This window comes from Streptomyces sp. NPDC045998, from assembly GCF_056430285.1.
This window is the reverse complement of sequence record NZ_JBWKLJ010000004.1, coordinates 439911-497267: the sequence shown is the minus strand read 5'-3', so window position 1 is coordinate 497267 and position 57357 is coordinate 439911. Positions and strand designations below refer to the sequence as shown.

Sequence of the window (57357 nt, the reverse complement as noted above, 5' to 3'; positions counted from 1 at the left end):
CCAGCAGAACCCGCCCGGCGCCGCACCTGGCGACCGGTCCGGGTGCTCACCGCCGGCGTCTTCGCGCTCGCCGGCCTGATCTTCGTGACGAGCTTCAACACCGCCAAGGGCACCAACATCCGCGAGGACGCCTCGCTGCTCAAACTCTCCGACCTGATCAGCGAGCGCAGCCGGAAGAACGCCGAGCTCGACGAGTCCACCGCGGTGGTACGCGGCGAGGTCGACGCCCTGGCCCGCCGCGACGACGGCTCCACCAAGGCGGAGGACGAGAAGCTCGGCGCCCTGGAGAAGACCGCGGGCACGACGCCCGTCGCCGGCCGCGGTCTGACCGTCACCCTCAACGACGCCCCGCCCGACGCCCAGGCCGCCCCCGGCTACCCGGAGCCGCAGGCCAACGACCTGGTGATCCACCAGCAGGACCTCCAGGCGGTCGTCAACGCCCTGTGGAAGGGCGGGGCCCAGGGCATCCGCGTCATGGACCAGCGGCTGATCTCCACCAGCGCGGTCCGCTGCGTCGGCAACACCCTCATCCTCCAGGGCCGCGTCTACTCCCCGCCCTACAAGATCACGGCAGTGGGTGACACCGGGAAGCTCCAGCGCGCGCTGGAGGGCTCCACGGCCGTCCAGAACTACCTGCTGTACGTGAAGGCGTACGGACTCGGCTGGAAGGTCGACGAGCACGACGCGGTGACGCTGCCCGGCTACTCGGGCCCCGTGGACCTGCACTACGCCAAGCCGACTTCCTAGCGACACGATCCGGGAGCCGGGCGGCCGGCTGTGGACAGCTGACCCATCGGGCGGTCCGGACCCGTACTCTGGTGCGGTATCGAAGGGCATTCGAGGAAGGACCAGCAGACGTCATGTACGGCTGGATCTGGCGGCATCTGCCGGGCAACGCCTGGGTGCGGGCGGTCATTTCGCTCGTCCTGATCCTGGCGGTGGTCTACGTGCTCTTCCAGTACGTGTTCCCCTGGGCGGAGCCTCTGCTTCCGTTCAACGATGTGACGGTGGACGGACAGTGAGCGCGCGCATCCTCGTCGTCGACAACTACGACAGCTTCGTCTTCAACCTGGTCCAGTACCTGTACCAGCTGGGCGCCGAGTGCGAGGTCCGGCGCAACGACCAGGTCGAGCTGAGCCACGCCCAGGACGGCTTCGACGGCGTCCTGCTCTCGCCGGGCCCCGGTACGCCCGAGGAGGCCGGGGTCTGCGTCGACATGGTCCGGCACTGCGCTGGCACCGGTGTCCCCGTCTTCGGCGTCTGCCTCGGCATGCAGTCGATGGCCGTGGCGTACGGCGGCGTCGTCGACCGCGCCCCCGAGCTGCTGCACGGCAAGACCTCGCTCGTCACGCACGAGGGGCGCGGCGTCTTCGCCGGGCTGCCGTCGCCCTTCACCGCGACCCGGTACCACTCGCTGGCCGCGGAGCCGGGCGACCTGCCCGACGAGCTGGAGGTCACGGCCTGGACGGAGGACGGCATCATCATGGGGCTGCGCCACCGTGACTTCGCGGTGGAGGGCGTCCAGTTCCACCCGGAGTCGGTGCTCACGGAGCACGGGCACCTGATGCTCGCCAACTGGCTGGAGCAGTGCGGCGACACCGGCGCGGTCGGCCGGTCGGCAGGGCTCGCGCCGGTGGTGGGCAAGGCCGTCGCGTGACCCCCGTGCGCCCGGAGCACGAGCACGGTTCGCCGTGGTTCCGGGCCGCGAACCTCCCGGCGGAACCAGATCCTCCGCTTGCGGCGCCGACGTACGAGACGTCGACGTACGAGACGCCTCTGTACGACCCGGCTCCGTACGAGGCGCCCGAAGCACCCGAGGCGCCGGACCCCGAGACGATGGCCCTCCGCACGGAGGACACCCGCCGCGCCGCGCCCACGTCCACGCCAGCGCCTACGCCCGACGGCCCCGCTACCGGCGGCCGCGCCGAGCGCCGCAAGGCCGCCAAGGGGCGTGGCCGCCGCCGCGCCGGCAAGCACGCCCCCGCGCCGGCCGCACCGTCCCCGGCCGGCCCCGACCGGCCGCTGACGCGCGTCGAGGCCCGGCGCGCCGCCCGCGCCCGCAAGGACAGCGTCGGCGTGGTCGCGAGCCGCGTGCTGGGCGAGCTCTTCATCACCTTCGGCGTCGTGATGCTCCTCTTCGTCACGTACCAGCTGTGGTGGACCAACATCCGCGCCGGCCTGCAGGCCGACGAGGCGAAGAAGGGCATCGAGGAGGCCTGGGCGGAGGGGCGCAAGCCCGGCGCGTTCGAGCCCGGCCAGGGCTTCGCGATCATGTACATCCCGAAGCTCGACGTCGTCGTGCCGATCGCCGAGGGCATCGACAAGGAGAAGGTCCTCGACCGCGGCATGGTCGGCCACTACGCCGAGGGCGCCCTGAAGACCGCCATGCCCTCCGACAAGCAGGGCAACTTCGCGGTCGCGGGGCACCGCAACACCCACGGCGAACCGTTCCGCTACATCAACCGCCTCCAGCCGGGCGACCCCATCGTCGTCGAGACGCAGGACGCGTTCTACACGTACGAGATGACGAGCATCCTGCCGCAGACGCCGCCCTCGAACATCTCGGTGATCCAGCCCGTCCCGGAGGGCTCCGGCTTCAAGGGCCCCGGCCGCTACCTCACGCTCACCACCTGCACCCCCGAGTTCACCAGTACGTACCGCCTGATCGTGTGGGGCAAGATGGTCGAGGAACGCCCACGCAGCAAGGGGAAACCGGATGCGCTCGTAGGCTGACGACCGACTTCCAGACTTTTCGACGGGACAGATGCAGTGGCACGTGCGCGCGGCCGGATCGCCGGCTTCATCAGTGTCTTCGGTGAACTGCTGATCACCGCGGGCCTGGTGATGGGCCTCTTCGTCGTCTACTCACTGTGGTGGACGAACGTGCTCGCCGACCGCGAGGCGGACAAGCAGGGCGAGGACGTACGCCACGCCTGGGTGTCGGCCGGCCCCGGCGCGCTCGACACCAAGGGCGGCATCGGCTTCCTCCACGTACCGGCGATGAAGAACGGCGAGGTGCTGGTCAAGAAGGGCACCGACCCCGACACCCTCAACCACGGCGTCGCCGGCTACTACACCGACCCCATCGCCTCCGCGCTGCCCTCCGACAAGCAGGGCAACTTCACCCTCGCCGCGCACCGCGACGGCCACGGGGCGAAGTTCCACAACATCCACAAGCTGAAGCACGGCGACGCGATCGTCTTCGAGACGAAGGACCTCTGGTACGTCTACAAGGTCTACAAGACCCTCCCGGAGACGTCGAAGTTCAACGTCCGCGTCTTGGACCCGGTCCCGAAGGAGTCGGGCAAGACGAAGCCGGGCCGCTACATCACCCTGACGACCTGCACGCCGGTCTACACCTCGGACTACCGCTACATCGTCTGGGGCGAGCTGGAGCGCACGGAGAAGGTCGACGCGAAGCGCACGCCGCCGGCCGAGCTGCGCTAACGGCACCCGCACGGCCCCGCGCGTACGACAGAGCCCCGGCACCCCCTCAGTGAGGGTGCCGGGGCTCCGTCGTGGAACGGTCGCGGCGGTCAGTCCTTGGGCAGGACGGCGCCGGAGGGGCCGCCGAAGAAGCCGCCGTCGCCTTCGTCGCCGTTGTTGCCGTTGCCGTTGCCGCCCACGGTCTTCACGTTGACCGGCTGGTTCGGCTGGGCGGGGGTGCCCGGCTGCGGGTCCTGGGCGATCACGAAGGCGGTGTCGTCCTTCGGGCCGTCGACGTTGCCGAGCTGGAGCCCCGCCTGCTGGAGCGCCTGCTTGGCCTGGCCGAGCTGCTGCCCGACCATCTGCGGCACCTGGGCCTGCTGCTGCGGGCCCTTGGAGACCTTCAGGGTGATGTCGCTGCCCTTGGCGGCCTTGCTGTTGCCGGCCGGGTTCTGCTCCAGGACGGTGCCCGCGGGCTGGTCGGAGTCGACGTCCTCCCGCTTGACCTTGAACTCCAGCGTCTCCAGCTGGCTCTTCGCGGCGTCGAACTGCTGGCCGGTGACCGGGGGCACGTTCACCTGGGCCTGCTTGGAGACCGTGAGGGTGATCGTGGCGCCCTTCTCCTGCTGGGTGCCGCCGTCCGGGCTCTGCCGGATGACCTCGCCCGGCTGCTGCTCGGACTCCTCGTATTTCACGTCGACCTCGAAGCCCTTGTCCCGGAGTGCCTGCCGCGCGCTCTCCTCGGACTTCTCCGTGACGTCCGGCACCTCGATCTTCGGGGCGCCCTCCGAGAGCCAGACCTGGATGGTCTCGCCCTCCTTCATCTCCGCGCCCGGGGCGGCCGCGGGGGCCTGCCGGCAGATGCTGTCCTTGGGCTGGTCGCAGCGCTCGGTGCCGGCCTGGGACACCTTGACGCTCACGTTGTCCGCCTGCTTCTGCGCCTTCGGCAGCGTCTGACCGACGAGGTTCGGCACCGGGATCTGGCCGGCGCCGCCCTCCTTGCTGTCGAAGACGGCGCGGCCGATCAGGATCGCTCCGACCAGCACCAGGATGCCCGCCAGGGCCAGCAGGACGGTCGAGGTGCTCGACTTCCGCTGGCGGCGGCGGTCCGGGCGGTCGTCGTAGCCGTAGCCGCCGTCGTCCGGGTTGACGGGCGGCAGCATCGACGTCTGCCCGGCCGGGTCGGCCTGGCGGAGCGCCGTCGTCGGCTGCTCGTCGGGGGCGTACCCGCCGTAGCCGACGGTGCCCATGGCGGCGGTCGCGGCGACCGGCTGGCCGTCGAGGCACGCCTCGATGTCGGCGCGCATCTCGTCGGCCGACTGGTAGCGGTAGTCCGGGTCCTTGACCAGCGCCTTCAGGACGATGGCGTCCATCTCGGGCGTGATCTCGGGGTCGAAGTTGCTCGGCGGCTGCGGCTCCTCGCGCACGTGCTGGTACGCCACCGCGACCGGCGAGTCGCCGACGAAGGGCGGGCGCACGGTCAGCAGCTCGTACAGCAGGCAGCCGGTGGAGTACAGGTCGGAGCGGGCGTCGACCTGCTCGCCCTTGGCCTGCTCCGGGGAGAGGTACTGGGCGGTGCCGATCACGGCGGCCGTCTGCGTCATGGTCATACCGGCGTCGCCCATGGCACGGGCGATGCCGAAGTCCATGACCTTGACCTGGCCGGTGCGGGTCAGCATGACGTTGGCCGGCTTGATGTCGCGGTGGACGATGCCGGCGCGGTGCGAGTACTCCAGGGCCTGGAGGATGCCGACCGTCATCTCCAGCGTGCGCTCGGGCAGCAGCTTCCGCCCGGAGTGCAGCAGCTCACGCAGGGTGGAGCCGTCGACGTACTCCATCACGATGTACGGGATGGAGATGTTGTCGACGTAGTCCTCGCCGGTGTCGTAGACCGCGACGATCGCCGGGTGGTTGAGCGAGGCGGCCGACTGGGCCTCACGGCGGAACCGGGCCTGGAAGGACGGGTCACGGGCGAGGTCGGCCCGCAGCGTCTTCACGGCGACGGTGCGACCGAGCCGGGTGTCGTGGGCGAGGTAGACCTCCGCCATGCCACCGCGGCCGAGCACCGAGCCCAGCTCGTACCGGCCGCCGAGGCGACGCGGCTCTTCCATAACTGTTCCAGCCCTCTCCGTCAGTCCCGACCGCACCCCTCTGTGTGGTCCGGCGGTGTGCTGTCCGCGCATACGCTACCGGCCACGGCGAGCCGAGCGGACCGCGACCGCCAGCTGATACGCGACCGGTACACAGCCACAGCCGTCACTTCCTGCTGTCCAGAACCGCCTTCATCACATCGCGGGCGATGGGTCCGGCCAGGCCGCCACCGCTGATGTCGTCGCGGGTCGCGTCGGAGTCTTCGACGATAACCGCTACGGCGACCGGAGAGCCGCTGTCGGTCTTCGCGTATGAGATGAACCACGCGTAGGGGCGGGCCTTGTTCTTCTCGCCGTGCTGGGCGGTACCCGTCTTGCCACCGACCGTGACGCCCTCGATGGCCGCCTTGCCGCCGGTGCCGTTCTTGACGGTGTTCTCCATCATCTGCTGGACCAGCTGCGCGGTCTTCGCCGACATGGGCCGGCTCATCTCCTCGGGCTCCGTCGTCTCCAGGACGTCGAGGTCGGGGCCGGTGACGCGGTCGACCATGTACGGCTTCATCAGCTTGCCGTCGTTGGCGATGGCCGCGGTGACCATGGCCATCTGGAGGGGGGTGGCCGCGGTGTTGAACTGGCCGATGGAGGAGAGCGCGTTGCCCGGGCGGTCCATCTGCGTGTCGTAGACCGACTTGGCGGCGCGGACGGGGGTGTCGATCTCCCCGTTGTTGAAGCCGAACTTCTCCGCCATCTTCACCATCTCGTCACGCCCGACCTCGTCACCGAGCTTGGCGAAGACCGAGTTGCAGGAGACCTCCATGGCCCGGTTGAGGGTGGCGTTCTCGCACCCCTGGGCGTGGTTCTTCATCGGCGTGGTGGTGTGCGGGAGGATGTACGGCTCCGGCGTGTCCGTCGGCGCGTTGATGTCCGTGACCTTGCCGGTCTCCAGGGCCGCCGCGGCGGTCAGCACCTTGAAGGTGGAGCCGGGCGGGTAGACCTCGCGCAGCGCGCGGTTCAGCTTCGGCTTGTCCTTGTCCTTCTCCAGCGCGACCCACGCCTGCTCGTCCTTCGCGCTGTAGCCGGCGAAGGTGGACGGGTCGTACGACGGGGTCGAGGCGAGCGCCAGGATCTTGCCGGTGGACGGCTCGATGGCGGCGACGGCGCCCTTCTTCTTGCCGAGGCCCTCGAAGGCGGCCTTCTGTGCGGCGCCGTTGAGGGTGGTGATCACGTCACCGCCCTGCTTCTTGTCGCCCGTGAACATCGACATGGTGCGGTCGAAGAAGAGCCGGTCGTCGTTGCCGGTGAGGATGCCGTCCTCGAGCTTCTCGATCTGGTTGGCGTCGTACGCCTGCGACGCGTAGCCGGTGACCGGCGCCCACATGGGGCCGTCGATGTAGGTGCGCTTGAACTTGTAGAAGGGGTCCTTCGAGTCGATGGAGCCGGTGATCGGCTTGCCGTCGACGATGATGTTGCCGCGCGGGTTGGCGTACCGCTCGATGATGACCCGCTTGTTGCTCGCGTGCGTGGAGAGCTCGCCCGCCCGGACGTACTGGATCCAGTTGTCCCGGATGAGCAGGGCGAGCATCAGCAGGCCGCAGAAGATCGCGATATGGCGCAGGGGCTTGTTCACGGTCGGACCACCTGGGTCATCTCGGCGTCGGGGGACGGGGCGGGGGCCGGCGCGGGACGGCGCGCGGTGTCGCTGATCCGCAGCAGGATGGCGATCAGGGCCCAGTTCGCGATCACGGACGAGCCGCCGTACGCGAGGAACGGCATGGTCATACCGGTCAGCGGGACGAGGCCCATGACGCCGCCGGCGACCACGAAGACCTGGAGGGCGAAGGCGCCGGACAGGCCGGTCGCCAGCAGCTTGCCGAACGGGTCGCGGGCCGCGAGCGCGGTGCGGATGCCCCGCTCCACGATCAGCGCGTACATCAGCAGGAACGCCATGACGCCCGCGAGGCCGAGCTCCTCGCCGACGGTGGCGAAGATGAAGTCGGAGTTGGCGGCGAAGCCGACGAGGTCGGAGTTGCCCTGGCCGAGGCCCGCGCCGAGGGTGCCGCCGGAGCCGAAGGACATCAGCACCTGCGTCATCTGGTCGCAGGCCATGGCCATGTTGGTGCCCTCGGGCGCCGTCTTCAGGCACTCGAAGGGGTCGAGCCAGGCGGCGACACGCGACTTGACGTGGGTGGCGGTCGAGCCGACGACGACCGCGCCGCCGACGGCCATCAGCAGACCCATGATGATCCAGCTGGTCCGCTCGGTCGCCACGTACAGCATGATCACGAACATGCCGAAGAACAGCAGCGACGTACCGAGGTCGTTCTCGAAGACCAGGATGAGCAGGCTGACGGCCCAGATGGTGAGGATCGGGCCCAGGTCGCGGCCGCGCGGCAGGTACAGCCCCATAAAGCGGCGGCTGGCCAGCGCGAGCGCGTCACGCTTCACCATCAGGTAGCCGGAGAAGAAGACCGCGATCACGATCTTCGCGAACTCACCGGGCTGGATGGAGAACGGACCCACCTTGATCCAGATCTTGGCGCCGAAGACGTCGGTGCCGAGACCCGGGACGAGCGGCAGCAGCAGCAGGACGATCGCCGCCACCATGGAGATGTACGTGTAGCGCTGCAGGACGCGGTGGTCCTTGAGGAGCATCAGCACCAGCAGGAACAGCGCGACGCCGATCGCCGAGTACATCAGCTGCTTGGGGGCGTCCGGGCTGTAACTGCCGAACTGCCGCATCGACTTGGCGATCACCCGCGGCGACTGGTCCAGCCGCCAGATCAGCACCAGGCCCAGGCCGTTGAGCAGCGTGGCCAGCGGCAGCAGGATCGGGTCGGAGTACTTCGCGAACTTCCGCACCAGCAGGTGCGCGACACCCGCGAGCAGCGCCAGCCCGACGCCGTACCCGAGCATGCCCGCCGGGACCTTGCCGTCCAGGGCCAGGCCGACGTTGAGGTACGCGAACACCGGGATCGCGACGGCGAAGCCGAGCAGCGCCAGTTCGGTGTTGCGGCGGCTCGGCAGGTCGATCGCGCCGATGGTGGTCGTGTTGGTGACAACGCTCATGGTGGTGAAAGGCCCCCCTACGGGTCCTTACTGCTTGCCGCAGTTCGAGGCCAGCTTCTGCTCCTCCTCCGAGAGGCTGGGGCCCGGGGAAGGAGTGGCAGTGGCTGCGGTGGGCTTGGTGGTGGTGGGGACGCCGGTCGTGCCGCCGGCCTGGCCCTCACCGGGCGGTGCGGCGTTCGCGCGGTCCGCCGCCTCCCGGCGCTGCTCCTGCTTCTTGCAGGCGGAGGCCTGGACGGCCAGCTCGTCGATCTTCGCCTGCGCCTTGGCGCGGCTGCCGCCGATGATGGTGTCCTCGACCGTCTTGCGCGCGTAGTCGGGGAGGTACTTGAGTTCGATCTCGGGGTGGTCCTTCTCGACCTCCGAGAGCGAGACCCCGGCCAGGTCCTGGCTGATGCCGCGGTAGAGCGCGACATGGCCGTCGTTGGCGCCGACGTAGTACTGCGTCTGCGTCCAGCGGTAGCCGCCGTACAGCCCGCCGCCGACCACGGCCAGCGCGAGCACGATGTAGAAGGAGCGCTTCAGCCAGACGCGGTTCTTGCGGGGCTTGGTGAAGTCGTCGTCGCCGTACGCGCCGAAGGAGCCCTCGGGCGGCATGCCGTCGTAGCCGAGGTCGTCGCCGCTGCCGGGCGGGCCGAAGCCCCCCTGCGGCGCTTGCGGGGCGGGGCGGCCGAGGCCGGAGGCGCGGCCCGCCGGCGTCTCCATGGCGCCGCCGTCGTTCAGCTGGGGCTGGTTCTCGGCGACCGCGCCGACGATGACCGGGGTGTCGCTGAGCTGCCCGGCGAGGGTGTCGCCGCCGTCCACGTCCAGGACGTCCGCGACGATCACGGTGATGTTGTCGGGGCCGCCGCCGCGCAGCGCGAGCTGGATCAGGTCCTGGACGGTCTCCTGGGGGCCCTGGTAGCTGGCGAGGGTCTCCTCCATCGTCTGGTGGGAGACGACGCCGGACAGGCCGTCGGAGCAGATCAGGTACCGGTCTCCGGCCCGCACCTCGCGGATGGACAGGTCCGGCTCGACGTGGTCGCCACTGCCCAGGGCGCGCATCAGGAGCGAGCGCTGCGGGTGGGTGGTGGCCTCCTCCTCGGTGATGCGGCCCTCGTCGACCAGCCGCTGCACCCAGGTGTGGTCCTGCGTGATCTGCGTCAGCACGCCGTCGCGCAGCAGGTACGCGCGCGAGTCGCCGACGTGGACCAGGCCGAGGCGCTGGCCCGTCCACAGCAGGGCGGTCAGGGTGGTGCCCATGCCCTCCAGCTGCGGGTCCTCCTCGACCATCATCCGCAGCTGCTCGTTGGCGCGCTGCACGGCCGTGCCGAGCGAGGTGAGGATGTCCGAGCCGGGGACGTCGTCGTCGAGGGTGACGATCGTGGAGATCACCTCGGAGGAGGCGACCTCGCCGGCGGCCTGGCCCCCCATGCCGTCGGCGATCGCGAGCAGGCGGGGACCGGCGTAACCGGAGTCCTCGTTGCCCTCGCGGATCATGCCCTTGTGCGATCCGGCGGCGAAGCGCAGTGAAAGGCTCATGCGCACCTGCCCTGTCGACTCTGCCTCGGGGTACAGCCGGTCTCGAGCCACACTGCCCACCCTCCGGTCGGGAGCCGGTGCCGGTCGCCTGTGGGCGCCACCGCTGCGGCTCGCTCGCTCCGCTCGCTCATTGTCGTACTACTTCCGCAGCTCGATGACGGTCTTGCCGATGCGGATCGGCGCGCCCAGCGGAATGGGGGTCGGGGTGGTGAGTCGGGTCCGGTCGAGATACGTGCCGTTGGTGGACCCGAGATCCTCGACGATCCACTGGCCGTCACGGTCCGGGTAGATCCTGGCATGCCTGCTGGAGGCGTAGTCGTCGTCCAGCACGATCGTGGAGTCGTGCGCACGGCCCAGGGTGATGGTCTGGCCCTGGAGGGCGACCGTGGTGCCGGTCAGGCTCCCCTCGGTCACGACCAGCTTGGTCGGCGCGCCACGGCGCTGGCGGCCGGCCTGCTGGCGCTGGGGCGGCGGGGCGGAACCCTGCCGTGCCGCCTGCTGCGGGCGCGCGGCGTCACGGCGCGAACCGCGCTGTGTGACGCGCGTACCGAACAGGTCGCTGCGGATGACCTGGACGGCCACGATGACGAACAGCCACAGTACGGCGAGGAAACCCAACCGCATGACCGTGAGGGTCAGCTCTGACATTGCCCCCGCTTCACCCTTCGGCTTGCCGGTAAACGATGGTGGTACTGCCCACGACGATCCGCGAGCCGTCGCGGAGCGTAGCGCGGGTGGTGTGCTGCCCGTCCACCACGATGCCGTTGGTGGACCCGAGATCCTGGATCGTCGAGGGCGTTCCGGTCCGGATCTCGCAGTGGCGGCGCGATACGCCGGGGTCGTCGATCCGCACGTCGGCGTCGGTGCTGCGGCCCAGCACGAGCGTCGGGCGGGAGATCTGGTGGCGCGTGCCGTTGATCTCGATCCAGCGGCGCACCTGGGCGCCGGGCATGGGGCCCGGACCGGCCGGCGGGCGGCCGGCGGCGGGCGGACGGTTCATGCCCGGCGGCGGGGCCGCGGGCATGGGAGGGGCGCCGGCCGGAGGGTATCCGTAACCGCCGGGGCGACCGCTCGGTGCGGGGCCGGCCGGTGCGGCCGGGCTTGCGGGGCCTGCCGGTCCCGCGGGGGACTGGGACTGTGACGTACTCGACGCGAGGGTGCGGCTGCGCACCCGGTACAGCCCGGTGTCGAGGTCGTCGGCCTTCTCCAGGTGGACCTTGATGGGCCCCATGAAGGTGTACCGCTGCTGCTTGGCGTAGTCGCGGACCAGGCCGGACAGCTCGTCGCCGAGCTGGCCCGAGTACGGGCTGAGGCGCTCGTAGTCCGGCGCGCTCAGCTCGACGATGAAGTCGTTCGGCACGACGGTCCGCTCGCGGTTCCAGATCGTCGCGTTGTTGTCGCACTCCCGCTGGAGGGCGCCCGCGATCTCGACGGGCTGGACCTCGGACTTGAAGACCTTGGCGAAGGTGCCGTTGACCAGGCCTTCGAGTCGCTGCTCGAATCGCTTCAGGACTCCCATGGGGCACCTCCTCCGTCGTTGCCGTCCTGGTACTGCTTACTGATCGTATCCACGCGTCGGGAAATCGGCTGGTTCCCCTTCTCTGGCCTGTGGATGAGTGTCACCTCTCACACGGATCGTAGAGGGGGCCTCATGACAGTGTCCCGCACCCCGGGTGCACCGTGGAGGAGTGGGTACGGCGGGGTCCGGTTCGCCGCGTTCCCGTCGTCTTCGCCCTCCCCTTCCCTCCCCTCCCCTCTTTCCCGGGTGGCCCTCCGCTTGCCCCTCCGCCTGCGCCTCCCCCCTGTCTCTGTTCGGGGGCCGGGGCGCCGAAACAAACGGATGTGAACCCACCCCCGGCGACGTGCTAATCTTCAGATGTCGCCAGGCGCTCCGGCCGAAAAAACCGGGGCCGACAGCGGCAACACCCAATGCGCGGGTGGCGGAATAGGCAGACGCGCTGGATTCAGGTTCCAGTGCCCGCAAGGGCGTGGGGGTTCAACTCCCCCCTCGCGCACCAGCAGAGACGGGTCTCTGTCAGAACGAAGGTTCTGACAGGGGCCCGTTTCTCGTTGTATACGGGCCCGCCTGTCGTTGTGGACGGGGCGGTCTTCCGTCGGATACGGGGCGGCCCCGGCCACTCCCGCAGGAGGGGCCGGGGCCGCCGCCGGGTCAGCGCTCGGTCGCGGCGGTGCGCTGGTAGATGTCCGGGATGCCGTCGTGGTCGTCGTCGCGCGTCTCCTCCTCGTACAGGCGGCGGTAGACGCCGTTGCGGTACCGGATGAGGAGGGCGGCCAGGAAGGCGGCGATGAGGGAGCCGAGCAGGACCGCGGCCTTGACGCGCTCGGTCGTGGCGGGGTCGGCGAAGGCGAGTTCGCCGATCAGCAGGGCGACGGTGAAGCCGATCCCGGCGAGTACCGCGAGGGCGAAGACGTCCGCCCAGGCCAGCTCGGGGTTGAGCCGGGCGCGGGTGAAGCGGGCGGCGAGGTAGGTGCCAGCGAAGATGCCGAGGGTCTTGCCGACGACCAGGCCCAGGACCACGCCGAGCGGCTCCGGCCGCGTGAAGACCTCGGCCAGGGCCGCGCCCGAGACGCCGACGCCCGCGGCGAACAGCGCGAACAGGGGGACCACGACCCCCGCCGAGAACGGGTGGATCCGGTGGGAGGTGCGTTCCGCCGGGGAGGCGGTCTCGCCCTGGTCGCGGGTGGTGCGCAGGATGAGGCCCATGGCCACGCCCGCGACGGTGGCGTGGACGCCGCTGTTGTACATCAGCGCCCAGGTGACGACGCCGAGGGGGACGTACCACCACCAGCCGCGTACGCGGAGGCGCTGGAGCGCGTAGAAGGCGGCCAGGCAGGCGAAGGCCCCGCCGAGCGCGGCGAAGTCCAGGTCACCGGTGAAGAAGATCGCGATGACGAGGATGCCGCCCAGGTCGTCGACGACGGCGAGGGTGAGCAGGAAGGCGCGCAGCGCGGCCGGCAGGTGGCTGCTGAGGACCGCGAGGACGGCCAGGGCGAAGGCGATGTCGGTGGCCATGGGCACGGCCCAGCCGTCCAGGCTGCCACCGCCCGCCGCGGCGGTGGCGGCGTAGAGGGCGGCGGGTACGACCATGCCGCAGACGGCGGCGATGACCGGCAGGGCGGCGGTCGCGGGGGTGCGCAGTTCGCCGACGACGAGCTCCCGCTTCAGCTCGATGCCGGCGACGAGGAAGAAGAGGGTGAGCAGACCGTCGGAGGCCCAGTGCTCGACCGACAGGTCCAGGCCGAGGGCGGCTATGCCGAAGTGGACGTCGCGCATCTGCTCGTAGGCGCCGCTCCACGGGCTGTTGGCCCAGATCAGCGCGATGACGGCGGCCGCGAGGAGGACGATCCCGCCGACGGTCTCCGTCCTCAGGGCCTGGACCACGGCGTTGCGCTCGGGCAGGGGCAGGAGCCCCAGGAAGGGGGAACGCTCGCGGGGTGCGGCAGCCATGAGGAAGACCTCCGGGGGATTCGGCTTGAGGGCATACGGGCCCTGGGACGCCGACCAGACTTCCCGGCACACCGCGCGTCCGTGGCAACCGCTCGAAAGGCGGGCGTCGACGCGTTGCTCACACCCTAACCACGGCCTCTCGGATCCCGCCAGACCCCATTTCACCTGCGGAAACACGTCCCGGAGGCATGGCTGACCGGCCCGTGCACACCGTGGCGCGAGGTGTGTACGGGCCGGTCGGGAGCCGGGCCGCGGGGGCGGTCAGACGGTGGTCTTCACCGACTCCCGGTCCTCGTCGGACGCGTCGTCCTCGGTGATCTCACCGGCGTCGCGGGCGCGGACGAACTCCAGGAAGGAGGCGAGCTCGCGCTTGACGACCGGGGCGAGGAGGTACAGGCCGATGATGTTGATGACGGCGAGCATGAACAGCACCGCGTCGGCCATGTCGATGAGGGTCTGCAGCGTCAGCAGCGAACCGGCGACCGCGAACAGGGTGTAGACGACCTTGTACGTCAGCACGCTGGTCCGGCTGCGGCCGAAGAGGTGCGTCCAGGCCTTCTCGCAGTAGTAACCCCAGGTCAGCACCGTCGAGATGGCGAAGAGGAGCACCGCGATGGTGAGGATGTACGGGAACCAGGGCATGACCGTGCCGAAGGCGTCGGAGGTCAGGGTGACGCCGCCGATGGACTCGCCCTTGCGGGCCTCGGCGTAGCTGGCCGGGTTGGCGATGACGATGGTCAGCGCGGTCATCGTGCAGATGATGACGGTGTCGATGAACGGCTCCAGCAGGGCCACCAGGCCCTCGCTCGCCGGGTGCTTGGTCTTGACCGCGGAGTGCGCGATGGGCGCGGAGCCGAGTCCGGCCTCGTTGGAGAACGCGGCCCGCTTGAAGCCGATGATCAGCGCGCCGAGCACACCGCCGGCCACGCCCTGCGGGTTGAAGGCGCCCTCGATGATCGTGACGATGGCGGCCGGGACGGCCGTGACGTGCACCAGGATGACGACCAGGCAGGCGGCGATGTAGATGCCGGCCATGGCCGGGACGAGCTTGCTGGTGACGTTGGCGATGGAGCGGATGCCGCCCAGCAGCACGATGCCGACCAGCGCGGCGACGAGGATGCCGAAGAACAGCGCGCCGCCCGAGGAGCCCATCAGGCCGCCCTCGCCGCCGGTGACGGAGACCATCTGCGCGTAGGACTGGTTGACCTGGAAGAGGTTGCCGCCGAAGAGGCCGAAGAACAGGACGAAGAAGGAGGCGAGGACCGCGAGGACCTTGCCGAAGGTCTTGCCGTTCTTGCCGAAGCGCTCCGCGAGGCCCTTGGGGAGGTAGTGCATCGGGCCGCCGGAGACGGTGCCGTCGGCGTGCACCTCGCGGTACTTCACGCCCAGCGTGACCTCGACGAACTTGGTGGCCATGCCCAGCAGGCCGCACAGGATCATCCAGAAGGTGGCGCCGGGGCCGCCGATGGAGACGGCGACGGCCACACCGGCGATGTTGCCGAGGCCGACGGTTCCGGAGACGGCGGCGGTCAGTGCCTGGAAGTGGTTGACCTCGCCGGCCGACCCCTTCTCGTCGTACTTTCCGCGCACCACGTCGACGGCGAGTTTGAACTTGCGGATCTGGACGAGTCCGAACCAGGCGGTGAAGACCAGTCCGGCGACGACGAGCCAGGCGACGATGAGCGGGAGTTCCGTACCGGCGACCGGCACGGAGTAGAAGACGACCTCTCCGAGCCAGCCGGCTATGGGTTCGAAGAGTCCGCTGACGGCTTCGTCGACGGACGTGGTGATGGAGTCGAGTGACACGGTGGCTACCTCGATGGCGCAGTACCGGCGCAGGGGAGGCTGCGTCGGGAAGATGTGCGGTCTTTGAGCGAACGCCGTTGTCCGATCGGCGACCCTGGGCGCATGGTCCGTGGACGCGGAACGTGATCACCCTGGTCGTGCAGTCGGCGCGTGTGCCGACGTGTCCGCGGCAGCGAGGGGTGGGGCTACCTGCGGAGTTGCGCAGTTCTACCACGACCTTTACGGATTCTTTAGTGACGTAAATCACATGACCGTCAGTAATCTTCGAAAATGCCAGCGAACGAAATGAGACCGTTATGCGGTCAGCTTGATCCGTTCATCGGACAGCTATCTGGTGGGGTCTCCGCGGCGGGCGGCATCCTGGGCGGGTGCCTTCACTCTCCGCGCCGCGCGCGCCCGACGGTCCGTCCGGGCACATGGTCGTCTGCGGTGACGACGCGCTCGCCCACCGGTTGGCGGCGGAACTGCGGGAGGTCTACCGGGAGCGCGTCGTTCTCGTCGGCCCGGCCGGCGGGCCGGTGGCCGGGCCTCGGCTGGCCGTTCCGGGGCAGGGGCGGGCGTCGGCACTCCTCGGGCGGGTGTCCGCGGTCATGACGGGAGCGCCGCCCGCGACGGGAGGGCTCCCGGAGGTGGTGGAGGCCGACGAGCCCACGGAGGCGGTGCTGGCGTCGGCGGGTGTGGCGGGCGCGGCGGCGCTGGCGCTCGTATACGACGACGACGAGACCAACATCCGTGCCGCCCTGGCGGCGCGCCGCCTCAACCCGGGTCTGCGCCTGGTGATCCGGCTCTACAACCGCAAGCTGGGCCAGCACCTGGAGCAGCTGCTCGACCAGGCCGCTCTCGTGGCCCTGCCGGACCTGAGCCCCGGTGAGGTCGACGCGTCCACCACCGTGCTCTCCGACGCGGACACGGCGGCGCCGGCCCTGGCCGCGACCGCAGTCGCCGGCACGAGCAAGATCGTCCACGCCGACGGGCTGCTGCTGCGAGCCGTGGAGCGCCCCCCGCCCGGCCGTGGCGACGTCGCCGATCCGGGGCTGTGCACGCTCGCCCTGCTCTCCGCCACCACCAACGATCCCGCCGGCGAGGAGGGGTCGGACAGCAGCGGGACGGCCGGCCCCCGGCTGCTGCCCGACCCGAGCACCGTCACCGCCGCGACGGGACGCGGCACGGTCGTCCTGGAGGCGGTGACCCACAGCGGCCCGGTGCTGCCGGCCGGGCGTCTGGCCGGCCGCGGCATTCCGGTCTCCGAGCTCTTCTCCCGCCGCCTTCGCTGGGCCGTCGCCGTCACGTGCCTGGCCGTGATCGGCCTGGCCGTCGCGTCCTGGCTGACCACGGGGGATCACCCGCTGCACGCCGCCTACGTCACGCTGCTGGACCTGTTCTCCATCAACGACCCCGCCGTCGGCGAGTCCACGGCCCGGCAGGTGCTCCAGCTGCTGTCGGGGCTGGTGGGCCTGGCGCTGCTGCCCCTCCTCGTCGCGGGCGCGCTGGAGGCGCTGGGCGCGTTCCGCAGCGCGTCCGCCCTGCGCCGTCCGCCGCGCGGGCTCTCCGGCCACGTCGTCCTGCTCGGGCTCGGCAAGATCGGCACCCGCGTGCTCGCCCGGCTGCGGGACCTCGGCATCCCGGTCGTGTGCGTCGAGGAGGACCCGGAGGCGCGCGGGGTCGCGCTGGCCCGCCGTCTGCGCGTACCGACCGTGATCGGTGACGTCACACAGGAGGGCGTCCTGGAGGCGGCCAAGATCCAGCGCGCGCACGCCCTGCTCGCGCTGACCAGCTCCGACACCACCAACCTGGAGGCCGCGCTCTACGCCCGTACGATCAAGGCCGACCTGCGGGTGGCCCTGCGGCTGTACGACGACGACTTCGCCACGGCCGTCTACCGCACCCTGCGCGCCGCGCACCCCGACGCGCTCACCCGGAGCCGCAGCGTCTCGCACCTGGCCGCGCCCGCCTTCGCCGGGGCGATGATGGGCCGCCAGATCCTGGGTGCCATACCGGTCGAGCGCAAGGTGCTCGTCTTCGCCGCGCTCGTCGTCGCGGGCCACCCGCAGCTGGAGGGCCGCACCATCGAGGAAGCCTTCCGGCCCGGTGCCTGGCGCGTACTCGCCCTCGACACCACCGCGCCCGCCGACCGGCGCCCCGACCTGGCCACCCCGCGCCCCGCCGACGGCGAGCGGCATGCCACCGGCCTCGTGTGGGACCTGCACCCCGGATACGTCCTGCAAGCCGAGGACCGCGTCGTTCTGGCCGCCACGCGCCGCGGCCTGGCCGAGCTTCTCGGCCGGCACCCGCAGCCCGGGTCCGTCGGGCGGTGGTCCTCAGAGTGACTGCTCGGGCCAGTCGAGCAGCCGGGCGCCGATGACGGCGGTCTGGAGGGTGTAGCGGCTCACCGGGTCGCCGGGGTCGGCCCCGGTGAGCCGGTGGATGCGTTCCAGTCGGTAGGTCATGGCGCGGACGCTCAGGGAGAGCCGCCGGGCGGCCTCGGCGGCCACACAGCCGGTGTCGAAGTACGCGGTGAGGGTGTCGATGAGTGGCTGCGCTCCGCCGCGGGCCTGCTGCAGGGGGCCGAGGACCGTGCGTACGAGGTCGGCCATGGCCTGGCGGTCGCGTGTCAGAACCGGATAGACCAGGAGGTCCGCGGCGTGCAGCACCGGCTCGTCCAGGTCCATGCGCGCCGCGAGGTCCAGGGCGTTGAGCGCCTCCTCGTAGGAGTGGACGACCCCGCCGACGCCGGGGTGTGCCCGGCCGATGGCCACCTGGCCGCCGTCGGTGGCGGCGTAGGCCTGCTTGGCGAAGTAGGAGAGGACGTCGTCCTGGTCGGCCGGGGCGATGCAGATGAGGCGGCCGTTCTTGGTCGTCAGCAGGATGCGGCGGTCGCCGAAGCGGGCGGCGAGGGACGACTCGATGCCGCGCGTGACCGCGTAGCCGTCCTCGTACGGCTCCGCGCCCTGTGCCACGGCGACCGCGTGGGCGTGGGACAGCAACAGCCCGAACCGCTCGGCCCGTTCGGCCAGGCGCCCGGCGTCGCTGCGGCCGTGGAGCAGGTCGTCGACGAACTCGCGCCGGGCCGCCTCCTGCTGGCGGATGGCGAGCCGCTGGGCGCGTTCGTGCCCCTCGGCGAAGGCGTCCACGGCCTGCTCCACCGCCGCGAGCAGGTGGTCGGCGGCTGCCGCGCTCAGGCAGGTCCGTACGTCCTGGGCGGCGGACAGGTGGGCGCGCACCAGGAGTCGCAGCCCGATGCCGGCTTCCGCGGCGCGCTCGCCCTGGGCCCGCAGCGCCTCCACTTCGTCCCGGCTCAGGCGGCGGCCGGTGGCGCAGGCACCGGTGAGGATCCGGGCATAGCCCTCCAGGTACTCCCCGACCGTGTCCCGTTCCGTCATCGCCCCTCCCGTGTCCGGACGCGTCGACGACGACGTCCCGAATTCCCGACGTCCCGACGTGCGGACGTCAAGGGTGGCACGCGTACGGCGAGGGGCGGCCACCGGCATCAAGGAGCCGTAAAGATTGCCGGGTGACGGCAATGCGCACACGTGTGCCGTGCTGTCACGATGAGTCCGCCGGGGGCAGAGACGTGAGTTCGATGCCGGATCCCGGAAATCAGCATGCCGTGCGGTGGCACCAAGGGGGAAGAGTCATGGCCGAGTTCCTGCACGCCCTCGCCACCTTTCCCGCCGTGCTGTTCACCGCGGCCCTCGTGGTCGTCGTCGGCTTCTGGCTGCTGGTCCTGCTCGGTGCGGCCGACCACGACGGCTTCGACGCGGACGTGGACGCCGACGCCCTGAACCTGGGCGGGGTGCCCGTCGCGGTCTCCGCCTCCCTGCTGATCTCCTTCGCGTGGTTCTTCACCGTCACCGGGTCCGTGCTCCTCGCCCGTACGGGATGGTCCGACGCCCTGGTCCACCTGCTGAACGCCGCCCTGCTGTGCGCCTCCCTCTTCGCCTCCTGGCGCCTGACCCGGGGGCTCGTACGCCCGCTGGCCAAGCTCTTCCCCGACGAACCCGGGCCGTCCCGGCACGACTTCGTCGGACTGACCTGCACCATTCGCACCGGGCGGGTGGACGCGGGCTTCGGTCAGGCGGAGGTCGCCGCCAGGGACGGGTCCACCGCGGTCGTACAGGTCCGTCAGAACGACGGCTCCCGGCTGGCGCTCGGCAGCACCGGGCTGCTGTACGCGTACGACGACGCCGGCGAGTTCTTCTGGGTCGCGCCCTTCGACGCGGCACTGGACCCGCGCGGCTGACCGCGCCGTCCCGCCCTCCCCCTCCCCTCCCCTCCCCCTCCCCCTCCCCTCCCACGTCAGATCCCACCCTTCGAACCGGGGATTGCTCATGGATGCCATCACTTGGGGCATCGGCGTGCTCGTCGCCGTTGTCCTGCTCATCGCCCTCGCCATGCTGTTCGTGATCAGCCGGCTGTTCCGCAAGGTGGAGCAGGGCAAGGCGCTGATCGTGTCGAAGATGCGGAAGGTCGACGTCACCTTCACCGGGCAGGTCGTCCTGCCGGTGCTGCACAAGGCCGAGGTGATGGACATCTCGGTGAAGACCATCGAGATCTCCCGTACCGGGCGGGACGGCCTGATCTGCCGGGACAACATCCGCGCCGACATCCGCATCTCGTTCTTCGTCCGCGTCAACAAGACCGTCGAGGACGTCGTCAAGGTCGCCCAGGCCATCGGCACCGCCCGCGCCAGCGACCAGGCGACCCTGCAGGAGCTGTTCAACGCCAAGTTCTCCGAGGCGCTGAAGACCGTCGGCAAGCAGCTCGACTTCACCGATCTCTACACCATGCGCGACGAGTTCCGGGACCGGATCATCCAGGTCATCGGCACCGATCTGAACGGCTACAGCCTGGAGGACGCGGCGATCGACTACCTGGAGCAGACCCCGCTCGCGCAGCTGGACGCCTCCAACATCCTCGACGCCCAGGGCATCCGGAAGATCACCGAGCTGACGGCCGTGGAGCACGTGCGCACCAACGAGTTCCGGCGCACGGAGGAGAAGGAGATCACCCGGCAGAACGTCGACGCCCGTGAGGCGATCCTGGAGCTGGAGCGCCGCCAGGCCGACGCCGAGATCAAGCAGAAGCGCGAGATCGAGACCGTACGGGCCCGGGAGGAGGCCGAGACGGCCCGGGTGGCCGAGGAGGAGCGGCTGCGGGCGCAGAGCGCCTTCCTGAAGACCGAGGAACAGCTCGGCATCCAGCGCGAGAACCAGGCCCGCGAGGTCGCCGTCGCGCAGAAGAACCGCGAGCGGGTCATCGCCATCGAGAACGAGCGCATCGAGAAGGACCGCCTGCTGGAGGTCATCGCCCGCGAGCGGGAGACCGAACTGACCCGCATCTCCGCGGAGAAGGAGGTCGAGACCGAGCGCCGCGAGATCGCCGAGGTGATCCGCGAGCGGGTCGCCGTGGACCGTACGGTCGCCGAGCAGGAGGAGTCCATCAAGCGGCTGCGCGCCGTGGAGGAGGCCGAGCGGCAGCGGCAGGCCGTCGTCATCGCCGCCGAGGCGGAGGCGCAGGAGCGGCTGGTGAAGGACATCAAGGCCGCCGAGGCCGCCGAGCAGGCCGCGGTCCACCGCGCGGCCGAGGAGCTCACGCTGGCCGAGGCCCGCCACAAGGCCGCCGACCTGGACGCCCGCGCCAAGGTCCGTCTCGCCGAGGGCATCCAGGCGGAGTCGGCGGCCGAGGGCCTGGCCGCCGTCCAGGTCCGGGAGAAGGAGGCGGACGCCATCGAGAAGGCGGGCCGCGCCGAGGCCGAGGCGATGGCCGCCCGGCTGAAGGCGGAGGCCGAGGGCGCTCGCGAGAAGGCGCTGGCCGAGGCCACCGCCATCGGCGAGAAGCTCAAGGCGGAGGCCGCGGGCCTGACCGAGAAGGCGGCCGCCATGGCCGCCCTGGACGAGGCGTCCCGTACGCACGAGGAGTACCGGCTGCGCCTGGAGGCGGAGAAGGACATCCGGCTCGCGGGGCTGGAGGTGCAGCGGCAGGTCGCCGAGGCGCAGGCCGCCGTGCTCGCCACCGGCCTGGAGAACGCCGACATCAACATCGTCGGCGGGGAGTCGGTGTTCTTCGACCGGATCGTCGGGGCCATGTCCCTCGGCAAGAGCGTCGACGGGTTCATGGACAGCTCGCGGACCGCCCAGGCGCTGGCCGGGCCGTGGCTGGACGGTTCGGCCTCCTTCACCGAGGACCTGACGAAGGTGCTCGGGTCGGTCTCCACCGCCGACGTACAGAACCTGACCGTGTCCGCCCTGCTGATGAAGCTCATGCCGGCGGGTTCCGCCCGGCTCGACGAGCTCATCGGCAAGGCCCGGCAGCTGGGCCTGGCCGACATGCCGGTCGCCGAACTCGCGGGCCTGAACGGCACCGCGAAGAGCTGACGGCCACCAAGGGACCAAGGGATTCCGGAGCTGCCGCGCGGGGGGCGGCAGCTCCGGAGGAGACGGCCGTCGCGGCCGCGGAACGACGATCACGTGGACGAGGGAGCGGGGCCGATGGAGACGACGGGGATGGACGCCGGCGCGTACGAGGTACTGCGCGACCGGCTCGGTGCCCGGGCCGGCGAGCTGGCACGGCGCGCCGACGCCCTCAACACCGCCCGTATCGAGGCCTTCGGCTCCACCGGGCTCGCCCTGCTCGGCACCGAGCGGATCCGCACCGACCGCAACGTCGTCCCCCGTGACGTCGTCGCCGTCGGCGACGCCCTGCTCGTGGAGTACGAGGCCCCGGCCGCGGACGTGTTCGCCGTCTACGACCGCGACCGCGGCCGCGACGGCGGCCTGAACCGGCTGCCGGACGACACGGTGCCCGGCCTGCTCGACGACCCCGCCTTCGTGCGCGAACACGCCGCCCTGCACCGCTACTTCCAGGGGGCGCGGCTCCTGCGCCTGCGCACGGTCGACGGCAAGCTGCTGGCGGTCTTCCGGACCGGGGAGCAGGCCGAGGACCTCCGCGTGCTGCGCTGGTCGGTCGCGGCCTCCGGCGAGGTGCGGTTCTTGGACGCCCGGGGCGAGCGCGACCACGTCCTGCCCGCGCCGTACGACTTCCCGTGGGTCGAGACGACCCGGGACGACCACGTCCTGGGCCGGCACCCGCAGGTCTCCGTCGCCGGCGGCGCGGTCTTCGTCTCGACGGTCGGCGGCACGCTGACCGTGAAGACGGAGAACGACACGGAACCGGGCGAGGGCGTCCACAGCGAGCCGGTCGACGAGCCGCTGCAGTCGCTCGCCGACGCCGAGGTGGCGTACGCGGCCGTCGGCGCCCTGATCCTGATCCGCGTCCGGCCGTACAAGGAGGAGAACCGGCGGTACCTGGTCTACAACACGCTCACGAAGTCCGTCGTCCGGCTGGACGGCATCGGGCAGTCGTGCCGGCGCCTGCCCGACGACCAGGGGATCGTCTTCCCCGGCGGCTACTGCCTCGCCACGGGGACGGTGAAGACCTTCGACGCGGAGCGGACCGAAGGCCTGGAGTTCGAGCGCGCCGTCCGCTCGCCCAACGGCGAGGACGTGCTGTTCGTCTTCCACGACCGGGTCGAGGGCCGCACCCTCCTCCTGCCGTACAACCTCATCCGCAAGGATGCCGCCACCCCGCTGACCTGCCGCGGCTACGCCCTCTTCGACGACGGCACCCTCGCTCTGCTGCGCCCCGAGTCCGGCGAACCGGCGCGCGTCCACCCGGTGCAGGTGTGGCGCACGCCGTACGTTTCCGACACCCACGCCGTCCCCGTGGCGGACGGTCCGCTCGCCCGGATCGGCAACGCCGACCTCGTACGCGGCATCTCCGACTGCCTCGCCATCGCCCGCCAGGTCCGCGAGACCACCGCCACCACCGAGCTGTACGAGACGCTGATCGCCGCCTGCGCGCGGGCCGTCGACCGCTTCCACTGGCTGGGCGACGCGGACGCCGGTGACCTGCGCACCCCGCTGGAGGAGCTGAAGGCCACCGCGGAGCAGGTGCTGGCGGAGTTCGCGTCCGTCCGGTCCCTGACCCGGCAGGCGGCCGAGGCGGTCGCGGAGAGCGCCGAGCACCTGCGGCGGCTCGTGCGGCGCGTCCAGGGGGAAGCCCCCGCCGACGCCGGCGAGTGGATCGAGCGCATCTCCGCGCTGCGCCGCGCCCAGGGGCGCCTGGTGACCCTGAAGGAGATGCGGTACGCGGACACGGACGCCATCGACGTGCTCGCCGAGGAGACCGAGCGGCACATCGCGTCCACCGCGCGGCGGGCGGTGGCCTTCCTCCGGCGCGACGACGCCTTCGCGGCCCACCACGCGGAGGTGGAGCGGCTCGCCGCCGAGGCGGGGGCGATCGCCACGACCGCCGCGGCGGACCCGGTCACGGAGAGGCTGGACGAGCAGGTCACCGGCCTCCAGACCCTCACCGAGGTCGTCGCCGGCCTCGACATCGCCGACGCCACCGTGCGCACCGCGATCCTCGAGCGGATCGCGGAAGTGCTGGCCGGGCTGAACCGCGCCCGCGCGATCCTGGCCGCCCGCCGCCGCGACCTCGTCGAGCAGGAGGGGCGCGCGGAGTTCGCGGCGCGGTTCGCGCTGCTCGCGCAGTCCGTCACCGGAGCGCTGGCGGCGGCCGACACCCCGGAGGCCTGTGACGCGCAGCTGGCCCGGCTGCTCCTCCAACTGGACACCCTGGAGTCGCGGTTCGCCGACCACGACGGCTTCCTCGCCGGGATCGCCGACCAGCGCGCCGAGGTCCACGACGCCTTCGCCGCCCGCCGGCAGACCCTCCAGGACGACCGGGCCCGGCGCGCCGAACGCCTCGCCGAGTCCGCCGCGCGCGTCCTGGAGACGATCGCCCGCCGGGCGGCCGCCCTGGACAGCGCCGAAGCCGTCACCACGTACTTCGCCTCCGACCCGATGGCCGCCAAGGTCCGCCGTACCGCCGACGAGCTGCGCGCGCTCGGGGACCCGGCCCGTGCCGAGGAGCTGGAGGGGCGTCTCAAGGCCGCCCGCCAGGAGGCCGGCCGGGCCCTGCGGGACCGCACCGAGCTGTACGCGGACGGCGGCGACACCCTCCGCCTGGGCGCGCACCGCTTCGCCGTGACCACCCGGCCGCCGGAGCTCACCCTCGTACCCGACGGCGACGACGGGATGGACTTCGCGCTGACCGGCACCGACTACCGGCGCCCGGTCACGGACCCCGCGTTCGCGGACACCCGCGCCCACTGGCACCAGCTGCTGCCCTCCGAGAACGCCGACGTCTACCGCGCGGAGTACCTGGCGGCGCGGCTGCTGGCCGAGCACGGCGCGGACGCCCTCACCGGCGCGGACCTCTCCGCCGTCACCCGGCGGGCGGCCGAGGCCGCGTACGACGAGGGGTACGAGCGCGGCGTCCACGACCACGACGCGGCGGCGATCCTCTCCGTGGTGCTGCGCCTGCGGGAGCGGGCCGGGCTGCTGCGGTACCCGGCCGCCGACCGCGCCGCCGCCCAGCTGTTCTGGGCGCACGGCACCACCCCCGGGGACCGCGACCTGTGGGCGCGGCAGGCCGCGTCGCTGGTACGGGCGCGGGAGACGTTCCGCACCGCCCCGGCCGCGCTGGACGCGCTGCGCCGCGAACTCGTCGACGCGGGCGCGGGCGCGCTGACCGCTCGCGCGGCGGAGTACCTCGTCGAGGAGCTCGCCACCGGCGAGTCCTTCGTCGCCGGACCGGCGGCGCGCACGCTGCTGGAGAAGTTCCGCCGGTCGGTGGACCCGACTCCGTACGCGCGGGACGTACGCGACCGGCTGGACGCCGGCGACACCGCGGCCGCGCGCCGGCTCGTCGAGGGCTGGCTCGCCGCGTACGCCGCCGCGAGCGGCGAGGAGCCGGACGCCGGCGACCTCGCCGAGGCCGTCGCGATCGAGGTCTGCCCCGCGCTCGTACGGCACGAGGCCGACGCCGCGCTCACGGCCGTGGTCGAGGGCCTGCTCGGGACGCACCCGAGGATCGTGCGGGGCACCCTGGCCCTGCGGCTCGACGAGTTCCTGGCCAGGACGGCCGACTTCACGTCCGGCGTGGTGCCCGGCTTCCGCGCCTACCAGCGGCGGAGGGCGGACCTGGTCGCCGCCGAGCGCCGGCGGCTGCGCCTGGACGCGTACCGGCCCCGCGTCATGTCGTCGTTCGTACGGGGCCGGCTGGTCGACGAGGTGTACCTGCCGCTCGTCGGGGACAACCTGGCCAAGCAGCTCGGCGCCGCCGGGGCCGGCAAGCGGACCGACAGCCACGGTCTGCTGCTGCTCGTCTCCCCGCCCGGCTACGGCAAGACCACCCTCATGGAGTACGTCGCCGACCGTCTCGGCCTGCTCCTGGTGAAGGTCGACGGGCCCGCTCTCGGGCACTCCACCACGTCCCTCGACCCGGCGGAGGCGCCGAACGCCACCGCGCGCCGGGAGGTCGAGAAGATCGACTTCGCGCTGGCGGCCGGGAACAACGTCCTGCTGTACCTCGACGACATCCAGCACACGTCCCCCGAGCTGCTGCAGAAGTTCATCCCGCTGTGCGACGCCACCCGCACCCTGAACGGCCACGACCTGCGCGGCAAGCGCTTCGCCGTCTGCATGGCCGGCAACCCCTACACCGAGTCCGGGGAGCGCTTCCGCATCCCCGACATGCTCGCCAACCGCGCCGACGTCCGGAACCTCGGCGACGTCCTGACCGGCAAGGAGGACGCCTTCGCGTTCAGCTTCATCGAGAACGCCCTCACCTCCAACCCCGTGCTCGCTCCCCTCGCCGGGCGCGACCGCGCCGACCTGGAACTGCTCGTACGCCTTGCCGCCGGCGACCCGGCGGCCCAGCGGACGGGGCTCACGCACCCCTACGCGGCGGCCGAGCTCGACCGGATCCTCGCGGTGCTGCGGCACCTGCTCACCGCACGCGACACGGTCCTCGCCGTCAACCGGGCCTACATCGCTTCCGCCGCCCAATCGGACGCGACGCGCACCGAGCCGCCGTTCCGGCTCCAGGGCTCGTACCGCGACATGAACAAGATCGCGGCGCGCGTCTCCCCCGTCATGAACGACGCCGAGCTGGCCGCCGTCGTCGACGACCACTACGCGGATGAGGCACAGACCCTCACCACCGGGGCCGAGGCCAACCTCCTCAAGCTGGCCGCCCTGCGGGGCACGCTCACCGCGGAAGGGGCGGCGCGCTGGGCGGCCGTCACCGCGGCGTACGTCCGCGCCCAGGCCCTCGGCGGCGGTGCCGGGGACGACGCCCTGGGCCGGGCGGTGGCCGCGCTGGGCCTGCTGGCCGACCGGATCGCCGCCGTCGAGACGGCGATCACCCGCGCCACGGACCCCCGCCGCCTGCTGAGCCGCCGGGAGCATGGCCGGTAATGTGCGGTCGGCGCCATGGGCGGTGGGAGGGTTTCGGCCACCGCCATCGCGGCAGCAGGGAGCGGCGGCGGGGACCGGCCGCGCCTGCCTGGCGAGACGCCTACTAACCGTGGCCGTGTCATGACTTATCTCACAGCATGTACGGATGTATGGGCTGTGAGCGATAATGAACGCGCCAAGGGCCTGCGGATTCCGGCAACTTCGCGCTGATGACCTCTGAAATGGCGCGGGTCTGCCTCAATGCTTCCGTCGGGCGGGCGGAGTTGAAGAAAAGGGCGACGGCGAATCCGTTCGCATGGGGGGTTACGTAGCTGTGCTGCAGATTACCGGCACGCCGTATGGAATGGCTCGCATTGCTCAGAATTTCGAGGATGAGTGAATGCGCGGCGCGCTCGGCGCCGGCGGGGTCCTCGGTGTGGGCGGCGATCCGCTCCACCTTCAATGCGGTCATATGCATGGGTTCATTGTCCCGTGCAACTGTGCGTACCACCCAGTCGTCGATGCGGCAGCAAAGTGACTGGCCGGAAGATGTCATGCGGGGATGGACCGATGAAACTGGCGGCAGGGCAGCCTGATACCGAAATGCCCGGGATGCGTGACACGCACTTGTCGTGCCTGGGCATCGGCCCGCATGCCGGGATGATCTACAAGGCCATGATCCGGAACCACGAGTGGGGGGTCGCCGACCTGGTCGGCCAACTCGGCCTGACCGAGGACGAGATCAGGCGCGGGCTGGACGAGCTCGCCGCCTCGTCGCTGATCCGCCCGTCCTGGGAGGACCCCGGGATGTTCAGCGTGGTGAAGCCCAGCGTGGCCATCGGCGCGCTGATATCGGCCCAGCAGCAGGAAATCCTGGAAATGCAGCGCCGGCTGGAGGAGGGCCGGGCCGCGATGGTCGACCTCATGGCCGAGTTCGAGCTCGGGCAGGGGGAATTCCAGGGCGGCGGGGGAATCGAGTGCCTGAGTGGCCTCGATTCCGTGCGACTCTTTCTGGAGGAGATTTCCCAGGAGGCGGCCAGTGAGGTGCTGGCGCTCATTCCACGGGCTTCGCTGACTCCGGAGAGCATGGAGGCCAGCCGGGCGCTCGACGAGAAAATAGTCGCGCGTGGCGTGGACGTCCGCACGGTTTATCTGGACAGTGTCCGAAACCATCCGGCGACCCGGCGGTACGCGGCGTGGCTGAATGAGCACGGTGGCGAAGTGCGGACCGCGCCGCTGCTGCCGATGCGGCTCATCCTGGTCGACCAGAAGGTCGCCCTGCTGCCGATGGACCTCCAGGACTCCGGCCGGGGCGCGCTGGTGGTGCGCCAGCCCAGCATCATCTCGGCGCTGCTGGCCCTCTTCGCCAGGATCTGGGACGACGCCCGCCCGCTGGGCACCTCCGAGCAGCCGGACGACCAGGGGCTCAGCCCCCAGGAGCGGGAGCTGCTGCGGCTGCTGGCGTGCGGGATGACGGACGAGGCGGCCGGGAAGCAGCTCGCGATCTCGGTGCGGAGCGTGCGCCGCCTGATGTCCGACATCATGGCCCGCCTCGAGGCGCGCAGCCGGTTCGAGGCCGGGGTGCGCGCCGCGGAGCGGGGCTGGCTGTGACCCCTCAGCGCAGGGCGACGCGGGCCACCGAGGGGCGGGCCAGGCTCAGGTAGTCGGCCGTGTCCAGGGCCACCGACATGTCGAGGCGGCCCGTGTTGAAGAAGATCTCCTCGTACGCGGTGAGCTCCTCGTCGACCAGCACCTCCAGTTCGCCGGAGCACAGGTCGAAGGGGGCGATGGAGCCGCTGACGCTCCCCGTGAGCCGCTCGGCGACCTCGCGGGTGGCGAACGACGCCTCCGTGCCGCCGAGCAGGTCCGCGACCGCGGCGCGGTCCACCTTCCGGTGGCCCGGGACCACGGCCAGCACGTACCGGCGGCGGCGCTTGCCGAAGGCCACCCGCAGCACCAGGGTCTTCGCGGCCTGCTCCAGCGGGTGGCCGCGCAGCAGGCTCGACAGCTCGGTCCGCCCCTCCGGCGGGTGCGGGATGAACCGGTGCCGGGCGCCGGTCAGCCGGAACATCGCCGCGAGCGTGGCGTGCACGTCCAGCCCGGTCCCGGCGGCCGCCGGGGCTTGTGGAGCCTGTGCGGCCTGCGGGGTTTGTAGGGCCTGCGGGGCGCGTACGGCCAGGGCCTCCAGGGTGGGCGTCATCGGGTGCTCCGGTCCAGGATCGTCGCGGCGGTGGCACGGGCGAGCGAGAGCGCGTCGCCGAGGCGGTCCGCGTGGCGTCCGCCGGCGCTCGCCAGGGCGCCCTTGCCGCCCGCGCCGCCGCCGATCGCGGCGGCCGCCTCCGTCAGCGCCTCCTGGGCCTCGATGCCCCGCTCGCGCAGCCGGCTGCCGACCGCGGCCGCCAGCATCGCCTTGCCCTCGTGCGTGGTGCCCAGGACCACGATCCCCGCGCCCGAGGCGAGCCGCAGGGCCACCGTCGAGGCCAGGCGGCGCAGCTCCTGCCCGGTGACGCCCTCCACCCGGGAAGCGACCAGCAGCCCGCCGGGAACGGCCTCGGCCTTCTCCGCGACGCCCGCCGCGATGGCGGTCAGCTCGGCGCTGCGCATCCGCTCCACCTCGCCCTGGGCCAGGGCCAGCAGCTTCAGCCGCTTCTCCAGCGCGGCCACCGCGTCCTCCGGACGGCTGCCGAGCAGCCCGGTGAGCTCCCGCAGCAGCGTGCGCTCGCGCTGGGCGGACGCCAGGGCCTCGAAGCCCGTCCAGGCCTCGATGCGGCGCAGGTTGGCGCCCACCGAGGCGTCGCCGACCAGCCGTACCGCGCCGACCTGGGCGCCGTGGGCGACATGGGTGCCGCCGCACAGCTCGCGGGAGAAGTCACCGATGTCCACGATGCGCACCGTGTCCTCGTACTTCTCCCCGAACAGGGCGAGCGCTCCGGCCCGTTCGGCCTCGGCGCGGTCCGCGTGCCAGACCCGCACCTCCGGGTCGGCGAGCACGCGCTCGTTCACGCGGGCCTCGATCTCGTCCAACTGGCCCTGGGCCAGGGCCGAGAAGTGCACGAAGTCGAAGCGCAGCCGTCCGTCGTCCACCAGCGAACCGTGCTGTGCGGCGTGCGTGCCGAGGACCTCGCGGACCACCGCGTGCAGGATGTGGGTGGCGGAGTGGGACCGGGCCACCGAGGCGCGGCGGGCCGCGTCCACGGCCGCCTCGGCCGTCTGGCCGGTGCGGACCTCGCCCTCGGCGACGCGCGCCGTGTGGACGTGGAAGCCCGGCAGCCCGTTGCGGGTGTCGGTGATCTCCAGGACCGCGCCGTCCGCCGTGCGCAGTACGCCGGTGTCGCCGACCTGGCCGCCCCGCTCGGCGTAGAACGGCGTGGCGTCCAGGACCAGTTCGACCTGCTGTCCGGCCGTCGCCGCGGGCACCGGGCGGCCCTCGTCCAGCAGGGCCAGCACGGTGCCCTCGGCGGTGGTGCGCTCGTAGCCGAGGAACTCGGTGCGGCCGTGCCGGGCCACCAGCTCGCGGTACGCCTCCTGCCGGCGCAGCGCGGCGGCGGTCTTCGCCTTGCCGCCGCTCTTGGCGCGCTGCTGCTGGGCGCTGAGCAGGGCGGCGAACCGGTCCTCGTCGACGGTCAGGCCGGCGTCGTGCGCGGCCTCCAGGGTCAGTTCGACCGGGAAGCCGAAGGTGTCGTGCAGCTCGAAGGCGGTGTCGCCCGAGAGCGCGGGGGACTTCTGCTCCTTCGCCCGCCGCACGGCGGCGTCGAGCAGCTTGGCGCCCTGCCGCAGCGTGCGGCCGAAGGACTCCTCCTCGGCGCGGGTGACCTGCTCGATCAGCGAGGCCTGCTCGCCGAGCTCGGGCCAGGCGGAACCCAGGTTGGCGATGACGCTGCCGGTGACCTCCGGAAGCAGCGGCCCTTCGATGCCCAGCAGCCGCCCGTGCCGGACGGCGCGGCGCATCAGGCGGCGCAGCACGTAGCCCCGGCCCTCGTTGCCGGGCAGCACGCCGTCGGCGATGAGGAAGGCCATGGCGCGGGCGTGCTCGGTGACCACCTGGAACGACACCTTGTCGGCGCCGCTGCCCGGGTACTCCCGTCCGGACAGCTCCTGCACCCGGCGCAGGGTCGGGGCGAGGAGGTCGGTGAGGCAGACGTTCTCCACGTCCTGGAGCAGGACGGCGAGCCGCTCCAGGCCCATGCCGGTGTCGATGCCCTTCGTGGGCAGCTCGCCGAGGATGGGGTAGTCGGTCTTGCCCTCGCCCTCGCCGCGGTCGTACTGCATGAAGACCAGGTTCCAGATCTCCATGTAGCGCTCGTCGTTGACGGCGGGGCCGCCGTCCGGGCCGAAGGCGGGGCCGCGGTCGTAGTACAGCTCCGAGTTGGGGCCGCAGGGGCCGGGCACGCCCATGGACCAGAAGTTGTCCTCCTTGCCCAGCCGCTGGATGCGGGAGGCGGGGATGCCGACGCGCTCCCAGCAGCGGATCGACTCGTCGTCGTCGAGGTAGACGGTCGCCCACAGCCGCTCGGGGTCGAGCCCGAAGCCCTTCGTGACCAGCTCGTACGCGTAGGCGATCGTCTCCTGCTTGAAGTAGTCGCCGAACGAGAAGTTGCCGAGCATCTCGAAGAACGTGCCGTGCCGGGCGGTGCGGCCGACGTTCTCGATGTCCGAGGTGCGGGCGCACTTCTGCACGGAGACGGCGCGCGGGTGGGGCGCGGCGCTCTCGCCGAGGTAGTACGGCTTGAACTGGTTCATGCCGGCGTTGGTGAGCAGCAGGGTCGGATCGTCGGGGACCAGCGGGCTTGACCGGACCGGCTCGTGGCCGCGGTCGGTGAAGAAGTCGAGGAAGGTGGAGCGGATCTGCTGGGAGTGCACGGGTTCACCTCGGTGCCATGGGCGGGGCTGCGGAAGCTGTGGACTGCGGGCTGTGTGAGAAAGGCGGACGGGCGGGGCGGGGACGGAGCCGGCTCAGACCAGGCACGGGATCGCGGAGACGGACGTCACGCCGAAGGCCGGCTCCCGCACCAGGGCGGGGTGACCGCCGCGCAGCCCCGGGTGGCGCTCGTCGAGGGCCCGGAACAGGGCCTCGATCTCCATCCGCGCGAGCGCGGCGCCGAGGCAGAAGTGGCCGCCGCGCCCGAAGGCGACGTGGCGTCCGCCGGTACGGCGGATGTCGAAGCGGTCGGGGTCGGCGAAGACCTCGGGGTCGCGGTCGGCGGCCGCGAGGACCAGCACGACGCGGTCGCCCGCGGCGATGCGGTGCCCGGCGAACACGAAGTCCTCCCGGGCGGTGCGCGGCGCGAAGTTGAACGGCGACGCGAACCGGACGGACTCCTCCACGGCCGCGCCGTACGGGACCTCGCCGCCGCGCAGCGCGCGGTGCTGCTCCGGGTCGGCGAGCAGGCAGGCCATGCCGACGGCCGCCGCGGTGGCCACCGGTTCGGCGCCGCCGGTGAGCAGCTGGGCGAAGAGCGCGGTGACCTCCTGCGCGTCCAGCTCCCCGCTGCCGTCGGCGTGGAGGGCGGCCAGCAGCGCCGCCATGGGACCGGCCGCGCGCGGCAGGACGGTCCCGGTGACGTACGCGGTCAGCTCGCGGACGGCGAGACCGGCGGCGAGCGCCGTGTCCTTCTCCAGCACCGGCATGCTCAGGTAGCGGATCAGGGCGTCGGACCAGCCCGTCACGGCGTCGCGTTCGCCGTCCTCGATGCCGAGGAAGGCGCAGATCGCGGTGAGCGCGTAGGGGCGGGCCACCTGCTGGAACAGGTCGCCCTCGCCCGGCCGCAGGGCCTGGACCGCCTCCTCCGCGCAGGCGCGCAGGGTCTCCTCGAACGGCGCGAGGCTGCGCGGGGTGAAGGCCCGCTGCAGCGCCTTGCGGGCCTTGAGCTGGTACGGCGGGTCGGCGAACACCAGCCACTTGCCGAGGAACCGCTCGACGGGCGCGAAGGCCGCGCGCATGTCGTCGGTCATCGCGGCGAGCATGGCGGTCTTGTCGCGGGCGCCCAGGGCGGGTTCCAGGAGGAGCGCCTCGACGTCGGCGTGCCGGGTGACGTACCAGCTGCGGGTGGGCTCGTTCCAGTGGACCGGCTCGTGGGCGCGCAGCTTCGCGAAGAAGGGCGCCGGGTCTAGGGCGACCTCGGGCGCGAGGATCTCCTCGGGGGAGAAGGCCGCCAGGGTGTCGGCAGGCATGGGGGTCACCGGGCTTCCTGGGTGTGCGCGGCGGCGGTGAGCCGCCGGGCCGTGGCCTCGACGCCGGCGGCCAGGTCGAGCAGGGCCCGCGCGCCGAGGGCGGCGGGGTCGGAGGTCAGGCGCAGGTACCGGCGGCCGTCGGGGCGGTCGGGGTCGATGACCTCGGCCAGCACGTCGCAGGCGACGGCGTGCGGGCGCAGCCGGGTGGGCGCGAGGCGCGCCTCGCCGAGCCGCAGCGTGCGGGTGGCGCACAGGGGCCGGTCCGTGAACACCGCGTGCGTCCACGGGGCGTGACCGTGACCGTTGGGCTCGGTGGCGCCGGGCTCCTCCGGGCCGAGGGGCCGGCCGCGTACGGCGGAGACGGCGGCGAGCACCCTCCGGAAGGCGTCTCCCAGGTCGTCGAGGCCGCCTTCCGGGATGTGGACGCGGACCGGCGCCGGGGCGGCGCGGCCGGGCACGGCGAGGCCGGTGCAGAAGTCCCGCTGTCCGGTGACGCTGCCCAGGGCCAGCGCGTACACGGCGAAGAGCACGCAGGCCGGGGTGGCCGCGGGGTCGTCGGCCAGCGCCAGCAGCCGGTCGACGACGGGACCGTCGAGGGTGATCTGGTGGTACGGGGGCGGCGGCGCCGCGCCGTCCGGCCCTACGGGCGCGGGGGTGACGGTGGGGTGCGGCTCGGGCGCGGCGGTGGTGAGGTGCGGCTGGGGCGCGGCGGTGGCGTCCGCGTAGCACCGTTCGATCTCCGCCTCCAGCAGCTCCAGTTCCAGTTCCAGCCCCGGCTGCGGATCAGAGCCCGGGCCCGGCTTCGGCGTGGAGGCGGACCGGTGCACCTGGACGACCAGGAGGCAGCCACCGCTCCAGCGGCGCAGCTCGGCGCGGACGGGTGCCGCGCCGCTTGCCAGGTCGAAGGGCCGGGGCGCGGCGGACTCGGCCGCCTTCAGGGCGGTGTCCACCGCCTCCCAGCCGAGGCCGGGGGTGTCGTGGACGGTCACCGCCGGGGCGGGGCGGCTGCCGGGACGGCTGCCGGTGGCGCGGGCGAGCGCGTCCCGCAGGCGGTCCGCGTCGACGGCCGCGCCGGTCGTGTCGAGGTACCCGAGGGTGACGGCGTCGGCGGGGCCGAAGCCGGTGGACCACCGGGGTGCGGTGCTCTGTTGCTGGGAACCTGTCATGGGAAAACTCCTCTCCAGGGCGTCCGTGGGGGCGGGGTGCGGGGTCAGGTGCGGGCGGGCTCGGCGTGCCCGGAGCGCTCGGCGACCGGGTCCACCGCCGGGTCCACCGCCGTGTCCGCCACGGGCACCGCCGCGGCGGGCCGTCGGGCGTGGACGGCGAGGAGCAGCAGCGGGGCCACGGCGCACAGCGCGGCCATGCCGACCGCGTACGGCGTCCCGGAACCGGAGGTGACCAGGGCCCCCGCGACCAGCGGACCGGTCACGAAGCCCACCGAGGTCGACATGCCGTAGGCGGCGTTGAAGCGGCCCCGGAGCTCCGGGGCGGCCAGCGAGTTCACCAGCGACGGCATCCCGGTCGCGTACAGCGTCTCGGCGGTGGCGAACAGCACCATCGCCGTGATCAGCAGCGTGAGCTGCCCGGCCCCTCCGGGGAGCCCGGCGGCGACGAGCACCAGCGCCCAGTTGGCCGCCCACCCCACGCCGGCCAGGGCGATCGTGCGGGTGTGCCGCCACCGCTTGACCAGGTCGTGCAGGACCACCTGTGCGGCGATCACGCCGACGGTGTTGACCGCGAACAGCACCGCGATCAGGGAGGTGCCGACCCCGGTGTGGGTCACCAGGAACGCCGGGTAGCCCGCCTCCAACTGCCCATACGAGGCGAAGTAGAGGGCCCCGCCGACGACCATCACCAGCGGGAACGAGCGGTGGGCGAACACCTGCCGGTAACCGGCCGGGCGCGCGTCCGGGGCGGACCCGGCCGGCGTGTCGGCGGGCGGCGCGGGGTCCAGTCCGCGCAGCACCAGCATGAGCACGGCCACCCCGAGGTAGCTGAGCGCGTCCACGGCGTACAGCAGCCGGAACGACAGCGGGTGCGCCGTGCTGGCCACCACACCGCCCAGCAGGCCGCCGATGCCCATGGCGGCGTTGGCCAGGGTGAAGCTGGAGCCGAACACCACGGGGTGGGAGGCGTCCGGCACCGAGGCGGCGAGCAGCGCGTTCCATGCCGACGAGCCGCCCAGGCCGATGCCCCACACCGCGGAGGCCAGCAGGAAGTGCCAGCCCTCGGACGCGACCGCGTACCCCGCCACGCCCACCGCGCTCAACGCCATGTGCCCGGCGGCCGCCCGGCGCGCCCCGACGCGGTCGGCGAGCCGTCCCGCGTACAGGCCGCCGGCGATCACGGCGACCGAGGTCACGGAGACGGCGTGCATCGCGGTCTTGAGGCCGAGGCCGTTGACCTGGTGGACGTAGACGACGAGGAACGGCAGGACCAGGCCGGACCCGATGTTGTTGACCGCGCCGAGCGCCAGCAGCGTCCGCGCGGGGCGGGGCAGCGAGGCGAGGTCCTTCAGGAGGGACACGGGCTTTCCTTTCGGTCCGTTCGGGCGGCGGGGGCGGCGACGGTCGGGCTCAGGGTGCGGACGACCGGCCGGCCGCCGTCCGCCTCGACGCGCACGGCGGCTCCGAGCGGGAGGGTGAGCATCGGGTCGGTGTGCCCGAACGGCAGGTCCAGGAGGATCGGGACGTCTCCCGGGAAGGCGTCCAGAAGGATGCGGTGCAAGGCGTCCGTGCGCTCCGGGCCGTACGGGCCGCCCGGCGTGCGCCCCACCAGCACGGCGGTCGCGCGCTCGGCGATGCCCAGGTGGCGCAGCTGGGTCAGGCTGCGCTGGAACGCCGGGACGGTCAGTCCGTCCTCCGTGCCCTCCAGGCACAGCACGGTCGGCCCGTCCGGCGGGGCCAGCCAGCGCGTGCCCGCCAGGAAGCCCAGCGTCGGCACGTTCCCGCCGAACAGCACGCCCTCGGCACGGCCGGGGCGCAGCACGTACGCGCCGCCCGGGTGCCGCGGCCGCTCCTCCTCGTCAGCCGAGGCCCAGTCGCCGTACGGCTGGGTCCACCACGACGGCAGCGGCCAGACGCCGTCGTCCTCGGCGCCGTGCCCCGCGCCGTCCGCCGCGCCGCCCGTCAGGGTGCGGCGCAGGTGGTCCACGGTCTCCGGGAACGGTGCGGGCCATTCGCCGAACTGCGGCAACAGGGCGGGCCCGTAGAAGACGGTGGCCCCGGTGAGCGCCTGGCAGCCCAGCAGCAGCGCCGTGTTGTCGCTGTACCCGACGAGGATCTTCGGCGGGAGCGAGGCCAGTTCGTCGAGGTGCTCCAGCAGGTCGTTGGAGTTGTTGCCGCCGATGGTGGTGAAGACCGCGCCCACCTCGGGGTCGGCGTACAGGTCGAGCAGGGCGCGAGCCCGCTCCCGGCCGGTGCCGGCGATGGCGCCCGCGTACCGGCCCTCGGGGGCGAGCCGCACCGGGCTGCCCAGGGCGCGCTCCAGCGCGGCCACGGCCCGCCGGGTGCGGGCCGGGAACCGGCCGGCGGCCCAGGCGCTGGTCGCGGCGACGCCGACGACCGCGCCGGGCCGCAGCGGCGGCGGGGCGGTGGTGGTGGGCAGGCCGGCGCTCACGCGGACGGCCCGCCGAACAGATAGCGCAGCGCGTTGCCCGACAGCAGGCCCCGGGCGGCCGCCGCGTCGGAGCCGCGCAGTTCGAGGGCGCCCAGGATGCGGCGTACCGCGTCGGGGGTGTCGGCGCCCAGGATCCGGCCGTCATCCCAGGGCTGGAGGTGCCAGGGCGTGTCCAGCGAGAACATCAGGCGCGGCCCGCACGCGGCGATCAGCTCGGCCAGCCGGGCGTCGGAAGCCGCCGGACCGGGGTCGCCGACGGTCCGCTCGCACACGGCCTCCCAGGGGCCGAGGTCGGCGTACACCCCGGGGTTGGCCAGGATCTCGGGGAGCCCGGGGTTGAGGAAGCCGAGGTGGGCGATGCTGACGCGGGCCCCGGCGGCGACGGCCGCGGGGACCACGTCGGCGCGGATCTCGGCGAGGTCGCCGAGGCGGCCCTCGGGGGAGCAGTGCAGCACGGTCGGGACGTTCCACCGGGCGCCGAGGGAGAGGTAGCCGCGGGCCACGTACGCGGCGAGCGGGGTCTCCGCGGCCGGCGGGTGCCACTTGAGGGCGAACACCTCGTCGAGGCGGCCCTCGTAGTCGGCGGCGAAGTCCTCGGCGTCGCGGAACGGGTCGGCCATCAACGCGGGCATGGGGAGCCCGGCGGAGACCGGGTGGTCCTTGCGGAACCGGGCGCAGTCGTCGAGGAGTTCGAGGTTGCGCTCGCGGATCACGCGGGTGCACGTGGCGGGGTCCACCGGGACGCCCGCCGGCTTGAACCGGCGGTAGTACGGCATCGGCAGTACGAGCGCGCCGACGGTGGCGGGCGGCTCGGGCAGGTGCGCGCGCCCGAGCGAGCCGAGCAGCCGCATGAGCTGCTCCACCGACTGCCGGTAGGTGTGCTCCGAGGTCGCGTCGTGGTGGATCAGTTCGGCGCCGGCGTGCTCGTGGGCGCTGATCAGCACGGTGCCGCGCGCCAGGTGCTCCCGCACCTCCTCGCGTACCGGCCCCAGGGGGACGCGGATCCGTTCGCTCGGCGCGGCGTGCGGGGTGGCGCTCGGGGTCGTGTGCGGGGTCGTGTGCGGGGCGGTGGTCGCCGCGGGCTGCGGGGGCGGGTCCGTGGGGAGCAGGCCGTAGGCGACGACGTCGACGCGGCCGGCGTGGGTCGTGCCCGCCTCGCGCAGCACGCCCTCACGGATGAACCCCGCCTTCTCCGCCACGCGTTGGGAGCCGTGGTTGCCGGTCGCCGCGAACAGCGTGACGCGGTGCACGGGCGTGGCGGCGAACACCCAGGCGGCGACGGCGCGCACGGCCTCGGGAGCGAAGCCGCGCCCTCGGGCGGCCGGGACCGTCCAGTAGCCGATCTCGGTCGTCAGCTCGCGCCAGTCGGTCCGCTTCAGGCCGAAGCAGCCGACGAGTTCACCGGTCGCCGCGTCCTCGGCCGCGAACTGGACGCCGTCGCCACTGGTCAGCGACTCGGGCGCGCCCTGGGTGCACCACCAGCGGGCGTGCTCCTCGGTGTACGGGCTCGGCAGCGGCAGCCAGCGCTGGGTGGTGGCGTCGTCGCAGGCGGCCCGGACGCCGGGCACGTCGCGCTCGGCGAACGGGCGCAGCACGAGGCGCTCGGTCCGCAGGACCGCCTCGGGGAAACGATTCATCTCTCCTTCTCCTTCTCGCCGCTACTTCTCGCCGCGGAACTTGCGGCCCAGCAGGACCGAAGAGCCGGTCGCGCGCCCGCAGCAGGCACACGCCCGCGCTGGCTGCGGGGGCCACGCCGCGTCGTCGAACGGGACGCCGTTCTCACCGGCGAGCCGGCCGATCACATCGAGTTCGGGGTGGTCCAGGGCCGCGCCCGCGCACGCGTCGCGGTGGCACAGCGGCACCCGGGCCGCCGCGGGTACGTCCGCCGCGGCGACGGCCGTCGGGCCGTCGGCCCCCGGGAAGGCGTCCAGGTCGAGGACGCGGGCCCGGTGCGCCGCGGTCCGGTCCCGGACCAGGTCCGCGCCGAGTGCCGCCAGCCGCTGGGACACCCGCTCCGCGAGGTCCCGCTCGTCGACCGGCTCGCCCTCGCCCGCGTCCGCGCCGAGCAGCAGCTCCTCGCCGCGCGCCGGGCCCTCCACGGTCAGGAACAGGGGCGCACCGTGCGTCCGCGCCCGGGCCGCGCGGGCCTTGAGGCCGCGGTGGTCGTCGTACGCCTCGGCGCGGACTCCCCGCTCCCGCAGGGCCCGCGCCAGTCGGTCCGCCCGCTCGGCGCTCTCCAGGAGAGCGGGCACGACGGCGACCTGCACCGGGGCGACCGACGGGTGGTACACCGGCCGGTCCGGGTCGTCGTGCGAGTGGACCAGCAGGGCGAGCACGAGGCGCGCCGAGAAGCCGAAGTTGAGCATCGTCAGCGGCTCGTCCCCGTGGCGCACCCCGAACGTCTCGCTGAACCGGGTGCCCAGCTCGTACACGGACGTCAGCGTGGTCGAGGCGCCCTCCGGAAGCAGCGTGACCAGCTCGTGGCGGCGGTCGGCGTACGCGCCCTTCGCGCCGGGTTCCTTGACCCGTTCGACGGCGAAGGTCGGCAGGCCCAGGGCCGCCGCGACCCGGCCCGGGCCGTGCAGCAGGAAGGCGACGTCGGCGGAGGGGTCGCCGGTGAAGGCGGCCTGCGCCTCGAAGAACGGCCACACGAACCGCTCCATCCACAACGGCCGCATGCCGTGGCCCTCGTGGCGGCCCACGGTCCGCACGGTGCTGACCCGGAACGGCGGAGTGCGGCCCTCGCGGAGCCAGTCGGCCATCGCCAGCGAGATCTGCGCCTCGATGGTCGAGGCGAGCACCAGCGGCTCGTCCCCGCCACCCGGCGCGCCCCGCCCCTCGGCGTCCCGCAGCAGGTACACCCGGTCCAGGAAGCTCTTGATGGAGCCGGCCTGCCGCTCCAGGGCGGACAGCGGCACCGCCGAGGGCAGTCCGAGCTCCTCGTAGCCGCCGTCCGCGAACAGCGCGCGGAAGGCGTCCAGGACGCGGTCGCACAGGGCGTAGCCGTGGGGAAGCCAGCCGCTGGCGCCGGCGACGGGGTACTTGGCGTGGATGACGTGGGAGCGCTGGAGTGCCGCGGCGTCCCCGGCCCATGCGGTCACCGGGCAGTCTCCGTCCCGCGCAGCAGCGCGTACTGGGCGATGTGGAAGAAGGTCACGTTCAGCGGCCGCAGCCGGTTGTCGGCGTCCACGTAGCAGGCGCCGTACCGCTTGGCGGCCTCCGCGGGAAGCGAGGTCACCGAGGCGGTCACCCGGCCCGCGTGCCGCCACACCAGCGCCTCCCCGGTCAGGGCCCAGGGCTCCGGCGCGGGGCCGGCGCCCCCGCCGACGCCGAGCTCGTCGAGGATCCGGCCCACGAGCGGGACCAGGCCGGCGTCCTCTCCCTCGGGCCCCGCGAGCAGCCCGTCCGCGCACACCAGGTCCTCGGCGTGCACGTCGGCGACCGGGGACACGGCGGGGCCGCCGGACCAGAACCCGACCGGAAGCTCCCGCCAACTGAAGCGCTGCTTGGAGACGAGCGGGAGCCCGCGCAGGCACAGCCCGGCGGTCGGGTACCAGCCGGTGGGCTGCTCCGAGTCGTGCGTGGTGAGCGCCGTGCGCCGCAGCCCGGGACGGAGCAGTTCGCGCACCGGGCGCACGAGCACCGGTGGCACGAGGACCGGCAGGTGGGTCCGGCGGACGGACGCGGCGCGCAGCAGCGGCTCGATCAGCCGCTGGGAGTCGCGCAGCAGCTCCATGGCCGGGCCGCTCAGTACGTAGTGCCCGGCGGGCCCGTGTTCGCGCCGGACCAGCTCGGCGGCGGCGCTTGCGGTCGCGGCCACGCTCGTGGCCACGCACGCGGTCGCGGTCGCGGTCACGCTCGAGGTCTCGGTGACGGTGACGGTGGCGGGCACGGGTGCCACGGCGTCGGTGGTCAGGGGCATGAAGGGTCCAGTGCGGGAGGTGGGTGTGGAGTTGGGCGACGGCGGGTGCGCGGGCGGGTGTGTGGGCGGGGCGGGGGCCGGCCCGGCGGGGACAGGGGGGGGGGGGGGGGGGGGGGGGGAGGGGGGGGGGGGGGGGGGGGGGGGGGGGGGGGGGGGGGGCCCCCCCCCCCGGGCCCGGCGCCCCGGAGGGCGCCGGCCCGGCGATGAGCGGGTGTCACGCGGTCACGGGGTGACGGAGACACCGTTCAGACGCGGCGCCAGCTGCAGTTCGCGGATGTCGTCCTGCTGCAGCACCCACATCAGCCAGCGCTCGATGCCGAGGCCGAAGCCGGAGGTGTGCTGCGGGCGCGCCTCCTTCATGCGGACGTACCAGTCGTAGTCCGCCTCCGGCACCTCGTGGTGGGCCAGCGCCTTGCGGGTCTGCTCGCCGTCCACGTGGCGCTCGCCGCAGCCGACCGTCTCGCCGATGCCGAAGAGCAGGTCGCCGTTGAGGGCGGTGCGGCCCTCGTCGTCCCCGTACGCCTGGTAGAAGGGCACCGACAGGTGGTCGTAGTGGGTGACCCACAGGATGGGGCTGATCTCGTCCATCAGGCGGCGCTCGCCGTGGCGCGAGAGGGTGCGCCAGCCGCCGTGGTGCTCGACGGCGTCCGGGTCGTCGCCGAGGTGCGCGACGGCCTCCTCGAAGGTGATGCGCGGGAAGGACTCCATGCCCGCCATGCGCTCCAGGTGCTCGGTGGTCCCGGCGAGGGCGCGGACGTCGTCGGCGTAACGGTCGAGGACGGCCTGGGCCAGCCGGCGCATGTAGGCGTTGACGGCGTCGATGCACTCGTCGAGGCCGCCGGGCAGCTCCGCCTCGCTGTGGAAGAACTGGTTGAGGTGGGTCTCGTCGCAGTCCTCGCCGCGGAAGCTCGGCATCAGGTACCAGCTGCCCTGCGGGCTGAGGCGGCAGCCGTACTCCAGCATGAACTGCATGGAGTCGGCGAGGAAGGTGCGCTGGCCGAAGAGGTCGATCTCGACCGGCAGGGAGTCGCTGCCGAGGCCCATGGGGCTGGAGATGCTGTTGGTGGTGATGGGCAGGTGCACGGACTTCACGCCGCGCTCGCTCCAGAAGAGCGCGGTCTCGGTGGTCACGAGGTCCTGAAGGTCCACCAGCGTGCGGTACAGCGGCTGGTCGACGATCTCCAGGAAGCGGTCCGCCGAAGGACGCCAACCACCGTGCGTGTACGTGGGCGTGGCCAATGTATTCCCCTAAGTCCCCTAGGAATGGGCGCTCCGATACTCCGCGCAGTGCGCGGCAGGGCCGAACGCGCCGGAAACTGGTGCGGTTTCGTGTGTTCCATCCTGCGTGACCGAGGCGTGCGCGTCATCGTTTTCCGCTGGCGCGAGGCTGCCTGGCATTCTCCTGCCCGGAGGCGTGAATTCCGGGGCTCCGGTATTCGGTCCGGAAACGCCGAAAGGGCTGTTGCCGACCGGGAATCCCCGGGCGGCAACAGCCCTTCGGTCTATGAGTTTTCTGGGGCGGAATGCGCTACGGAATTCCTTCCGCGGAGCCGTTCCGTGGACCCGTTCCGTGGACCCGTTCCGTGGATCCGTTCTGCGGTGTCCGGCTAACGGTGGTCTTCCACCGAGCCCTTCCGCGGAGCCCCTTCCATGGACCCCTTCCACGGACGGCCTTCTACGGCACGGGCACCGTGTGCATCCAGCCGAACCGGTCGTCCCGGTCCCCGTACTGGATCGCGGCGAGTTCGTCACGCAGCCGCGTGGTGACCTCGCCGGGCCGGCCGTCGGCGATGACGCTGCGGCCGGAGGCGGTCGTCACGGCCCCGATGGGCACCACGGAAGCGGCCGTGCCGCAGGCGAACGCCTCGGTCACGCGGCCGTCGCCCGCGGTCAGCTCCTCCAGGGACACCGGGCGCTGGGCGGTCGGGATGCCCAGCGTGGAGGCCAGTTCGATCAGGCTGCCCCGGGTGTTCCCGGCCAGGATGGTCCCGGACAGGCGCGGAGTGACCAGGACCGGGCCGCCGGTCCTGTCGCGGGTGACGCAGAAGAAGTTCATCGCCCCCAGCTCCTCGACCCAGCGGTGCTCCCGCGCGTCCAGCCACAGCACCTCGTGGCAGCCCCGTGCCAGGGCCTCCGCCTTGGCGGCGAGGCTGCCCGCGTAGTTGCCCGCGCACTTGGCGGCGCCCGTGCCGCCGGGCGCGGCGCGGATGTGGTCCGGCGCGCACCACACGTCGATGGCCTGGTAGCCGTCGGCGAAGAAGTAGTCCACCGGCGAGGCGATGACCGCGAACAGGTACTCCCGCGCCGGCCGCACACCCAGGCTCGGCTCCACGGCGATCATGAACGGGCGCAGGTAGAGGCTCTGCCCCGGTCCCCGCGGCACCTCGCCGGCGTCCGCGCGGACCAGCACCTCGCAGGCCTCGGTGAAGCGCTCGACCGGCAGGTGCGGCATGGCCAGGCGTTCGGCGCTGCGGTTGAACCGCTCGGCGTTGACGCCCGGCCGGAACAGCGCGAGCGAACCGTCCCGGCGCGGATACGCCTTGAGTCCCTCGAACACGGCCTGGCCGTAGTGCAGCGCCATGGCGGCGGGCGACAGCGCGAGGTCCGCGTGCGGCGCCGACTCCAGTGGCGACCAGCCGCTCTCCGGCGTCCACCGGGAGAGCACCATGTGGCGGGTGAAGCGGGCCCCGAACCCGAGCCGGGCGGACGCCGGCGCCTCGGTCAGCGCGGTCACGGCGCCACCGCGTCCACGGGGGCCATCTCGTACGAGGGCAGCAGCGCGGCCTCCAGCTCGGCGGCACGCTCCCGGAACTGCTCCTCGCTGTCCGCGCCCAGCACCAGCAGCAGGCACCACACCGAGGGGTGCAGCTCACCGATCTCGAAGCCGGCGGGGCGGGAGCGGATGGTGTCGAGGACGTACGGGAAGCGGGCGATCTCCTCGTCCGACGGCTCCTTGACGATGAGTCCGGGCTCGGCGGGCGCGAGGTTGATCCAGCCGACGTACGGGTACGGCGGGGTGCGCAGCGACAGCGGCTCCGCCCCGGCGCCCATGATGGCCTCCACCCACAGCTCCCGCAGGTCGGCGCCGAGCGGCCCGAAGCTCTCGGGGATGGCGCCGCCGGCGAACCGGGTGGCGATCTCGGAGAACCACAGCCGGCCGTCGGCGCGGCGGAAGATCTCCAGGTGGGTGATGTCGTCGGTGATGTCGAACGCGGCGTTGATCCGCTCGTGCAACTCCTCGACCTCGGCGTACAGCTCCGGCTCGTGCGCGCGCGGCAGCAGGATCGAGCCGTTGTCCCGGCCCGGGGTGGTCACGGTCATGCGCGGCCGCAGGTAGCGGCTGACACCGAGGATCTGGGCCTTGCCGTTCTCCCACACGGCGTCGACGTGGTACTCGTCGCCGTCGATGGGCTCCTCGGCGATCAGGAACTGGGCCACCGTCTCCTGCCCGGCGGCGCGCAGGATCCCGGCGAGCTCCTCGGCTTCCGTGACCAGCGAGGTGGCGACCGAGCCGAGGCCGGCGGCCGGCTTGACGACCACCGGGAAGCCCAGCGTGTCGGCGACCCGGCGCACCGAGCCCTCCACGTCCGCGGTGGAGAGCGAGACGTGCCGGGCGCAGGCGATCCCCGCCTGCCGGGCACGGTCCTTCATCGCGCGCTTGTCGCGCATGAGGACGGACTTCTCGATCGCCGGCTGCGCCAGGCCCAGCAGGGTCGCCAGGTACGCGGCGCTGAACTGGCTGAACTCGGAGAGGCTCAGCACCCGGTCGATCTTCACCCCGGTCGACCGGATGTCGACCGCGAGCTGGGCCATCTCGTCCAGGGCGTCGAAGCTCCGGATCACGTAGTGGCGGTCGACCCGGGCGATCAGCTCCGGGTCGATGGCCCGGTTGGCGGCCTCCCACTCGTCGTAGACGAGAGTCACCCGGGCGCCCCGGTCCAGCAATGCCCGCAGCGTCACCCGGTCCCACCGGCACACCAAGAGGTTCAATTCCCTCATCCCCTGCTTCTCTTCCTGTTTCCGCGTGCGGCCCGCTCCGACATCAGTCCCAGTTGAGGCTTTCCGAGGTGGCCGGGGCGGCGAGCACGGACGTGGTCGCGGTCCCGTCCTGCGCGGAAACGGCGGTGTTCCCACCGGAGATTCCGATTCCCCCGACGAGCAGCGCGGCGGTGAGAGCCGAAATACCGGCGGCAGCGCGAACGAAGAGCTTCATGGTGTTTCCCCCTGTTGATGTGAAGCGGTGACAGGATTCTGCGCCGCTCCTCACCCCCGGGCCAAGCAATCGGCCTGGCAGCTTGCGGTCTGGCAGGCAGGTGCCCAAGCGGCCTCGGCGGCGGCCGGGTCGGGGAGGTGTGCCGCAGCCTGGCCGCGCTGCCCGACCGGCAGGCGCCGCGGCGCCCGGAGCGCTGTACCGGCTCGTCGCCTTGCAGCGCCGAGGTGCCGGACACGTACGACGAGTTCGTCTCCGGCACCGCTCACACCGTCGTTCACGAATGCGCCTCGGCGTCTTCGCGCGCTTCGGCGCGTGCTGTAGCGCGTGCTTCCTCGCGTGCTACTTCGCGCGTGTCTTCGCGTGCGTCCGCGTTGTAGCGCAGCAGGTACGCTGCGAAGCGGTCGAGGTCCTCGGTGGACCAGTCGGCGAGGCGTGCCTCGTAGGCGGCGCGGCGGCTCGCGTGCGTGGAGGAGAGCAGGCGGAGCCCCGCGGCGGTGGGGTGCAGCACCTGGACGCGGTGGTCGGTGCGGTCCGGGCGGCGCTCGACCAGGCCGAGCTTCTCGAGGACGGCGATCTGGCGGCTCACGGTCGACTTGTCGAGCATGTAGTGGGCGGCGAGGTCGGTGGCGCGGCAGCCCTGGCGGGAGTCGATGTGCGCGAGCAGCGTGTACGAGACGAGGGGCAGCTCCGGGTGGAGCCGGGCCGCCGCGGCTCGCGCGCGACGGGCGAACGCGGTGAGCTCGCGCTGGATGATGTCGACGGCCTCGTCGCGCGCCCCGGGCATCGGTCCGCCTCCCTGGTACGGGGTTGCAGGTGCGGTCGGTCGGTGGTCTCGGGAGACGGGTACCGCGTGGCCGCCGGGTTATCCACAGAGGGAGACGCTTGTGCGAGAGCGCCGGTACGGTCGGGGGGCAGTTGTCGGCCGGCCAACGGGTGCGGGGGCGTGGATGTACGAGGGCGAGACGGTGGTGGTGTCCACCGGAGGCGGTGCCGGAGCGGGTGCCGGTGCCGGTGCAGGTGCCAGTGGGAATCCCAGGGCGGGCTCGGGCTCGGGCTCGGGTGACGGCGCCGACGACGCGGGCTCGCGTGGCGGGCGGATACCGGTGGTTCCGGGGTTCGCGCAGCGGACCGCCGGGGCGGGCGGCGCGACCGGCGGCACGGCGGCCGAGACCCCGAAGGCGCGCGGCAAGGCGCTGCGCGCCCGGGTGCCGAGGGCCGCGCAGGGCGAGCTGGTCCTCGGCGAGGGGCGGCCGGACGCGGTGCGCGCGGTGGAGGAGTCGAGCCGGGACCGGGTTCCGGCGCTGGCGCCGATACGGGTCGGCCGGATGGCCGCGACACCCTTCGCGTTCCTGCGCGGCGCGGCCGGGCTGATGGCGTACGACCTGGCGGGGTCGCCGGTCACCGGCATCGGCGCGCAGATCTGCGGGGACGCGCACGCGGCCAACTTCGGGCTGTACGGTGACGCGCGCGGCCGGCTCGTGATCGACCTGAACGACTTCGACGAGACCGCGGTCGGTCCCTGGGAGTGGGACGTCAAGCGGCTGGCGACGTCGCTGGTGCTCGCCGGGCGGGTGGCGGGCGCGGACGAGGACGTGTGCCGGGCGGCGGCGTTCGACACGGTGGGCGCCTACCGGCGGACCATGCGGCTGCTCGCCCGGCTGCCGGTGCTGGACGCGTGGAACGCCATCGCCGACGAGGAGCTCGTCTCGCACACGGACGCGCGGGACCTGCTGGGCACGCTGGAGCGGGTCGAGGAGAAGGCCCGGGCCAACACCAGCGCCCGGTTCGCCGCCAAGTCGACGGAGGTGTGCGCGGACGGCGGACGCCGCTTCGTGGACGCCCCGCCCGTGCTGAGGCGGGTCCCGGACGCGGAGGCGGCGGCGGTCGCCGCGTCGCTGGGGGAGTACCTGGGGACGCTGCCGGAGGACCGGCTGCCGCTGCTCGCGCGGTACGCCATCCACGACGTGGCGTTCCGGGTGGTCGGCACCGGGAGCGTGGGGACCCGCTCGTACGTGGTGCTGCTGCTCGACCACCGGGGCGAGCCGCTGGTGCTGCAGGTGAAGGAGGCACGGCCCTCGGCGCTGCTGCCCTACCTGCCCCGGGTGGGATTCGGCGCGCCGGGCGTGGAGCACGAGGGGCGGCGCGTGGTCCTCGGGCAGAAGCGGATGCAGGTGGTCAGCGACAACCTGCTGGGGTGGACGACCGTCGAGGGCAGGCCCTACCAGGTGCGCCAGTTCCGCAACCGCAAGGGCAGCGTGGACCCGGCGGCGCTGTCGGCCGACCAGCTCGACGACTACGGACGGATGACCGGCGCGCTGCTGGCCCGGGCCCACGCGCACAGCGCCGATCCCCGGCTGATCGCCGGGTACTGCGGCAAGAACGACGAGCTGGACGAGGCGGTCGCCCGGTTCGCCGTGGCGTACGCCGACCGCACGGAGGCGGACCACGCGGAGCTGGTCGCCGCGGTCCGGAGCGGGCGGATAGCCGCGGAGCTGGGGGTGTGACCGGCGAGGGGCTTCCGCCCGTACGCTGGTCGGGTGACGACCCCGAGCGACGACGTGACCGGCGAGCCGAGCACCGACCAGACCGACCAGGCCGCCTGGACCAGCCCGGCTGATCAGGCCGACCAGGCCGACCAGGCCGAGCGGCCCGAGGCGCGGCTGGAGCGGGCGGTGCGCGCGGCCGAGCAGGCGCTGATCGAGTTCGAGATCGCGGTGGAGACCTTCCGGGTCGAGGTGGAGAACTTCTCCCGCCTCCACCACCAGAAGCTCGGCCCGATGTACGCGCGCCTGGACGAGCTGGACGCCCTCATCGCCGAGGCCCGGGCGGCCCGCACCGGTGACCCGGAGGACCTGCGCAAGGCGCGGGAAGCCCGGGCGATGGTGCTGCCGATGCCCGGTGTCGAGGAGCTCTTCCACCACTGGGTCGACTCCGACGGCCTGTCCCCCGAGGCCGCCGCGATGCTCACGGACCGGCCCGTGCAGCCCCCGAAGCGGGTGCGCGTGCGCGACGAGGTCCGCAAGCTCTACCGCGAGCTCGCGCGCAAGGCCCACCCGGACCTGGCCCGCGACGAGGAGGAGCGGCAGCGGCGCGAGGAGTTCATCACGCGCGTCAACGCCGCCTACGGCCGTGGCGACGAGGCGCTGCTGCGGGAGCTGTCCGAGGAGTGGGCGCGCGGCCCGGTCCCGGCGGCGGCCGAACTGAGCGAGAGCGAGGAGCTCTACGCCCGGCTGGACTGGCTGGCGCGCCGCAAGGAGCTGCTGACGATCGTGGCCCAGGACCTGGAGGAGAGCGCGATCGGCGCGATGCTCCGGATGGCGCCCGATGACCCGGACCGGCTGCTGGAGGAGATCGCCGAGCAGCTGCTCGCTCAGGTCGCCGAGCGGGAGACGGAGCTTGCCGCGCTCACGCGCCAGGTGCAGTAGGTTCGAGGCGTACGTGACAGGTGGTGTACGTGAGCCGTGACGTGCGTTCGATGCGACGAGAGAAGGCGTGACCCATGAACTTCGCCCAGCTGCCCGCGGTGGACGCCGCGTCCGTCCCGGCCGACGGGCTGGTACTGGACGTCCGCGAGGCCGACGAGTGGGCGGCCGGACACGTCGAGGGCGCGCTGCACGTGCCGATGAGCGACTTCGTGGCCCGCTTCGGCGAGGTGACGGAAGCGGTGGCCGACGGGCGGCGCGCCTATGTGATGTGCCGGGTCGGCGGCCGCTCCGCCCAGGTCACGCAGTACCTGGTCCAGCAGGGCATCGACGCCGTGAACGTCGACGGCGGCATGCTCGCCTGGGAGGGCGCCGGCCGCCCGATGGTCACGGACAACGGCACCGAGCCCTTCGTCCTGTAGCAGCCGTACGGAACGGACGGGACTGACAGGACGGGACGGGCCGTGGGCTCGGCCCGTCCCGTACGTCGCGTCGGCGCGTCAGCGGTCGAAGTCCAGCTCGATCTCCGGCGTGGCGGGATGCGACTGGCAGGCCAGCACATAACCCGCCTCGGTCTCCTCGGGCTCCAGCGCGTAGTTGCGGTCCATCCGCACCTCGCCCCTGACCAGGAACGCCCGGCAGGTCCCGCAGACGCCGCCCTTGCACGCGTACGGCGCGTCCGCGCGGGCGCGCAGCACCGTGTCGAGGAGCGACTCCGCCTCCTGCACCGGCCAGGTGCCGGACCGGCCGTCCAGGGTCGCGGTCAGGGTGGCGTGCGCGGGTATCGCGGCCGCCCGCACGGCGGCGGACGCCGTCCCGTCGTCCACGTGGAAGATCTCCTGGTGGACGCGGCCGCGCTCCACACCGAGCCCGCGCAGCGCGCGCTCGGCCGCCTGCACCAGCCCGAAGGGCCCGCACAGATACCAGCCGTCCACCTCGCCGACCGGCAGCAGCCGGGGCAGCAGCTCGGTCAGCCGCTCGCGGTCGAGCCGCCCGGACGGCAGCCCCGCCTGCTGCTCCTCCCGCGACAACACGGTGACCAGCTGGAACCGGCCGGGAAACCGGTCCTTCAGGTCGGCGACCTCGTCCACGAACATCGTCGAGGCGGCGGTGCGGTCGCTGCGTATCAGGCAGAACCGCGCCTCCGGCTCCCGCTCCAGGACCGTCGCCTCCATCGACAGCACCGGTGTGATGCCGCTGCCGCCGACGATCGCCGCGAAGCGCCCGGGGCGCGGTGCCAGCAGGAACCGGCCCATCGGTTCCATGACGTCGACCGTGTCCCCGGCGGCGAGCTCCTTGAGCGCGTACGTCGAGAACTCACCGCCGTCCACCAGCCGGATGGCCACCTTCAGCACGGGGTCCACGCCGGGGGGCGCGGCGGGGGAGCAGATCGAGTACGTCCGGCGGATCTCCTCTCCCCGGGTCGTGGTGTGGCGCAGGGTGACGTGCTGGCCGGGGGTGTGGCGGAAGGCCTCGCGCAGCTCGGACGGCACGTCGAAGGTGACCGCCACCGAGTCGTCCGTGAGTCGCTCGACCTCGCTCACCCGGAGCGGGTGGAACATCTACAACTCCTTGAAGTGGTCGAACGGTTCGCGGCAGGCGGTGCAGCGGCGCAGTGCCTTGCAGGCGGTGGAGGAGAACCGGCTCAGCAGCTCCGTGTCGGTCGATCCGCAGTGCGGGCAGCGGATCGCGAGCGACACCGGAACCGGCCCGCCCCCGCCTCCGCCCTGGTGGCGGGGCGGCGCTATGCCGAAATCGGCGAGCTTGCGGCGCCCCTCCGCGCTGATGTCGTCGGTCGACCAGGCGGGGGAGAGCACCGTCACCACGGAGACCTCCGGCACGCCGTGGTCGTGCAGCACCCGCTCGATGTCCGAGGACATCGCCTCGATGGCCGGGCAGCCGGTGTACGTCGGGGTCAGCTCGACCTCCACCCGGCCGGGGGCGAGGACGCGCACCCCCCGCAGCACGCCGAGCTCCTCCAGCGTCAGTACGGGCAGCTCGGGGTCGGGTACCGAGCCGGCCAGCCGGCTCAGCTCCTCCTCCAGCGCCGTCGGGTCCGCCGCCGTCGGGTCCGCCGCCGTCGGGTCCGCTGCCGTCCGGCCCGCTTCCGTTCGGTCCGCCGTGCCGGTCACCATGACGCCCCCGGGTGGCTGCGGTGCAGATGCTGCATCTCGGCGAGCATCCGGCCGAACGGCTCGGTGTGCAGGCCCTGCCGTCCGGCGCCCGCTCGCCACGCGCCGCCGCGCGGACCGTCCGGCACGGTGAGCGTGGCCCGCTCCAGGACCGCCGTCACCGACGCCAGCCAGTCGGACTCCAGCTCCGGCCAGTCGACGTCGAGGCCCTCCACCGGCTGGAACAGCTCACCCGTGAAGCGCCACAGCGCCTGGCAGGCCCGCCGCATCCGCTCATGGCTTTCGGGGGTGCCGTCGCCGAGCCGCAGTGTCCACTGTTCGGCGTGGTCCTGGTGGTAGGCGACCTCCTTGACCGCCTTCGCCGCGAGCCCGGAGAGGTCGCCCGCGTCCGCCGCCGCGGCCAGCCGGCCGTACAGCAGCCGCTGGTAGGTGGAGAAGTACAGCTGGCGGGCGATGGTGTGGGCGAAGTCGCCGTTGGGCTGCTCCACCAGCTGGACGTTGCGGAAGGCCCGCTCCTCGCGCAGATACGCGAGCTCGTCCTCGTCTCCGACGAAGGAGAGCAGCACCCGCGCCTGGCCGAGGAGGTCCAGCGCGATGTTGGCGAGGGCCACCTCCTCCTCCAGGACGGGGGCGTGGCCCGCCCACTCCCCGAGCCGGTGCGACAGCACCAGCGCGTCGTCGCCGAGGGCGAGCGCCGCGGCGGTGCTCACGGTGGCGGTCACAGGTTCTTCACCCCCTCCGGCACCTCGTAGAAGGTCGGGTGCCGGTACGGCTTGTCGGCGGACGGCTCGAAGAACGGGTCCTTCTCGTCCGGCGAGGAGGCGGTGATCGCCGAGGAGGGCACGACCCAGATGGACACGCCTTCGTTCCTGCGCGTGTACAGGTCGCGGGCGTTGCGCAGCGCGAGCTCCGCGTCCGGCGCGTGCAGGCTTCCCGCGTGAGTGTGGGACAGCCCGCGGCGCGAGCGCACGAACACCTCCCACAGCGGCCAGTCGCTGGTCGTCATGCCGTCGCCTCTCCGTGCTTCGCGGCGTACGCCGCCGCCGCTTCCCTGACCCAGGCGCCCTCTTCGTGCGCCCGCCGCCGCTGGGTGATCCGCTGTTCGTTGCAGGGCCCGTTGCCCTTGAGCACGTCCCAGAACTCCGCCCAGTCGATCGGGCCGAAGTCGTAGTGCCCGCGCTCCTCGTTCCACCGCAGGTCGGGGTCCGGGAGCGTGAGCCCGAGGGCCTCGGCCTGCGGCACGCAGATGTCGACGAAGCGCTGGCGGAGCTCGTCGTTGGAGTGCCGCTTGATCTTCCAGGCCATGGACTGCGCCGAGTGCGCCGACTCGTCGTCCGGCGGGCCGAACATCATCAGCGAGGGCCACCACCAGCGGTTCACCGCGTCCTGGGCCATCGCGTGCTGCTCGGGCGTGCCGCGCGAGAGCGCGAGCAGCGACTCGTACCCCTGGCGCTGGTGGAAGGACTCCTCCTTGCAGATCCGGACCATCGCGCGGGCGTACGGGCCGTAGGAGCAGCGGCACAGCGGCACCTGGTTGGTGATCGCGGCGCCGTCCACGAGCCAGCCGATGGCGCCGACGTCGGCCCAGGTCAGCGTGGGGTAGTTGAAGATCGACGAGTACTTCTGGCGGCCCGAGTGCAGCTTGTCGAGCAGCTCGTCGCGGCTGACGCCGAGCGTCTCCGCGGCGCTGTAGAGGTACAGGCCGTGACCGGCCTCGTCCTGCACCTTGGCCATGAGGATCGCCTTGCGCCGCAGCGAGGGCGCGCGCGTGATCCAGTTCGCCTCGGGCTGCATGCCGATGATCTCGGAGTGGGCGTGCTGCGCGATCTGCCGGATGAGTGAGGCGCGGTACGCCTCCGGCATCCAGTCGCGCGGCTCGATCCGCTCGTCGGCGGCCACGGCGGCGTCGAAGGCCGCCTCGTACGCCTCCTGCGCGCCCTGCGTGTCCGTGGTCACTGCCGTCATCGGACTCCCTACCGACCGATCGTTCGGTTGAATGACTTCAATGGTGAGTCGGCGGCCCGTAAGGTGTCAACCCTGTGGATAACTGCGGTGGATCGATGCGGATGGATGCGGATCGGGGCGGGATGGACTCGTACGACAAGGAGCGCGGGCACACCGAGCCCGCCGCGCACCCGGTGACCAGCACCGCGGCTGCCCCCCGACCCGCCGACCCCGTCTCCGCCGACGCGGAACCCGCCGCCGGTTCCGCCCCCGACGCCGACTCCGGTTCCGCCCTCGACAGCGGCTCCGGCGCCGACTCCGACGCCGGATCCGCCTCCGGCGCCGGGCGCCGCGCTGACGCGGGCATAGCCGGGCTCTCGCTGCCGTACCAAGTCGTCGCCTCCGTCGCCGTCGCGGTCGTCGCCGTCTTCGCCTGCTACCACGTGGCCATGGTGTTCCTGCACGTCGCGCCGTCGAACACGCTCACGAAGCAGCACGGCGAGGCGGTCGACCAGTGGGTCTTCCCCGAGTTCGAGCAGAACTGGAAGCTCTTCGCGCCCAACCCGCTCCAACAGAACATCGCCGTCCACGCCCGCGCCGAGGTCATACGCCCCGACGGCAGCCGCCGGACCACCGAGTGGATCGACCTCAGCGCCGACGACGGCGAGGCCATCCGGGGCAACCTCGCCCCGAGCCACGTGGACCAGAACCAGCTGCGCCGCGGCTGGGACTTCTACGCCAACTCGCACACCGCCGACAACCGCGCCAACGGCATGCGCGGCCGGCTCTCCGAGCGCTACATCCGGCGCATCACGATGCTCCGCCTGGAGGCGCACGACCTCGGCGGCCGCGTCGACCGCATACAAGTGCGGAGCTCCACCCGGGCCGTCGGAGCCCCGCCCTGGAGCGAGGAGAAGACCGACACCCGCGCCTACTACCGCACGCTCCCCTGGTGGACGGTGACCGCCGCCGACCTGCCCGCCGGCGTCGACAACGGCCGGACGGACCGGACGGAGGCGCACCGGTGAACCAGACCCCCGCCACGCCCCCGGCCTCCGCTCCCGCCCCCGCCCCGGCCCCGGCCCACGCTCCCCAGACGCTCGACCGCCGGCTCGCCCGCGCCTTCCAGCGCGTCACCGCCACGGCCCTCGGCCCGTACCAGACCGCGATCATCCGCATCGGCTTCGCGGCCACCTGGTTCTTCTTCCTGCTGCGGGAGTTCCCCCACCGCCATGAGCTGTACGGACCCGAGGGTCCCTGGGCCTGGGACATGGGCCAGGAGCTGATCGCGCAGAACCACTCCTTCACCGTCCTGATGTGGTCGGACAGCACGGTCTGGTTCGAGATCGTGTACGCGGTCGCCATGCTCTCCAGCGTGCTGCTGCTGATCGGCTGGCGCACCCGCACGGTGTCGGTGCTCTTCATGGCCGGGGTCCTGTCGCTGCAGAACCGCTCCATCTTCATGGGCGACGGCGGTGACAACGTCGTCCACCTCATGGCCATCTACCTCGTCCTCACCCGCTGCGGACAGGTCTGGTCCCTCGACGCCCGCCGTGCGCGCCGCGCCGCCCGAGAAGCCGCGGGTACGGGCTTCCGCCGCGACCCCGTCGGCCCCGCGCTCTGGACGGTGCTCGCCATCCCGCTGGTCGCCGCGACCGTCCTCAGTGACCGCACCGGCGAGACCTGGCTCCTGGTGCTGCTGTGGCTCCTGTGGGCGGCGCAGGGCCTGTGGTGGCTGGTGTGCCGGTACGCGCCCGGCGAGCCGCGCGTGCTGCTCGACGCCTTCGCCAACCTCGCCCACAACGCCACGCTCGCCGTGATCATGGCCGAGGTGTGCCTGATCTACGCCACCGCCGGCTGGTACAAGATCCAGGGCTCGCGCTGGCAGGACGGCACCGCGCTGTACTACCCGCTCCAGCTGGACTACTTCACGCCCTGGCCGTTCCTCTCCGACGTCCTCGCCGGCAGCGGTGTGACCGTGATGCTGGTGACGTACGGCACGGTGATCGTGCAGGTCGCCTTCCCCTTCACGCTCTTCAACCGGCGCGTCAAGAACGTCCTGCTGGTCGCGATGATGCTGGAGCACGCGGGGATCGCGCTGCTGCTCGGGCTGCCGTTCTTCTCGCTCGCGATGATCACCGCTGACGCCGTCTTCCTGCCGACCGCCTTCCTGGTCTGGCTGGGCGCCCGGGTCAGCCGGGGCCGGGAGCGGCTGCGGCCCCGCTCGAAGCGCCCGCCGGCCGAGCAGCGGCCCGCCGACGCGCCGCCCGCCCCCCGTACCCTCGTGGGGTGAGCAGCGAGACCAGCGAGACCAGCGAGACCAGCGGGGCCTCCCTCCAGCCCGTGCAGTACGACGAGGGCTACGGCCCCGAGATCGGCGTCGGCCCGCACCCCCTGCCGTGGCCGCAGGGCGAGCGGTACGACCCCGAGCTGCTCGCCCACGGTGACCGGCGCAACGTCGTCGACCGCTACCGGTACTGGACGCGCGAGGCGATCGTGGCCGACCTGGACACCCGGCGCCACGACTTCCACGTCGCCGTGGAGAACTGGGGCCACGACTTCAACATCGGCTCCGTCGTACGCACCGCCAACGCCTTCCTGGCGAAGGAGGTGCACATCGTGGGCCGCAGGCGCTGGAACCGGCGCGGTGCGATGGTCACCGACCGGTACCAGCACGTGCGCCACCACACGGACACCGAGTCGCTGACCTCCTGGGCCGCCGCCGAGGGGCTGCCGGTCATCGGGATCGACAACCTCCCCGGGGCCGTCCCCCTGGAGCGGACCGAGCTGCCGCGCCGCTGCGTGCTGCTGTTCGGGCAGGAGGGCCCGGGCCTCACGGAGGAGGCCCGCACGCACGCGGCGATGGTCTGCTCCATCGCGCAGTTCGGCTCGACCCGGTCGATCAACGCGGGAGCCGCCGCGGCGATCGCCATGCACGCCTGGGTGCAGCGGTACGCGGAGATCGACGAGCCGTAAGACCACGGTTCACGCCTGGCGGCGCACCTCCACCACGCGGAAGCGGTTCGCCACGAAGGCGCCGTCGCACAGCGCGGCGTTCGCCGCCGGGTTGCCGCCGGAGCCGTGGAAGTCGGAGAACGCCGCCGTCTGGTTGACGTACACCCCGCCCGTCAGGTTCAGCGACAGCTGGGCCGACTCCTCCAGGCAGACCTCCTCGACGGCGCGCTCGACGTCCGCCGAGGTCGTGTACGCGCCGACCGTCATGGCGCCCTTCTCGCGCACCGTGCGCCGCAGCAGCTCCAGCGCGTCGGCGGTCGAGTCGACCGAGACGGCGAAGGCGACCGGGCCGAAGCACTCCGACATGTACGCCGCTTCCGCGTCCGGTTTGGAGCCGTCGAGCTTGACCACGACGGGCGTACGGACGACGGCGCCGGGGAACTCCGGGTTGGTGACCTCGCGGGAGGCCAGGGCCACCTCGCCGAGTCCGGCGGCCGCCTCCAGGCGGGCCTTCACGTCCGGGTTGACGATGGCGCCCAGCAGCGCGTTGGCCCGGGCGTCGTCGCCGAGCAGCCCGTCGACCGCGGCCGCGAGGTCGGCCACGACCTCGTCGTACGTCTTCGGCCCGGCGTCCGTCGTGATGCCGTCGCGCGGGATGAGCAGGTTCTGCGGGGTGGTGCACATCTGGCCGCTGTACAGGGAGAGGGAGAACGCCAGGTTCGACAGCATCCCCTTGTAGTCGTCGGTGGAGTCGACGACGACGGTGTTGACGCCCGCCTTCTCCGTGTAGACCTGGGCCTGACGGGCGTTGGCCTCCAGCCAGTCGCCGAAGGAGGTCGACCCCGTGTAGTCGATGATCCGGATCTCCGGGCGGACGGCCAGCTCCTTGGCGATGCCCTCGCCCGGCCGCTCGGCGGCCAGCGCCACCAGGTTGGGGTCGAAGCCCGCCTCCGCCAGCACCTCGCGGGCGATCCGGACCGTCAGCGCCAGCGGCAGCACGGCGCGCGGGTGCGGCTTGACCAGGACGGGGTTGCCGGTGGCCAGGGAGGCGAACAGGCCGGGGTAGCCGTTCCACGTGGGGAAGGTGTTGCAGCCGATCAGCAGCGCGATGCCGCGCCCGACGGGCGTGAACGTCTTGCGCAGCTCCAGCGGGTCCCGCTTGCCCTGCGGCTTGGACCACTCCGCGTCCAGCGGCGTGCGGGTCTGCTCGGCGTACGCGTACGCCACCGCCTCCAGGCCGCGGTCCTGCGCGTGCGGCCCGCCGGCCTGGAACGCCATCATGAACGCCTGCCCGCTGGTGTGCATCACCGCGTGCGCGAACTCGTGCGTACGGGCGCTGATCCGGGCCAGGATCTCCAGGCACACCAGGGCGCGGGTCTCGGCGCCGGCGTCCCGCCAGGCGGCCATGCCCGCGCGCATCGCCGGCAGCAGGACCTCGATGTCGGCGTGCGGGTACTCCACGCCCAGCTCCGGCCCGTACGGCGAGACCTCGCCGCCCGTCCAGCCGTCCGTGCCCGGCTGGTCCAGCTCGAAGCGGGTGCCGAGCACCGCCTGGTGCGCCGCGAGGCCGTCGGCGGCGCTGAGTGAGCCGCCCTCCCCGTACGCCTTCGGGTGCTCCGGGTGCGGCGACCAGTAGGCGCGGGTGCGGATCGCTTCCAGGGCCTGATCCAGCGTGGGCCGGTGCCTCTCGGACAGGTGGTCGGGGGTGAGCTGAGCGGCGGCCATGACGGACCAACTCCTCGTCGAGCTGGGCAGGGACAGGCGGACAGAGCTAGAGTAACCGAACGATCGGTCGGGACAAGGGGGCCTCCCGAACCTGTGGACAACTCATCGGGGAGGATCACTGTCATGACCGACAACCAGGCAGAGAGCCAGGCCGCCGAGCCCACCGGCACCGCGGCCGTCGAAGCCGCCGAGGCCGCGAGCGTGACGGCCGTCGAAGCCGCCGAGGGCACCGCGGCCGTCGACCGGGCCCGCACCGTCGCCGTCGTCGGCACCGGCACCATGGGCCAGGGCATCGCCCAGGTCGCCCTGGTCGCCGGCCACCCCGTCCGCCTCCACGACACCGTGCCCGGCCGCGCCGGAGAGGCCGCCGCGGCCATCGTCGGCCGCCTCGACCGGCTCGTCGAGAAGGGCCGGATATCGACGGAGGACCGCACCGCCGCCGTCGCCCGCCTGCGGGTCGCCGACGGCCTCGACGACCTCGCCGACGCCGCGCTCGTCGTCGAGGCGATCGTCGAGCGGCTCGCGGTCAAGCAGGAGCTCTTCACCGCACTGGAGAAGATCGTCTCCGACGACTGCC

Annotated in this window: 47 protein-coding genes and 1 tRNA gene (2 of these 48 running past the window's edge); 18 read left to right on the top strand and 30 right to left on the bottom strand. The window is 72.7% G+C overall.

Annotated features, from left to right (window positions below; genetic code table 11):
• The 5 genes from AC07FJ_RS15335 to AC07FJ_RS15315 form a co-directional block, all read left to right on the top strand.
• Positions 1-747: the 3' portion of a DUF881 domain-containing protein gene (locus AC07FJ_RS15335; protein ID WP_361424269.1), read on the top strand. 21 nt of this gene lie to the left of the window's left edge; 747 of the gene's 768 nt are visible here — the last part of the coding sequence; its start codon lies off the left edge, out of view; the stop codon is at positions 745-747.
• A 113-nt stretch (positions 748-860) separates the two neighbouring features.
• A complete protein-coding gene (locus tag AC07FJ_RS15330) occupies positions 861-1022 on the top strand; it encodes a hypothetical protein (RefSeq protein ID WP_355352091.1) in 162 nt (53 codons plus the stop codon).
• Complete coding sequence (locus AC07FJ_RS15325) at positions 1019-1657, top strand: aminodeoxychorismate/anthranilate synthase component II (protein ID WP_479049186.1); 639 nt, start codon at positions 1019-1021, stop codon at positions 1655-1657. Before AC07FJ_RS15330 ends, AC07FJ_RS15325 begins: the two co-directional genes overlap by 4 nt.
• Entirely contained in the window at positions 1654-2733 is a 1080-nt protein-coding gene (locus AC07FJ_RS15320) for a class E sortase (protein ID WP_479049184.1), read from the top strand. Before AC07FJ_RS15325 ends, AC07FJ_RS15320 begins: the two co-directional genes overlap by 4 nt.
• Before the next feature lie 36 nt (positions 2734-2769).
• Positions 2770-3447: a class E sortase gene (locus tag AC07FJ_RS15315; protein ID WP_479049183.1), complete on the top strand. Its 678-nt coding sequence runs from the start codon at positions 2770-2772 to the stop codon at positions 3445-3447.
• A gap of 89 nt (positions 3448-3536) precedes the next feature.
• Here AC07FJ_RS15315 and pknB read toward each other — a convergent pair whose 3' ends face one another.
• From pknB to AC07FJ_RS15285, 6 genes are all read right to left on the bottom strand, one after another.
• Positions 3537-5537 carry a Stk1 family PASTA domain-containing Ser/Thr kinase gene (gene pknB / locus AC07FJ_RS15310; protein WP_479049181.1) on the bottom strand — a complete coding sequence of 667 codons (2001 nt, stop codon included), beginning with the start codon at positions 5535-5537 and terminating at the stop codon, positions 3537-3539.
• Positions 5538-5682: 145 nt separating this feature from the next.
• Complete coding sequence (locus AC07FJ_RS15305) at positions 5683-7143, bottom strand: peptidoglycan D,D-transpeptidase FtsI family protein (RefSeq protein ID WP_479049179.1); 1461 nt, start codon at positions 7141-7143, stop codon at positions 5683-5685.
• Complete coding sequence (locus tag AC07FJ_RS15300; RefSeq protein ID WP_479049177.1) at positions 7140-8582, bottom strand: FtsW/RodA/SpoVE family cell cycle protein; 1443 nt, start codon at positions 8580-8582, stop codon at positions 7140-7142. Before AC07FJ_RS15300 ends, AC07FJ_RS15305 begins: the two co-directional genes overlap by 4 nt.
• Before the next feature lie 27 nt (positions 8583-8609).
• A complete protein-coding gene (locus tag AC07FJ_RS15295) occupies positions 8610-10100 on the bottom strand; it encodes a Stp1/IreP family PP2C-type Ser/Thr phosphatase (protein WP_468286129.1) in 1491 nt (496 codons plus the stop codon).
• 138 nt (positions 10101-10238) lie between these two features.
• Positions 10239-10748, bottom strand: coding sequence for an FHA domain-containing protein FhaB/FipA (locus tag AC07FJ_RS15290; RefSeq protein WP_361424290.1), 510 nt, complete (start codon positions 10746-10748; stop codon positions 10239-10241).
• Positions 10749-10758: 10 nt separating this feature from the next.
• Positions 10759-11619 (bottom strand): FhaA domain-containing protein, encoded by an 861-nt coding sequence (locus AC07FJ_RS15285; RefSeq protein WP_479049174.1) that lies wholly within the window; start codon positions 11617-11619, stop codon positions 10759-10761.
• 412 nt (positions 11620-12031) lie between these two features.
• Between AC07FJ_RS15285 and AC07FJ_RS15280 the strand changes: the two genes are divergently transcribed.
• Positions 12032-12118: transfer RNA gene (locus AC07FJ_RS15280), tRNA-Leu, on the top strand.
• A gap of 152 nt (positions 12119-12270) precedes the next feature.
• On the opposite strand, the gene nhaA is transcribed toward AC07FJ_RS15280, so the two are convergent.
• Positions 12271-13569: a Na+/H+ antiporter NhaA gene (gene nhaA / locus AC07FJ_RS15275; protein ID WP_479049172.1), complete on the bottom strand. Its 1299-nt coding sequence runs from the start codon at positions 13567-13569 to the stop codon at positions 12271-12273.
• A gap of 261 nt (positions 13570-13830) precedes the next feature.
• On the bottom strand, positions 13831-15375 hold the full coding sequence (locus AC07FJ_RS15270; protein WP_479049170.1) for an alanine/glycine:cation symporter family protein: 1545 nt from the start codon (positions 15373-15375) through the stop codon (positions 13831-13833).
• A gap of 416 nt (positions 15376-15791) precedes the next feature.
• Here AC07FJ_RS15270 and AC07FJ_RS15265 point away from each other — a divergent pair, with 416 nt between their 5' ends.
• The gene (locus AC07FJ_RS15265) at positions 15792-17702 is read left to right on the top strand and encodes a potassium channel family protein (RefSeq protein ID WP_479049514.1); all 1911 of its coding nucleotides are present in this window, start codon (positions 15792-15794) and stop codon (positions 17700-17702) included.
• Here the strand turns inward: AC07FJ_RS15265 and AC07FJ_RS15260 are convergent.
• Positions 17694-18755, bottom strand: a complete 1062-nt coding sequence (locus tag AC07FJ_RS15260) for a PucR family transcriptional regulator (protein ID WP_403548154.1) — start codon at positions 18753-18755, stop codon at positions 17694-17696. The genes AC07FJ_RS15265 and AC07FJ_RS15260 overlap by 9 nt on opposite strands.
• Positions 18756-19009: 254 nt before the next feature.
• Here AC07FJ_RS15260 and AC07FJ_RS15255 point away from each other — a divergent pair, with 254 nt between their 5' ends.
• The 3 genes from AC07FJ_RS15255 to AC07FJ_RS15245 all read left to right on the top strand — a co-directional run bounded on the left by AC07FJ_RS15255 (position 19010) and on the right by AC07FJ_RS15245 (position 26699).
• Positions 19010-19615, top strand: a complete 606-nt coding sequence (locus tag AC07FJ_RS15255) for a hypothetical protein (protein WP_479049168.1) — start codon at positions 19010-19012, stop codon at positions 19613-19615.
• 88 nt (positions 19616-19703) lie between these two features.
• Positions 19704-21749, top strand: coding sequence for a flotillin family protein (locus tag AC07FJ_RS15250; RefSeq protein ID WP_479049166.1), 2046 nt, complete (start codon positions 19704-19706; stop codon positions 21747-21749).
• A 114-nt stretch (positions 21750-21863) separates the two neighbouring features.
• A complete protein-coding gene (locus AC07FJ_RS15245; RefSeq protein WP_479049165.1) occupies positions 21864-26699 on the top strand; it encodes a DNA repair ATPase in 4836 nt (1611 codons plus the stop codon).
• 130 nt (positions 26700-26829) lie between these two features.
• Here AC07FJ_RS15245 and AC07FJ_RS15240 read toward each other — a convergent pair whose 3' ends face one another.
• The gene (locus tag AC07FJ_RS15240; RefSeq protein ID WP_479049163.1) at positions 26830-27234 is read right to left on the bottom strand and encodes a hypothetical protein; all 405 of its coding nucleotides are present in this window, start codon (positions 27232-27234) and stop codon (positions 26830-26832) included.
• Between the two features lie 14 nt (positions 27235-27248).
• On the opposite strand from AC07FJ_RS15240, the gene AC07FJ_RS15235 reads away from it, so the two are divergent.
• Entirely contained in the window at positions 27249-28289 is a 1041-nt protein-coding gene (locus AC07FJ_RS15235; protein WP_479049161.1) for a LuxR C-terminal-related transcriptional regulator, read from the top strand.
• Positions 28290-28293: 4 nt separating this feature from the next.
• Here AC07FJ_RS15235 and AC07FJ_RS15230 read toward each other — a convergent pair whose 3' ends face one another.
• From AC07FJ_RS15230 to AC07FJ_RS15165, 14 genes are all read right to left on the bottom strand, one after another.
• Positions 28294-28878, bottom strand: a complete 585-nt coding sequence (locus tag AC07FJ_RS15230; protein WP_479049159.1) for a YbaK/EbsC family protein — start codon at positions 28876-28878, stop codon at positions 28294-28296.
• A complete protein-coding gene (gene alaS, locus AC07FJ_RS15225) occupies positions 28875-31538 on the bottom strand; it encodes an alanine--tRNA ligase (protein ID WP_479049157.1) in 2664 nt (887 codons plus the stop codon). The genes AC07FJ_RS15230 and alaS overlap by 4 nt, the downstream gene beginning before the upstream one ends.
• Positions 31539-31631: 93 nt before the next feature.
• Complete coding sequence (locus tag AC07FJ_RS15220) at positions 31632-32849, bottom strand: cytochrome P450 (protein WP_479049155.1); 1218 nt, start codon at positions 32847-32849, stop codon at positions 31632-31634.
• 5 nt (positions 32850-32854) lie between these two features.
• Positions 32855-34015 carry a hypothetical protein gene (locus AC07FJ_RS15215; protein WP_479049153.1) on the bottom strand — a complete coding sequence of 387 codons (1161 nt, stop codon included), beginning with the start codon at positions 34013-34015 and terminating at the stop codon, positions 32855-32857.
• 44 nt (positions 34016-34059) lie between these two features.
• Positions 34060-35376 (bottom strand): MFS transporter, encoded by a 1317-nt coding sequence (locus AC07FJ_RS15210; RefSeq protein WP_479049151.1) that lies wholly within the window; start codon positions 35374-35376, stop codon positions 34060-34062.
• Positions 35364-36467, bottom strand: coding sequence for a S66 family peptidase (locus AC07FJ_RS15205; protein ID WP_479049149.1), 1104 nt, complete (start codon positions 36465-36467; stop codon positions 35364-35366). Before AC07FJ_RS15205 ends, AC07FJ_RS15210 begins: the two co-directional genes overlap by 13 nt.
• Positions 36464-38104 carry a GNAT family N-acetyltransferase gene (locus AC07FJ_RS15200; RefSeq protein WP_479049147.1) on the bottom strand — a complete coding sequence of 547 codons (1641 nt, stop codon included), beginning with the start codon at positions 38102-38104 and terminating at the stop codon, positions 36464-36466. The genes AC07FJ_RS15205 and AC07FJ_RS15200 overlap by 4 nt, the downstream gene beginning before the upstream one ends.
• Before the next feature lie 21 nt (positions 38105-38125).
• Positions 38126-39568, bottom strand: a complete 1443-nt coding sequence (locus AC07FJ_RS15195) for a His/Gly/Thr/Pro-type tRNA ligase C-terminal domain-containing protein (RefSeq protein ID WP_479049145.1) — start codon at positions 39566-39568, stop codon at positions 38126-38128.
• Complete coding sequence (locus AC07FJ_RS15190) at positions 39565-40389, bottom strand: hypothetical protein (RefSeq protein ID WP_479049143.1); 825 nt, start codon at positions 40387-40389, stop codon at positions 39565-39567. The genes AC07FJ_RS15195 and AC07FJ_RS15190 overlap by 4 nt, the downstream gene beginning before the upstream one ends.
• Before the next feature lie 222 nt (positions 40390-40611).
• Positions 40612-41628 (bottom strand): amino acid--tRNA ligase-related protein, encoded by a 1017-nt coding sequence (locus AC07FJ_RS15185; protein ID WP_479049141.1) that lies wholly within the window; start codon positions 41626-41628, stop codon positions 40612-40614.
• A 436-nt stretch (positions 41629-42064) separates the two neighbouring features.
• Positions 42065-43123 (bottom strand): branched-chain amino acid aminotransferase, encoded by a 1059-nt coding sequence (locus AC07FJ_RS15180; protein ID WP_479049139.1) that lies wholly within the window; start codon positions 43121-43123, stop codon positions 42065-42067.
• Positions 43120-44388: an ATP-grasp domain-containing protein gene (locus tag AC07FJ_RS15175; protein WP_479049137.1), complete on the bottom strand. Its 1269-nt coding sequence runs from the start codon at positions 44386-44388 to the stop codon at positions 43120-43122. The genes AC07FJ_RS15180 and AC07FJ_RS15175 overlap by 4 nt, the downstream gene beginning before the upstream one ends.
• A 43-nt stretch (positions 44389-44431) precedes the next feature.
• Positions 44432-44602, bottom strand: a complete 171-nt coding sequence (locus AC07FJ_RS15170; protein ID WP_479049135.1) for a hypothetical protein — start codon at positions 44600-44602, stop codon at positions 44432-44434.
• A 274-nt stretch (positions 44603-44876) separates the two neighbouring features.
• Positions 44877-45386 carry a MarR family winged helix-turn-helix transcriptional regulator gene (locus AC07FJ_RS15165; protein ID WP_479049134.1) on the bottom strand — a complete coding sequence of 170 codons (510 nt, stop codon included), beginning with the start codon at positions 45384-45386 and terminating at the stop codon, positions 44877-44879.
• Between the two features lie 163 nt (positions 45387-45549).
• Between AC07FJ_RS15165 and AC07FJ_RS15160 the strand changes: the two genes are divergently transcribed.
• From AC07FJ_RS15160 to AC07FJ_RS15150, 3 genes are all read left to right on the top strand, one after another.
• Positions 45550-47106: a DUF2252 domain-containing protein gene (locus AC07FJ_RS15160; protein WP_479049133.1), complete on the top strand. Its 1557-nt coding sequence runs from the start codon at positions 45550-45552 to the stop codon at positions 47104-47106.
• Between the two features lie 156 nt (positions 47107-47262).
• Entirely contained in the window at positions 47263-48027 is a 765-nt protein-coding gene (locus tag AC07FJ_RS15155) for a hypothetical protein (RefSeq protein ID WP_468287453.1), read from the top strand.
• A 74-nt stretch (positions 48028-48101) separates the two neighbouring features.
• On the top strand, positions 48102-48446 hold the full coding sequence (locus tag AC07FJ_RS15150) for a rhodanese-like domain-containing protein (RefSeq protein ID WP_479049131.1): 345 nt from the start codon (positions 48102-48104) through the stop codon (positions 48444-48446).
• Between the two features lie 78 nt (positions 48447-48524).
• Here the strand turns inward: AC07FJ_RS15150 and AC07FJ_RS15145 are convergent, their stop codons facing one another.
• Genes AC07FJ_RS15145 through paaA form a run of 5 tightly spaced genes read right to left on the bottom strand, consistent with a single transcriptional unit; the run spans position 48525 to position 52121 of the window.
• On the bottom strand, positions 48525-49586 hold the full coding sequence (locus tag AC07FJ_RS15145) for a 2Fe-2S iron-sulfur cluster-binding protein (protein ID WP_479049129.1): 1062 nt from the start codon (positions 49584-49586) through the stop codon (positions 48525-48527).
• The gene (gene paaD / locus AC07FJ_RS15140) at positions 49587-50159 is read right to left on the bottom strand and encodes a 1,2-phenylacetyl-CoA epoxidase subunit PaaD (protein ID WP_479049127.1); all 573 of its coding nucleotides are present in this window, start codon (positions 50157-50159) and stop codon (positions 49587-49589) included.
• Positions 50153-50878 carry a 1,2-phenylacetyl-CoA epoxidase subunit PaaC gene (paaC, locus tag AC07FJ_RS15135; protein ID WP_479049126.1) on the bottom strand — a complete coding sequence of 242 codons (726 nt, stop codon included), beginning with the start codon at positions 50876-50878 and terminating at the stop codon, positions 50153-50155. The genes paaD and paaC overlap by 7 nt, the downstream gene beginning before the upstream one ends.
• Positions 50875-51162 (bottom strand): 1,2-phenylacetyl-CoA epoxidase subunit PaaB, encoded by a 288-nt coding sequence (paaB, locus tag AC07FJ_RS15130; protein ID WP_479049124.1) that lies wholly within the window; start codon positions 51160-51162, stop codon positions 50875-50877. The genes paaC and paaB overlap by 4 nt, the downstream gene beginning before the upstream one ends.
• Positions 51159-52121, bottom strand: a complete 963-nt coding sequence (gene paaA / locus AC07FJ_RS15125) for a 1,2-phenylacetyl-CoA epoxidase subunit PaaA (protein ID WP_479049122.1) — start codon at positions 52119-52121, stop codon at positions 51159-51161. The genes paaB and paaA overlap by 4 nt, the downstream gene beginning before the upstream one ends.
• A 101-nt stretch (positions 52122-52222) precedes the next feature.
• Between paaA and AC07FJ_RS15120 the strand changes: the two genes are divergently transcribed.
• The 3 genes from AC07FJ_RS15120 to AC07FJ_RS15110 are packed head-to-tail and all read left to right on the top strand — an operon-like array spanning position 52223 to position 55076.
• Positions 52223-53128 (top strand): DUF5819 family protein, encoded by a 906-nt coding sequence (locus AC07FJ_RS15120; RefSeq protein ID WP_479049121.1) that lies wholly within the window; start codon positions 52223-52225, stop codon positions 53126-53128.
• On the top strand, positions 53125-54393 hold the full coding sequence (locus AC07FJ_RS15115) for an HTTM domain-containing protein (RefSeq protein ID WP_479049120.1): 1269 nt from the start codon (positions 53125-53127) through the stop codon (positions 54391-54393). Before AC07FJ_RS15120 ends, AC07FJ_RS15115 begins: the two co-directional genes overlap by 4 nt.
• Positions 54390-55076, top strand: coding sequence for a TrmH family RNA methyltransferase (locus AC07FJ_RS15110; RefSeq protein WP_479049118.1), 687 nt, complete (start codon positions 54390-54392; stop codon positions 55074-55076). The genes AC07FJ_RS15115 and AC07FJ_RS15110 overlap by 4 nt, the downstream gene beginning before the upstream one ends.
• 9 nt (positions 55077-55085) lie before the next feature.
• Here the strand turns inward: AC07FJ_RS15110 and paaN are convergent, their stop codons facing one another.
• The gene (paaN, locus tag AC07FJ_RS15105) at positions 55086-56780 is read right to left on the bottom strand and encodes a phenylacetic acid degradation protein PaaN (RefSeq protein WP_479049116.1); all 1695 of its coding nucleotides are present in this window, start codon (positions 56778-56780) and stop codon (positions 55086-55088) included.
• A gap of 123 nt (positions 56781-56903) precedes the next feature.
• Here paaN and AC07FJ_RS15100 point away from each other — a divergent pair, with 123 nt between their 5' ends.
• On the top strand, positions 56904-57357 hold the 5' end (the start) of the coding sequence (locus AC07FJ_RS15100; protein WP_479049114.1) for a 3-hydroxyacyl-CoA dehydrogenase. The gene runs 1154 nt beyond the window's last position; the window shows 454 of its 1608 coding nt (coding positions 1-454); the start codon lies at positions 56904-56906; its stop codon lies off the right edge, out of view.

Excerpts from the sequence above, each read along its gene's own strand:
- AC07FJ_RS15190 (WP_479049143.1), bottom strand. The coding sequence starts at position 40,389 with ATGCCCCTGACCACCGACGCCGTGGCACCCGTGCCCGCCACCGTCACC.
- AC07FJ_RS15295 (WP_468286129.1), bottom strand. The coding sequence starts at position 10,100 with ATGAGCCTTTCACTGCGCTTCGCCGCCGGATCGCACAAGGGCATGATC.
- paaN (WP_479049116.1), bottom strand. The coding sequence starts at position 56,780 with ATGGCCGCCGCTCAGCTCACCCCCGACCACCTGTCCGAGAGGCACCGG.
- pknB (WP_479049181.1), bottom strand. The coding sequence starts at position 5,537 with ATGGAAGAGCCGCGTCGCCTCGGCGGCCGGTACGAGCTGGGCTCGGTG.
- AC07FJ_RS15160 (WP_479049133.1), top strand. The coding sequence starts at position 45,550 with ATGTACGAGGGCGAGACGGTGGTGGTGTCCACCGGAGGCGGTGCCGGA.
- AC07FJ_RS15150 (WP_479049131.1), top strand. The coding sequence starts at position 48,102 with ATGAACTTCGCCCAGCTGCCCGCGGTGGACGCCGCGTCCGTCCCGGCC.
- AC07FJ_RS15215 (WP_479049153.1), bottom strand. The coding sequence starts at position 34,015 with ATGACAGGTTCCCAGCAACAGAGCACCGCACCCCGGTGGTCCACCGGC.
- AC07FJ_RS15250 (WP_479049166.1), top strand. The coding sequence starts at position 19,704 with ATGGATGCCATCACTTGGGGCATCGGCGTGCTCGTCGCCGTTGTCCTG.
- AC07FJ_RS15265 (WP_479049514.1), top strand. The coding sequence starts at position 15,792 with ATGGTCGTCTGCGGTGACGACGCGCTCGCCCACCGGTTGGCGGCGGAA.
- AC07FJ_RS15200 (WP_479049147.1), bottom strand. The coding sequence starts at position 38,104 with ATGAATCGTTTCCCCGAGGCGGTCCTGCGGACCGAGCGCCTCGTGCTG.
- AC07FJ_RS15120 (WP_479049121.1), top strand. The coding sequence starts at position 52,223 with ATGGATGCGGATCGGGGCGGGATGGACTCGTACGACAAGGAGCGCGGG.
- AC07FJ_RS15255 (WP_479049168.1), top strand. The coding sequence starts at position 19,010 with ATGGCCGAGTTCCTGCACGCCCTCGCCACCTTTCCCGCCGTGCTGTTC.
- AC07FJ_RS15145 (WP_479049129.1), bottom strand. The coding sequence starts at position 49,586 with ATGTTCCACCCGCTCCGGGTGAGCGAGGTCGAGCGACTCACGGACGAC.
- AC07FJ_RS15220 (WP_479049155.1), bottom strand. The coding sequence starts at position 32,849 with ATGCCTGCCGACACCCTGGCGGCCTTCTCCCCCGAGGAGATCCTCGCG.
- AC07FJ_RS15285 (WP_479049174.1), bottom strand. The coding sequence starts at position 11,619 with ATGGGAGTCCTGAAGCGATTCGAGCAGCGACTCGAAGGCCTGGTCAAC.
- AC07FJ_RS15300 (WP_479049177.1), bottom strand. The coding sequence starts at position 8,582 with ATGAGCGTTGTCACCAACACGACCACCATCGGCGCGATCGACCTGCCG.
- AC07FJ_RS15240 (WP_479049163.1), bottom strand. The coding sequence starts at position 27,234 with ATGACATCTTCCGGCCAGTCACTTTGCTGCCGCATCGACGACTGGGTG.
- AC07FJ_RS15170 (WP_479049135.1), bottom strand. The coding sequence starts at position 44,602 with ATGAAGCTCTTCGTTCGCGCTGCCGCCGGTATTTCGGCTCTCACCGCC.
- AC07FJ_RS15175 (WP_479049137.1), bottom strand. The coding sequence starts at position 44,388 with ATGAGGGAATTGAACCTCTTGGTGTGCCGGTGGGACCGGGTGACGCTG.
- AC07FJ_RS15165 (WP_479049134.1), bottom strand. The coding sequence starts at position 45,386 with ATGCCCGGGGCGCGCGACGAGGCCGTCGACATCATCCAGCGCGAGCTC.
- paaB (WP_479049124.1), bottom strand. The coding sequence starts at position 51,162 with ATGACGACCAGCGACTGGCCGCTGTGGGAGGTGTTCGTGCGCTCGCGC.
- paaA (WP_479049122.1), bottom strand. The coding sequence starts at position 52,121 with ATGACGGCAGTGACCACGGACACGCAGGGCGCGCAGGAGGCGTACGAG.
- AC07FJ_RS15245 (WP_479049165.1), top strand. The coding sequence starts at position 21,864 with ATGGAGACGACGGGGATGGACGCCGGCGCGTACGAGGTACTGCGCGAC.
- AC07FJ_RS15330 (WP_355352091.1), top strand. The coding sequence starts at position 861 with ATGTACGGCTGGATCTGGCGGCATCTGCCGGGCAACGCCTGGGTGCGG.
- nhaA (WP_479049172.1), bottom strand. The coding sequence starts at position 13,569 with ATGGCTGCCGCACCCCGCGAGCGTTCCCCCTTCCTGGGGCTCCTGCCC.
- AC07FJ_RS15290 (WP_361424290.1), bottom strand. The coding sequence starts at position 10,748 with ATGTCAGAGCTGACCCTCACGGTCATGCGGTTGGGTTTCCTCGCCGTA.
- AC07FJ_RS15230 (WP_479049159.1), bottom strand. The coding sequence starts at position 28,878 with ATGACGCCCACCCTGGAGGCCCTGGCCGTACGCGCCCCGCAGGCCCTA.
- AC07FJ_RS15260 (WP_403548154.1), bottom strand. The coding sequence starts at position 18,755 with ATGACGGAACGGGACACGGTCGGGGAGTACCTGGAGGGCTATGCCCGG.
- paaD (WP_479049127.1), bottom strand. The coding sequence starts at position 50,159 with ATGGTGACCGGCACGGCGGACCGAACGGAAGCGGGCCGGACGGCAGCG.
- AC07FJ_RS15235 (WP_479049161.1), top strand. The coding sequence starts at position 27,249 with ATGAAACTGGCGGCAGGGCAGCCTGATACCGAAATGCCCGGGATGCGT.